This is a genomic window from Aliiruegeria sabulilitoris (assembly GCF_001558155.1).
In the GTDB taxonomy this organism is placed as follows: Bacteria; Pseudomonadota; Alphaproteobacteria; order Rhodobacterales; family Rhodobacteraceae; genus Tropicimonas; species Tropicimonas sabulilitoris.
In genome coordinates this window covers 111724-168817 of the sequence record NZ_LOAS01000011.1, presented here as the reverse complement: position 1 = coordinate 168817, position 57094 = coordinate 111724, and the positions used below count along the sequence as shown (strand labels likewise).

Here is a 57094-nt window from a genome sequence, read left to right as displayed (position 1 = left end):
AGCGTGGAGAGAAGCTGGGCGCGATGCTCGACCCGCGCGGCCTGCGCCCGTGTGTCGGCTTTCCTGGGTGGCGTTCCCGCCGGTTCTGCGGAATTGGCGGCGTTCGCGGGCTGGACGGCCTCCTTGGAGACGACGACCGGGGTTTGCACCTTGTTCAAATCGCATCTCCATTGGCTAGAAGGCCAAGATCCCGGGCGAGCTGCAGCTCCGCCAGCAACGTGTCGTATTTTGCGTTCAGGCCTTCCATCTCGCGCTGGATGGACTGTTCGTAGATATCGACCACTTCCAGAACCGAGCGCTGTCCGGCCCGGAACTGCGCTTCGAACAGGCGATAGGTCTCCTTGCCCTCGCGGGCGAGCATCTCGGCCTCGGCCTGCTGGCGTTTCAGGCTCTCGATACGGTTTTGCAGACGGCTACGGGAGCGGGCGGAATCTTCGCGCGCCTCGTCGACCTGCAAGAGCGCGGTCTCCTTGGTGGACTCGATCGCCTTGATCCGGGCGGCGGTGCCAAAGCCGATGCCGGTCTCGCTGACCAGTTGCAGCGCGGCCGAGCCGCCGCTGGCAACGGCGCCAATCCCCGGGAGTTGTCCGGCACGTTCCACCTTGGCGCGGGCAATGTTGCGCCCGGATTCGGCCTTTGCCTTTATCACAGCGAGTGCCTCGACCTCGGGTAGGGCGGAAATGCCGAGCTGGCCGACATCTGCTGTCTGGAAACTGGTTCCGGTCATCGCGGACAGTTCGGACAGCGCGGTTTGTGCCGCCTCGCGGGCGGTGTCCCTCTGCGTGCGCAGCGAGCTGGACCGGGTGTCGACCATCCGCAGGTCGCCCTTGTCGGAAACGCCGCCATCGACGCGCCCGGAGACGATCTTTCGGAACCGTTCCATCTGCGCCAGCGCGCGGTCGGCCAAGGCGGCCTTGTGCTGGCTCTTCACCGCTTCGACAAAGAGCGTCTGCGCGGTGAAGACGCGCTCGTTCATGTCCTGCGAGAGGGTGACGGCGGCGACTTCCACATCGGAGGCGGCATATTCGCGCTCGGCCTTCTTGCGGCCGTGATCGTAGAGCACAGCTTCGACGATCAAACCGGTCACAACATCGCCCAGGCTGGTCAGCGAAACGGTGGGTTCCAGCGTCGGCAGCCAGTTCTTGTCCTCGGCCTCGGCGCGCAGCTTGGCGGTGCGCAGCTCGGCCTCGGAGGCGCGTGCCCCGGAGGCCAGCGCGATATCCGCGACATGCGAAAGCGTGCTGTCCTCGGGAATGACCGTGCGGCGGGCGAGAAGCGTGTCGAAGATCTCCGACCCGTCCGAGCGGTCCTCCTGCACGAAGCTGCTCGCACCCTGGCTCACCTGTTCCTGCTCCTGCCCGAAGGGCAGCTTGAGCCGGGATTGGATCGCTTCGCTGTCCATCTCCATGCAACCGCCCAGCACGACGAGCGCGGCGGCCGGAAGCAACCTGCAAAACACGGCAGTCCCGGCGACGCGTCCGCGTTCCCGGGGTAGTGTCGGGGCGGACGAGCCGCCCCGCTGCCTGTCACCTTCAGATGACGACGTTGATGTCTTGATCGATGACAACCGTCACTCCATCATCGCCAACCGTGTAGATATCGTAGGTTTCGCCTTCGATATCGACGGTTTGCGTTGTCTTGGCTGCATTCTCGATCGTGACGGTATCGTCCGAACCGCCGTGGACCGTGACCGTATCGGAGGTGCTCGACAGATCCCGGATCATGTCTTCCGTGAGGGTCAGATTGGCGTCCGATGCGTAGTCCAGTTCGATACCTTCAATATTGAAGCCGTCGATCTGATCGTGCTCCAGCGTGCCAGTATTGGTCACGTTGTCATCCAGAACGAGCAGCGTATCGGAGGTATTTCCAGCATCGTCCGTCGCGGCGACAACAAGATGCGTTCCGTCTGAGGCGCTCGGGTTGAGAACGACCAGCGACTCCTCGGGACTCAGCGCGAATTCGGTCGTGGCCAGCTCGGTGGCGGTCCCATCCGGGTTGAGCGCGTAGAAGTCGAACGCCTGGTCATCGGTCGAGATCGACAGCGACGTGACGTCGTCATCGGCAAAGGTCACCGACTTGATCAACGGGTTGGTCACTTCCGTGTCCACCAGGAAGGTGGCGCTGGTCGTGGCGGTGTTGCCGGCAATATCGGTCACTTCCACGTTGGCCGAGGCGCTATACGTCCCTTCCGGCAGGCTGCCATCCTCGTAGGTCACCATCCAGCGGCCGTTGTCGTCGGCAACCGTCTCGCGCACGACCCCGTCCACCGTGACAAGCACCGCAGCGCCGGCCTCGGCGGTCCCGTCCAGTTCGACACCGTTCTGGAGCTGCTCGGCATTGACGGGCATGACGAACATACCCGTATCCAGCGAGACATTCGTGCTGGTGTCGATGCGCAGGGTCGAAGACGTGCTGGACGAGTTGCCGGCGTCATCGGTCGCAATGACCGAGACGGTGGCATCGTATTCGCCTTGCGCGATCTGCGAGGAGGCGAAAGTGCTGCTCCAGTTGCCGTCGGCATCTGCGGTCACATAGTTGGTGGCGCCGGCCAGCGACACCTGAACCTGCGAGCCGGCCTCGGCCGTCCCGGTCAGGGTGACGCCGTTGGTGACTTCCTCGGCATTGGCGATGTCGTCGCCCCCGGCCTGGCCGCTGTCGATGCCCACATTGATCTCGGTGTCGACATGCAGCGTGCCCGTTGTGGTGCTGGAGTTGCCCGCCGCATCGGTCGCGGTGACGGTCACGGTCGCATCGTAGGTGCCTTGTGGGATCTCGTTCGAAGCGAAGCTGGCGGACCAGTTTCCATCCGCATCCGCAACCACGCTGTGCGAGGTGCCCGCAAGCTCGACGAGCACCGTTGCCCCGGCTTCGGCGGTGCCGGTCAGGTCCACGCCAGAGGCGACCTCCGCTGCGTTTGCCGTGTCGTCACCACCGGCCTGGCCGGCATCGTAGGTGACGGAGGTTTCGGTATCCACGCCAATGACATGGCTGGCCGTTGCGCTGTTGCCCGCGGCGTCGGTCGCGACCACCGAGACGGTCGTCTCGTAGGTGCCTTGCGGGATCTCCGAGGAGGTGTAGGAGGTCGACCATGTGCCGTCCTGGCCCGCGGTGACCGTCTTGGTGACGCCGACAAGGGTCACTTCCACCGTCGCGCCGGAATCGGCGGTTCCTGTCAGCGTGATGCCGGCGGATTGCTCGGCCGCGTTGGCAACGTCATCGCCGCCCAATTGGCCGGAATCGATCCCGGCGCCGGTTTCGGTATCCACCTGAAGGGTGAAGGTCTCGGTCGAGGAATTGCCCGCACCATCGGTCGCGGTGATCGTCACCTCGGACTCGTAAGTGCCCGAAGTGATTTCGGAGGCCGCGTAATCGAGGGACCATGTGCCGTCTTCGCCGACCGTGGTCGTCCGGGTCTGGCCCTGGAACTCCACGGAAAGCGTGCTGCCCGCCTCGCCGGTGCCGCTGAGCGTGACGCCGTCGGAGGCTTCCGCGGCATTTATCACGTCGTCGCCTTCGACCGTGCCGAGGTCGACCTCGGGCGGGATCGTGTCGACGTCGAGCACCTCGTTGACGACGGTTGTATTGCCGCGCGCATCGCTCGATGTGATCGTGACGGCCGTTTCGTATTCGCCGGTCGCGATCTGGCCGGACTCGAAAGTCACGCTCCAGGAGCCATCCTCGCCGACGGTCGTGCTCTGTGTGTTGCCGTCGATCTCGACGGTCAGAGACGCGCCGGGCTCGCCGCTGCCCGAGATCACATGGCCTTGGGCCTGACCGTCTGCATTGACGATATCGGAGGTCGACTGCACGCCGTCCTCGACAAGGACAATCGGCGGGGTCGTGTCGATATCGACGGTCGGGCCGTCGAGATCATGAACCGTTCCATCCGGGCTCACGACGTCGACATCCACCTCGTAGACGCCGTCTTCGGGCAGATCGTCGGGGCCGAACACGACACCCCAGGTGCCGTCATCGCCGACGACCGTGTCTTGCGGGGCGTCTCCGATCGTGACGGTCACATCGGAGCCGGGCTCGCCCGTGCCGGTGATCGTGACGCTGCCGTCGCCATTGCCGCCGACGTCGTATTCGCCATCGGGATTGTCCACGGTCGGAATGATGGGAGTGCTGCCGGAGCCTCCGTCACCGCCTCCGTCACCACCGCCGCCAGAGCCATCTCCACCGTCACCAGAACCATCATCACCGCCGCCGGGGCCGCCATCGTCTCCGCCGCCAGTGCCCCCACCAGTTCCGCTGTCGCCGGGGGTGTCGGTGCTTCCATCGTCTTGGGGCGCGGCCTCGCCGTCGTCGCCGTCACCGGCTTCGGCAGGATCTTCGCCATCCGAGTCGTCATCGCTATCGTTACCGTCATCGCCAGCTGTTGCGGCAACCGCTGCTGCTGCCGCGCCACCGGCGCCGAGAACGCCAAGGCCACCCAGGCCGAGGGCGGGGGCGACAAGCGGAGCAATGACCGGCTCGACATCGTCGAGATCGAGGAAGGTCATCTGGTCATACGGGCTCCATTTGCCCGTCATGTCGACGGCCGTATATTGTGCGAAATACTCGTCGCCGACGGAGTCGGTGAAGGCCACAAGGTGCAACTCGCCGTCCCGGCTGAGCAACAGCTCACGGTCCTCGGCCTGCGCCCCGGCAAAATACCCCTGCAGGGTGATGGTCTCTCCACTCGACAGATGCAGGATCAGGTCGGATCCCTGCCGTGTGTAGGAAGACACGTTGCTCGGAGAAATGTTGAGCGAAACTTCGGAGGCCTCGCCTACCGCGATCGTCGCGTTCGCAACGTCCGTCGTTTCGCCACGAAAAACCCCTCCGGAATCCCGGACGGCATACTTATAAATACTCATTTGAACCCACCGCTCGATGAATTTGCGGGCTTTTGCCCTTGATTGATTGCGAGAAACTATACGCGAATTTCAGAGTCAATCCAGAAGTATTAACCTCTGGGGAGGAATTGTGGCAATGGTGCAAGAAATGTGGAAAAGGTTAACGAAACGTATAGATTAGCGGGTGACGCAAACGTAGCTCTGGACGTCGCTGGTGCTGGGGATAGGCTGAATTGAGCGGGCAAGCCCGTGCGCCGATGCGACGCCCGTGGATGAAAACCGAGTTTGGGCATGGACATTTTCAACATGAGACCCGCAAAGGTGAATGATCGAACTTTCGGTGCCCGCCGCCCTGATCGGGCCGGGTTCCGGTTGGTCCAGTTGGGAGGCCTGGGATGATACTTGTTCTGGCCCTGGCCGCTGTGCTCTGGGGCGTCGGGGGAGCAATGGGCGCATCCGGCAGGGTGCGTTGGACGATGATCGCACTTCTTTACGTTGTGGTCGTGATTGAGCAGTTTGTGCTGCCAGACGGGCATCCGCTGCGGGAGGCGACCGGTCAATCGCCGGCGTTCTGGCTGTTGCTGGGGGGCTTTGGCCTGCTTGTGGCGCTCTATTTCACAGGGGTCGGCTGGCTTAAGGCGCGGGCACAGCCCGTCGAGGCGGAGCCGGTTGCGAAACCGGGCAGCTTTGCCGAGGGAGAGCTGGAGCGATACGCGCGCCATATTGTGCTGCGGGAGTTGGGCGGTCCAGGACAGAAGAAGCTGAAACAGTCCCGTGTTCTGGTGATCGGCGCAGGTGGGCTCGGCTCGCCCGCGCTGCTCTATCTTGCAACGGCGGGCGTTGGGACGATCGGCGTGATCGACGGTGACACGGTCGACAGCAGCAACCTGCAACGCCAGATCCTGCATCGCGAGGAAGATATCGGAACGCCCAAGGTTTTCTCGGCGGTGCGGGCCATGAAGGCGCGCAACCCGTTCGTCGAGGTGAAGCCCTATCACCGCGAACTGACCGAGGAGATCGCGCGGGAGCTGATCGCCGAATATGATCTCGTGCTCGACGGAACGGACAATTTCGACACCCGCTACCTCGTGAACCGCGCCGCGGTGGCTTGCGGCGTGCCGCTGGTCTCCGGTGCGCTCAGCCAGTGGGAGGGCCAGATCTCGGTCTTCGACCCCGCCAATGGCGCGCCCTGTTACCAATGCGTCTTTCCGCAGGCACCCGCGCCGGAACTGGCGCCGTCCTGCGCGGCGGCGGGCGTGCTCGGGCCGCTGCCGGGTGTTCTGGGCACGATGATGGCCGTGGAAGCGGTGAAGGTCCTCTCTGGCGCGGGGGAGCCCTTGCGCGGACGCATGCTCATCTATGACGCGCTCTATGCCGAAACCCGGCAATTCACGCTTTCGCCGCGTCCCGATTGCCCGATCTGCGCGGGCTGACTGGACAGCCCGCGCGCGCGGGCCATACTGCGCCCAGACCCAAAGGAGACTCTCTCATGAAGCTGATTCATACCATCGCAGCGGCCGCGCTTGTCGCTCTCGCCGCCGGCCCGCTTCTGGCCGAAACGCCCGATCTTGGCGGCAAGGAAGTCACGGTCGTGACCGAGAACGCCTATCCGCCGCTGCAGTTCGTCGATCCTGCATCGGGCGAGGCCGTCGGCTGGGAATATGACGCGATGGAAGAGATCGCCAAGCGGCTCAACATTACCGTGGTCTACGAGAATATCTCCTGGGATGCGATGATCCCCGCCGTGTCCGAAGGCCAGTACGATCTGGGCATGACCGGCATCACCATCCGCGAAGACCGTATGGAGAAGGTCGATTTCTCGGAAGCCTACATGCGTTCCGAGATGCGGATGATCGTGGCCGGTGATGAGGACCGCTTCACCAACCACACCGAGTTCGCCGCCAATGACGACCTGCTGATCGGCGCGCAGCCGGGTACGACGCCTTTCTATGTCGGCATCTATGACATTCTGGACGGAAACGAGCAGAACCCGCGCATGAAGCTCTTCGAGACCTTCGGCGCCGCCATTCAGGCGCTGCGCACCGGTGATGTCGACCTTGCCCTTTCGGACGGGACCGCCGCCAATGGTTATGTCGCGGCCTCCGAGGGTACGCTGAAGATCATCGGCGAGCCGCTCGGCACCGAGGATTTCGGATTCATCTTCCCCAAGGGGTCCGATCTCGTGGCGCCCATCAACGCCGCCATCGCCGAGATGAAGGAAGACGGCACCATGGAGGCGCTGAACAAGAAATGGTTCCTCGATTTCAAGATGGGCGGTTGAGCGCCATTTGAAACAGCCTCCACGCTGCCCGCGCGGCGTGGGGCGTCAACCTTGGGCCGGGTGCGACCGGAGCCGACGTTGCGGCCCGCCGCGAATTGCTGCTAAAGGGGCGTGAACGCCGTCCCGAAAGGCCTTCATGACACCGCAAAACGACGAATACGCCGGAGAATTCCCCTGGTGGCTGGTGGCCGCTTGTGGGCTTGGAGCGTTCTTTCTCTACCGGATCATCTCGGACGATCTCTACACGCAGGTTCTGAGCACGCTCAGCCGGGGCGTGGGCATCACGCTCTTCGTGACGGGGGTCGGGTTCTCCACGGCCTGCGTGATCGGCTTGTTGCTGGCCGTGGCCGGGCTCTCCCGCTATCGCTTTCTACGACAGACCGCGCGTTTCTATATCGAGATCGTGCGCGGGCTACCGATCATCGTGCTGCTGCTCTACGTCGCCTTCGTCATCGCTCCGGCGTTCGTGGCCGGGGTCAACTGGCTTCTGGAGGCAGTGGGGCGCGAGACGATCCGGACCCGCGATTTCCCCCTGCTCTGGCGGGCGATCATGGCGCTGACCATCGGTTATTCCGCCTTTATTGCGGAAGTGTTCCGCGCCGGGCTTCTTTCGGTCGACGAAGGACAGGTCGAGGCCGCCAAGGCGCTCGGGCTGAATGGCTGGCAACGTTTCCGCTTCATCGTCTTTCCGCAGGCGATCCGCACCATCCTGCCGCCGCTTGGCAATGATTTTATCGCGATGATCAAGGATTCCTCGCTCGTCTCGGTGCTCGGCGTGCTCGACATCACCCAGTTGGGCAAGGTCACGGCGGCCGGAAACTTCCGATATTTCGAGACCTACAACGTGGTGGCATTCCTTTACCTGACCATGACGATCACGCTCTCGCTCCTACTGCGACGGCTCGAACGGCACATGCGCCAGAAACCGGGCTGAACCAGCGCCGGAAAGACCGCACAGAAACGTTGGTGGGAATTGAAAGGCGCAAGTCGCGCGCCTACGTGACCCATCGGACCAAAAAAGGAGAGCAGTGTGAAACCGCCCGTCTATTCGCTTGTCGATTTCAAGGTGCGCAACGAGAAGCTGGGCTATGCCCGCCGGCGCATGCGCAAGGCCGAGCAGTTCGCGCGCTCCAAGCCCGGCGTGCTGCAATTCCACTTTCTACAGGATCACGAGGACCCAACGGTCTTTACCGGCTACGGGATCTTCGCCTCCAACAACGATCTCGACAGTTATCGTGCCTCCATGCAGGAAATGTCCGAGAACGACTCCGAGTTCAACGACATGCTCGATCCGAAACTGCCGATGTCGGTGCGTGTCCTCGATCGGATCTAACCTAACGTCATTGATCGGTTGGCAATGCTCCTTATGCTCGTGACTGCGTGAACAGAGGAGCAAACGCATTATGAGATCCATTCTATTCGCCGCCCTTGTGGCGGCCGCACCTGTATTTGCCGACACCACGCCCGCACCGGAAGGGGCGCGGGTGTTCTTTGCCAATATCGAGAACGGCGCGACGGTTTCCTCCCCGGTCGAGATCCAGTTCGGGCTCGACGGGATGAAAGTTGCGCCCGCAGGCACCGAGATGGAGAACACCGGGCATCATCATGTCCTCATCGACCGCCCGCCGCTGGGCGAGGGCGAGGACGGCGCGGACGAGCTGCTCTACAGCCTGCCGGCCGACGAGAACCACGTGCATTTCGGCAAGGGGCAGACCGAGGTCTCTCTTGAACTGGCGCCGGGGGCGCATACGCTGCAGCTCGTCCTGGGCGATCACAACCACATCCCGCATGACCCGCCCGTTGTCTCGGATGTGATCACGATCACGGTGGAGTAGGGCTGGCAAGTCCGGGCGGGGCACCCTAGTTTCTGGCCAAGCCATATTTCCGGAGCCCCGCCCATGACAAACCCGCTTCTTTCCGAGCGCACGCTGCCCTTCGAGCTTCCGCCCTTTGCCGCGATTTCCGACGAGGATTTCGAGCCTGCTTTCGAGGAAGCATTGGCCGCGGCACGGGCCGAGATCGACGCCATCGCCAAGTGTCCCGAGGCACCGAGCTTCGAAAATACCATCGAGGCGCTGGAGCTGGCGGGCAAGGAACTGTCCGACGTGCTGTCGGTGTTCTTCTTGTTGGCCTCGGTCGAGTCCAACCCCAAGCGCGAGGAATTGCAGCGCAGCTTCTCGCCGCGTCTGGCGGAGTATTCCAGCGACGTGATGATGAATGTGCCGCTGTTCGAGCGGGTGGACAGGCTCTGGCAACAGCGCGACACGCTGGATCTGAGCGCCGAGCAGGCCCGCCTGCTCGAACTGAGCCATCGCGGCTTCCGCCGTTCGGGCGCGGCGCTGGACGAGGCTGGGCGTGCGCGGCTGCGCGAAATCAATACGCGGCTTGCGAAGCTCGGCACCTCCTTCGCGCAGAACCTTCTGGCCGACGAGCGCGATTGGTTCATGCCGCTGGCCGAGGCGGATCTCGAAGGCCTTCCCGGCTTCGTCGTCGACGCTGCCCGCGCTGCGGGGGCCGAGAAGGGCGCCGATGGGCCGGTTGTCACGCTGTCGCGCTCGGTGATCGTGCCGTTCCTGCAATTCTCGCCCCGCCGCGACCTGCGCAAACGCGCCTATGAGGCGTGGACCTCGCGCGGGGCGAACGGAGGGCAGACAGACAACCGCGAACTGGTGGCCGAGATGCTGGCGCTGCGTCACGAGCGGGCGCAGCTTCTGGGCTACGAGAACTTCGCCGCCTACCGTCTGGAGCCGGAAATGGCCAAGACGCCGCAAGCGGTGCGCGATCTGCTGATGCAGGTCTGGGAGCCGGCGCTTGAGCGGGCGAAGGCCGATGCTTTCTACCTTGAGCGTGAGCTGGTGATCGAGGGCGCGGACATGCCGATCGAGGCGTGGGACTGGCGCTATTATTCGGGGATCTGGCGCCGCAAGAAGCACGATCTCGACGAGGCCGAACTGAAGCCCTACCTGCAGCTCGACCGGATGATCGAGGCCGCATTCGACTGCGCGACCCGTCTGTTCAAACTCGAATTCACCCCGCTGGAGATCGACCTGCACCACCCTGACGCCCGTGCCTGGGAAGTGACGCGGGACGGGCAGCACATGGCCGTCTTCATCGCCGATTACTTCGCTCGTTCAGGCAAGCGTTCCGGTGCCTGGTGCTCGGCGATGCGAAGCCAGGAGAAGCTCGCGGGAGACATCCGCCCGCATGTGCTCAATATCTGCAATTTCGCCAAGCCCGCCGAGGGCGCGCCCGCGCTGCTCTCCTATGACGACGCGCGCACGCTGTTTCACGAATTCGGCCATGCGCTGCACCAGATGCTGAGCGACGTGACCTATCAGACGCTCTCCGGCACTTCTGTGCCGCGCGACTTCGTGGAGCTTCCCAGCCAGCTCTACGAGCATTGGCTGGAAGTGCCCGAAGTGCTCCGGCGCTTCGCCACCCATGCCGAAACCGGCGAGCCGATGCCGCAGGAGATGCTCGAGCGCGTTCTGGCAGCCGCGACCTTCGACATGGGGTTCCAGACGGTCGAGTTCATCGCCTCCGCGTTGGTCGATCTGGAATTCCACGACGGCCCACCCCCCGCCGACCCGATGCAGAAGCAGGCCGAGATCCTGGAAGGGATCGGCATGCCGTCGGCCATCCGCATGCGCCACGCGACGCCGCATTTCGCCCATGTCTTCTCGGGGGGCGGTTATGCCTCCGCCTATTACAGCTACATGTGGTCTGAAGTGATGGATGCCGATGCCTTCGAGGCGTTCGAGGAGGCGGGCGACCCGTTCGACCCGAAAACCGCCGAGGCCCTGGAGAAGAACATCCTCTCCGTCGGCGGTCTGCGGGAGCCGGACGAGCTTTACACGGCGTTCCGTGGCCGCTTGCCCGGTGTCGAAGCGCTGCTCAAGGGGCGTGGGTTGATCGCGGCGGAATGATCCCAATCGGAAGCCGGCGGATCTCCCGCCGGCTTCCCCCTATTCGTAACTGACCACCTCGATCTCGATCCCGTCGCGCGTGTCGAAATAGAAGCGCCGACCGGGCTCGTAATCGGCGTGATTGTGCGGCGTGTACCCCGCCGCCGCGACGCGCGCCTCTGTCGCCTCGAAATCCGGCACGACGATGCCGACATGGTTCAGCCCGCCAAGGGTGCTGTAGCTGGACCCGGTTTGCGCATGGGTCTGCTTGGGCGGGGCATAGACGGCGAGGTAACTTGTCTCGTTGCCGACATGCACCGTGTAGCCGCCGCTGATGGCGCTCCCTTCCCAGCGGATCTTCCAGCCAAACAACGCGCAAAGCTCTTCCGCCGTGGCTTTCGGATCCTTCACGGTGACGTTGGCATGTTCCAGAACGGCCTGTGTCATTTCCTGTCTCCTGTCAGTCGATTGCATGGACAGGAGGGGGTATAATTTCTAAACCTCACTTTAGATCAAGATATTTTTGTGAGGTGATCCATGCCCCTTTCGCGCGAAATCTCCATCGGCCAGCTTGCCGCCCGCACCGGGCTGGCCGTCTCGGCCATCCGCTATTACGAGGCGCAGGGGCTGATCTCTTCGGAACGCAATGCGGGCGGGCACCGGCGCTTTCCTCGCAGTGTCATCCGCAGGTTGTCCTTCATCCGGATCGCCCAGCAATTCGGCTATTCGCTCGACCGTATCCGCGCGGAACTGGCCTCCTTGCCGGAGAACCGGACGCCCAACCAGGCGGACTGGTCCCGCATCGCCGGGGGGCTGCGGGGTGAGCTTGACGCCCAGATCGCGGCGCTCACGGCGATGCGGGACCGTCTCGACGGCTGTATCGGGTGTGGCTGTCTCTCGTTGGAAAAATGCGCGCTCTACAATCCGGAGGACAAGGCGGCCAAGCGTGGCAGCGGGCCGCGTTACCTTATGGGGGACAGCTCCGACGAGATCTGACGGGTTACTCCCGCGTTTCGTCTGCCTTCACGCCCCAGAGGGCCGATTTCTGTACCCATCCGCGCTCTCCGCCGGCGGTAATCCGGCACCAGGTCACGGTGCATTCCCCCAGCCGGGCCACGACGCCGATTTCGGCCTGGGCCAGGGTCTCCGCGTCTTCGGAGGGCTGTGCGTGCAGCTCGACCATGTCCTGCTCGACGAGCACGGTGCGCACGCCGGACAGCAGCGAGTAATGCACCCAGCCGCCGGCGCCGTCCCGGTCCCGCACCCGCCGCCAATGGCCGAATTCGGCCGTTACCTCCAGCGGCAGGCCCCGGCGCGTATAGACCCAGTCGATCCGTTGGCTGAGCGAGGGACCGCGGCGCGCATTGCCCTCGGATGTCTTCAGAGACACGAAGCGCGGCAGCGGCAGGTTGGTCACCGGCCCGCGAGTCACCGGCTGATCCGCCGCCTGGGCGGGCACCATGATCGCGCTGCCAACCGCCAGCGCTGCGATTGCAACGATTCCGATGACAAGACGAAACGTTATTGCCTGTACCGTCATGCTATTTTGTCGCTTATTGCTCGATGCTGCTTGTGCAGCATTCCTTTGAAGGGCAGTGTGCCAGCGAGGGAGACATCTAGGAAGATATCAGGAGGGGTTTGATGCCAAGAGAGCGGCTGAGTGTTGTCGTTACGCGACGGTTGCCGGAAGTGGTCGAAAAGCGCTTGTGCGAATTGTTCGATACCGAGCTGCGCGAGGACGACCGGCCGATGAGCCATGACGAGCTGGTCGAGGCCATGTGCCGGGCGGATGTGCTTGTTTCGACAATTACCGAGCACATCGATGCGGCGATGCTGGCCCATGCCGGGGAACGGGTGAAGCTGATCGCCAATTACGGCGCGGGCGTGGACAATATCGACGTGGCAACGGCGCGGCAGCGCGGCATCCTCGTGACCAATACGCCGGGTGTCACGACCGACGATACCGCCGACATGGCCATGGCGCTGATTCTCGCGGTGACGCGGCGCATCCCCGAGGGGCTCGCCGTGATGCAGACCGGCAAATGGAGCGGCTGGGCGCCGACCGCCTATCTCGGTGGGCGCGTGGGCGGGCGTCGGCTGGGCATTCTGGGCATGGGTCGGATCGGCCAGGCCGTGGCGCGTCGGGCGCGGGCATTCGGCATGGGGGTGCATTACCACAACCGCCGCCGGTTGCGTCCGGAAGTCGAGCAGGAGCTTGGCGCGACCTGGTGGGAGAGCCTCGACCAGATGGTCAGCCGGATGGACGTGATGTCGATCAACTGTCCGCACACGCCCTCCACCTATCACTTGATGAACGCGCGGCGGCTGAAGCTGATGAAACCCTCGGCGGTGCTGGTGAACACATCGCGCGGCGAAGTGGTGGACGAGAACGCGCTCACCCGGATGCTGCGCGCCGGCGAGATCGCGGGCGCGGGTCTCGACGTCTATGAGCACGGGGCGGAGATCAACCCGCGCCTGCGCAACCAGGACAACGTGGTGCTGCTGCCGCAGATGGGATCGGCGACGGTCGAGGGGCGGATCGAGATGGGGGAGAAGGTGATTGTCAACATCAAGACCTTCGACGATGGCCACCGCCCGCCGGACCTGATCGTTCCGTCGATGCTGTGAGGCGGAAATGGGCTCGGTGTTGCGCAAACTGATCCTGCCTGTCCTGGCGGTGCTATGCGTGGTTCTCGCACTGAACCCTGCAGGGCCCGTTAACGGGCCCGCCGAACGGGCGGCAAGGGACGCTGCAACCGCGAGCCTTGGTGTCTATGTCGCGTTGCGGTCGATCAATGCGGCCCTGTCTTTCGCGCAAGAAATCGAAGTGGGCGGCAGTGTCGGGCTTTCTGCCAATGCGCAACCGCTCAAGTTTCTTGAGCCGATCGACGATACCGTTGAAAGGGTGGCGGCGCTCGTCTTTGGGGTCACCTTATTTGCCGGTACGCTTTCGATCGGCATCGGACCCGTGGCCAGCATCGGTTTTCTGGTGCTTGCCGTTGGGCTGGGCGTGCAGTGGCTCAGAGGGCCGCTGGAACGGCGCGCGGGCAGCATGGCGGCGCCCGTCTGCCGGGCCGGTTCCGCGTGCAGTTTTACTGGCGTCATGCTGGCGCTTGCCCTGCCTTTGTCGTTGGCGCTCGGCAACCTGTTAGGGGAGGTCGTGACGGACGCGAAATGGCAGGAAGCGAACGCCGAATTGGAGCAGGTCGCGTCCTTCGCGCAATCCTTGCTGGGCGCACATGACGTTGTGGCAGCGTCGGAAGAGGCAGCGGGTGGTAACGCTGCCGGCGGCTGGATCGGGTGGTTGCAGGACTCGCTCGGCGCCGCGGGCGCGGGGCTGTCAGGCGCGGTCGCCCAAACCGACGGCTATCTCGAAGCGGCTGGCTATTTCATGTCGAACGCCGACACCCTGCTCGAATCATCCCTGACGCTTGTTGCCATCTTCCTGCTACGCACGCTGATCCTGCCGCTGGCCTTTCTCGCGGTTGCTGTCGCCCTGCTCAGGCAATCGTGGCGTAGCACCTAGTTATAGGTCTGATCCTCGGTCGGAAAGGCGCGGCTGCGGACGTCTTCGGCGTAGTCCGAGACCGCCTTCTCGATCCGGCCACCGAGATCGCCATAGACCTTAACGAATTTCGGCGGCTTGGGGTTCAGGCCCAGCATGTCTTCGAGCACGAGGATCTGTCCGTCGCATTCCTTGCTGGCGCCGATGCCGATGGTTGGGATCGCCACCTGTTTGGTGATCCGCGCGGCCAGTGGCTCCACCATGCCCTCAAGCACCAGCGCGAAAGCCCCGGCTTCGGCCACCGCATGCGCATCCGCCTCGTGCAAGGGCCAGCTTTCCTCGTCCCGCCCCTGGGTCTTGAAGCCACCCATGACATTGATCGATTGCGGCGTCAGCCCGATATGCGCCATCACCGGGATGCCGCGCTCGGTCAGGAAGTGGATGGTTTCCGCCATCCGTGCCCCACCTTCAAGCTTCACCGCCCCGCAGCCGGTGTCCTGCATGATCCGCGCCGCGTTGCGGAAGGCCACCGAGGGGCTCTCCTCGTAGCTGCCGAAGGGCATGTCCACGACCACAAGCGCCCGCTGTGTTCCGCGAACGACCGCCTTTCCATGCGTGATCATCATCTCGACCGTTACGCCGACCGTGTTCTCCATCCCGTGCATCACCATGCCGAGACTGTCGCCCACAAGGATGAAATCGGCATATCTGTCCACGATGGCGGCGGTATGCGCGTGGTACGAGGTCAGCGAAACGATCGGCTCGCCCCCCTTGCGCGCGGCAATCCGGGGCGCGGTCATGCGGCGAACGGGTTTCTGGACGCTCATGGGGTCACCTCTATCTGGTCGATCAACAACACGCCGCCGAACTCGGCCGAGATCATCAGCGCCAGCGGGCCGGACGGTTTACCCGAGACGGGCCGCAAGCTCACCGCCTCGGTCACGTCCACGGCGCGCAGATGGGAACGCGGTTCGGACTGGATCATGGTGGCTACCTCGGCGGTGATCTCCTCGACCGTCGCGCCCGCCGCGCAAAGCGCCTCCGCCCTGTCCAGCGAGCGGTTCAACACCAGCGCTGCTGCGCGATCCTCGGGCGAGAGCCGCACGTTGCGCGAGGACATGGCCAGCCCGTCGGCCTCACGCACCGTGGGGCAACCGATGATTTCCAGCGGGAAATGCAAGTCGCGGACCATCTGCCTGATGACTTGAAGCTGCTGGTAATCCTTCTCTCCGAAACAGGCGAGATCGGGCTGCACGAGGTTGAAAAGCTTTGCCACAACGGTCGCTACCCCGCGAAAATGCCCCTCTCGCACCTCGCCATGCAGCACATTGGCCAGCCGCATCGTCTCGACGATGGTCTCGGATCCTTCGGGGTAGACGACCTCGACCGATGGCAGGAACACCGCTTCCACACCGGCTTCGCGGAGCATCGCCAGGTCGCGTTCCGTGTCGCGCGGATATTTCTCCAGGTCGGCCGGATCGCCGAATTGTGTCGGGTTGACGAAAATGGACACCACCACGCGGTCCGCGTCGCGCGCGGCGCGCTCCACCAGCGCCATGTGGCCGGCGTGAAGATAGCCCATCGTGGGCACGAGGCCGATGCTGAGACCCTGTCGCCTCAGCCATGCGATATGGCTGCGAAGCTCAGCCGAAGTCCTGCAGATTTCCATGGACGCGCTCCGTAACGATATTGCGTGCATCGTGCAAACATTCTTTTGGGTGTTGCGCGAGCTTGGGTGTGAGGCGCGAAAATGTAGAAGCGCTTTGGAAAATGACGCCCAAAAGGCAAGGGTGGTGGCCCTTCGCTTCCGTCCCTGTGCGTCGCTTTCTGCCCTTCAAGGGTCGGCTCGGAATTGCGTTGATCGGACCGGTTCGGCTTAACTGCGCACAAAAGCGACCAGCATCGAGGATTCCCGCCATGAAAACCCATGTGAAAGCACTCGTCGTCGGCGGCGGCGCCGTTGGAACCGGCATCGCCTATCACCTGGGCAAGGCGGGCTGGGACACGATGCTGCTGGAGCGCGACGAGTTGACCTGTGGCTCGACATGGCATGCCGCGGGCCTGCTGCCGCTCTTCAACATGTCCTTCGCCACCTCGCACATCCACGATTACTCGGTGAAATGGTACAAGACGCTGGAAGCCGAGACGGGCCTCAACCCCGGCTTCTCGGTTGTCGGCAATCTGCGCATGGCTCAAACGCAGGCGCGGATGGACGAGTACATGCTCTACGCCTCCACCGCCGAAACGGTGGGTGTGCCCTACGAGTGGCTCTCGCCCGCTCAGATCAGGGAGCGCTGGCCACTGGTGCGCACCGAGGACCTGGTAGGCGCGCTTTTCCACCCGACCGATGGCTACATAAACCCCGCTGACGTGACCATGGCCATGGCCAAGGGGGCGCGCCAGTTTGGCGTGACCATCGAACGCAAATGGCAGGTCGATGGCTATGAGTGGACGGGCTCGGAGTGGAAGGTCACCTGCACCAAGATGGCGGAGAAGGGCGGCAACCTGATCGCCACCGAGGAGCAGGTCGTCATCACCGCCGAACATGTCGTCACCGCTACGGGCAACCATTCTCAGCGCACCGCGCAGCTTCTGGGCATCAAGATGCCGGCCATCCCGGTCGAGCATCAGTTCATCGTCACCGAGCCGGACCCGGCGTTGCTGGCCTATCGCGCGGCGGGCGGGGCCGAGCACCCGGTGCTGCGCGATGCCGACGCCAAATGGTATGTTCGCGAGGAACGTGGTGGTTGGATCCTTGGGCCTTACGAGCAAGGTGCGCCGGCACGGTTCAAATACGCCGTGCCCGACAGTTTCCGTGCCGACCTGTTCCAGCTCGATCTTGAGCGGATCGAGGAAGAATACATGTCGATGATTCACCGGATTCCGACCTCGGAAACGGTCGGTCTCAAGGACGATTTCAACGGCCCGATCTGCTACACGCCAGATGGCAACCCACTGGTTGGCCCGGCGCCGGGGCTGCGCAACATGTGGCTGGCGGAGGGCTTCTCCTTCGGTATCACGGCCGCCGGCGGCACCGGGTATTACCTCGCGCAGATGATGGTCGAGGGCGAGGCCGAGATCGACATGGCGAGCCTCGACCCCAAGCGCTACGGCAACTGGATGACCACCGAATACGCGGTGCAGAAGAACGAGGAATGCTATTCCCACGTCTTCATCCTGCACCACCCGGACGAAGAGCGCCCTGCGGCCCGCCCGCTGCGCACCTCGCCCGCCTATGACCGGCAGAAGGCCGCCGGCGCGCAGTTCGGGCATGTGAACGGCTGGGAGCGGCCGAACTACTACGCCCCCGAAGGCTTTGACGACCACGCCTCCCGCAGTTTCCGCCGGGGCGGCTGGTGGCAATATTCCGTCGAGGAGGCCAAGGCGATCCGCGAAGGCGTCGGCCTGATCGATGCGACCGCCTTCACCAAACATATCGTCAAGGGGCCGGGCGCGACCGCCTTCCTCAACTGGTTCACCTGCAACAAGCTGCCAAAGGTCGGGCGGATCAACCTGACCTATGCGCTGACCGCCGCCGGCACGACCCGGACGGAATACACCATCGTCCGGCTGGCCGAGGACGAATACTACCTCGTCTCTGCCGGCGCATGGACGGCCTATGACCAGGACTTCTTGAAGGAGGCCATCGAGGACAAGGAAGCCGAGTTCGGCCGGATCGAGCTGCAGGACGTGACCACCCAATGGGGTGTCTTCGCCATCGCGGGGCCGAAGTCGCGCGACCTGCTGAACGAGTTGGTGCGCGATGCGGAACCGGAGACAGTGCTGTCGAACAAGCGTTTCCCGTGGCTCTCGATGCGCAATATAGAGCTCGGAATGGTGCCGACCATGGCGATCCGCGTCGCCTATACGGGCGAGCTTGGTTGGGAACTGCACCACCCGATCGAGATGCAGAACCATCTCTGGGACAAGCTGACGGAAGCGGGTGAGAAACACGGTCTCAAGCTGGTCGGCGCCCGCGCCCAGAATTGGCTCCGTCAGGAGAAATCCTACCGCGCCTTCGGCACGGAGCTAGGCCGCGACGCCACCCCGCTCGAAGCCGCGCTCGACCGTTTCGTCGATCTCGAAAAGGAGTATCACGGAAAGCAGGCGATGCTCGATATCGGGATCCGTAGCAAATGCGTCACCCTTCTGATCGACGGGCCGGAAGATGCCGATCCCTGGGGCCGCGAGGCGCTCTATGACGGTGACACCAAGGTCGGACGCCTGACATCGGGCGGCTACTCGGTGGCCTTCGGAAAGAGCATTGGCTTGGGCTATGTCCGCCCGGACCTCGCCGTTCCCGGCACGAAGCTCAAGGTGAAGATGTTCAACCAACTCTGGGATGCCGAGATCACCGAAGACAGCCCCTACGACCCGAAGAACGAAGCCATCAGGAAGAACGGGTGACGGAACTTGCCGGGGCTATCGGCGGGGCGGCCCTGGCATGGCTCGCCCTGTTCCAGCTTCTGCTCGCGGGCGGCGCGCCGCTGGGTCACCTGGCCTGGGGGGGCGCGCAGCGAGTCCTGCCCACCAGCCTCCGGATCGCGAGCTTCGCCGTGGCGCTGCTGGCGGTACTGGGCGCGATTGCGCTTGCCCAGGCGGGCGGTTTGCTTTCTCCGTTGCTGCCGCCCGCTTGGCTGCCCTGGCTGCTTTGGGGCTTTGTCGGGCTGTTCGGACTGAGTTTCGTGGGCAACATGGCGACAAGCAGCCGCCTCGAGCGGCTCCATGGCGCGCCACTCACTGTTGTCATCGCCTCGTGCAGCCTGTGGCTGGCGCTCTCTGGCGGCTGACATCCCTTTGCCGGTCCGACCTGCGACATGTCATCGTTGCCGTAATTTTCGGCTTGTCCCTCCACCTCGGCTCACGGGATGGTGCGCCGAAAATCTACGAGGGAGAGAAAAATGGGGTATCTGACGTCCAACCCGACGCGTGATGGATGGTTCGGCGACTATGGCGGGGCGATGTTGCCGCCGCCGCTGGAGCCGCATTTCAAGGAGATCCGTGAGGCCTATGACCAGCTTTCGAAATCCTCCGAATTCCTGACAGAGCTGCGCCTGATCCGGAAGCATTTCCAGGGCCGACCGACGCCGGTCTCCTACCTCAAGAACCTTTCCGAGCTTTGCGGCGGTGCGCAGATCTATGCCAAGCGCGAAGATCTCAATCATACCGGCGCGCATAAGCTCAACCACTGCATGGCCGAGGCGCTGTTGGCCAAGCATATGGGCAAGACCAAGATCATGGCCGAGACCGGGGCTGGCCAGCATGGTGTGGCGCTGGCCACCGCGGCGGCCTATTTCGGGCTCGATTGCGAGATCCATATGGGCGAGATCGACATCGAGAAAGAAGCGCCCAACGTCACCCGCATGAAATTGCTGGGGGCCACGGTCGTGCCGGTCGGTTTCGGCGGCCGCTCGCTCAAGGAGGCCGTGGACAGCGCCTTCCAGAGCTATGTTGCCCAGGCAGACACGGCGCTCTTTGCCATCGGCTCGGTCGTGGGCCCGCACCCGTTCCCCAAGATGGTGCGTGATTTCCAGTCCATCGTTGGCATCGAGGCGCGCGAGCAATTCGCAGAGATGACCGGTGGCCAGTTGCCGGACATGGTCGCGGCCTGTGTCGGCGGCGGCTCCAACGCCATGGGGCTCTTTGCCGGGTTCATCGACGAAGACGGGGTAGACCTTTACGGCGTCGAGCCACTGGGCACGTCTTCCAAGCTGGGCGAACACGCGGCGACAATCACCTTTGGGCATGACGGCGATATTCATGGCTTCCGTACACTCGTATTGACCGATGAGGAGGGCGAGCCGGCGCCGGTCCACACGATCGCGTCCGGGCTGGACTACCCGGGTGTGGGGCCGGAACACGCGCATCTGCACAAGACGGGCCGCGTGAACTATGTCGCCGCCAATGACAAGGAGGCGCTTGATGCCTTCTACAAGCTTTCGCGCCTCGAGGGCATCATCCCGGCGCTCGAAAGTGCCCACGCGGTTGCCTTCGCCCTGCGCGAGGCCGGCAAGAATCCCGGCAAGTCGATTCTGCTGAACCTCTCGGGGCGCGGCGACAAGGATATCGATTACGTCACTGAGACGTTCGGTTTCGGCGACGAGTAACCGGTTGCAGCGATGACCGTGCGGAGCGGGGGGCTGTCTGCCCCCCGAGCCCCCCGAGGACATTTTCCGTCAGAAGAAGCGTAGGGACGGTCAGGCCCGGGCAAGCAGGTCTTCGACTGCCTCGCGTGTGGGAGCGGATGCGGATGCGCCCCGCTTCGTGGTCGACAGGGCGCCGCAGGCCGCGGCGAAACGGACAGCCTCTGCGAGCGGTCTTCCCTCTGAAAGGGCCGTCGCCAGCCCACCGTTGAAGCAATCTCCGGCGGCAACGGAATCGATGCTGTCGACCTTGAACGGCTCGACGAAGCCTTCGCTCTCGGCGTCCTGGAAATAGACGCCGGACGCGCCGAGCTTGACCACGGCGGCGGCGACGCCCTGTTCGCGCAGTTTGCCTGCGGCTTCGGCGGCTTCCTTGGGATTGGTGGGTTTCAGCCCGGTCAGAAGCTCTGTCTCCGTCTCGTTCGGCGTGATCACGTCGATGCGGGCAAGGACGCCCGGGGCGTAACCGTTGGCGGGGGCAGGGGCGGGATCGAGGATCACGCGGCCACCCGATTGCCGCACGAGATCCGCGGCCATGAGCGCGGGCTGCAGCGGGATCTCCATCTGCAGCAGCAGGATGTCGGCGGCGCCAAGGCGTTCGGCGGCGCGGCCAACGTCGCTGCCATCGATGGCCATGTTGGCCCCGCCGATGACGGTGATGCAGTTCTGGGCCGAGGAATCGACGCCGATCACGGCAATGCCGGTGTCGCTGTCGGGATCCTGGAAAATGTCTTGTGTCGGGACGCCCATCGCGGCAAGCTCTGCCCGGGCGCGGGCGCCGAACTCGTCCTCGCCGATCCGGCCGATGAGCGTCGTCACGGATCCGAGCCGACGCGCGGCGACGGCCTGGTTGCAGCCCTTTCCGCCGAGCCCGAGCGCGTAGCGCTCGCCGTGGAGCGTTTCGCCGGGGCGGGGCAGGCGGTCGGCATAGGTGGTGAGGTCGATATTGATGCTACCGAAAACGGCGATAGGCATGGCGCTGGCTTTCTAATGCAGGGAGTCGCGGTTGATGAGTTCCGGAGGCTTGCGGATTAGGGCCGGAAGTTCGTCGCCTCGTTCGAGGTGGCCGATCAGAAGTTCGGCAGCTTCCAGCCCGAGGCCGAAACCCGGCTGGCGAATGGTCGTGAGGGCCGGGTAGAGATAGGATGCGATCTCCACGTCGTCATAGCCAATCACCGAGATGTCTTCCGGGATGCGCAGTCCACGCTCGGCAATGGCCCGGTAGGCGCCCATTGCCATCAGGTCGTTGAAGGCAAAGACGGCCGTGGGCGGAGATGTGCGTTCCAGCATCTGCGTCATGGCCTCGTGGCCGCCACGGGCGGACAGGTCGCCGGTGATGACAAGCTCCGGGTCGAGCGATAGCCCGGCCGCGTCCAGCGCCTGGCTGAAACCGTCCAGGCGGTCCGCCGAACGGGCGTGGTTGATCGGTCCGGTCAGGCAGCCAATCCGGCTATGGCCATGCGCAACCAGCGCCTCGCCGGCCAGTTTGCCGCCCCGGATGGAATCGTCGCCGATGGCGCAGACATTCGGCATCGGCTCGGAGTCCAGCATCGCGCGGGGCAAGGAGGACAGACGATCAAGTTCTGCCTGGAAATCCTCGTCGCGGTTGACGGTCATTACGACCAGCGCGTCTATGCGTTTCTGCATCAAGGTCTGAAGATAGGTCAGCTGCCGCCCGGGTTGATCGCCGGAATTGCACAGGATCAGGGAGTAGCCGGCCTGAAAACACCCTTCTTCCACCCCGCTGATGATCTCGGCAAAGAAAGGGTTGGTCGAGGAGGTCACGAGCATGCCCAGCGTTCGCGTGCGCTTGCTCTTGAGCGCGCGCGCCAGGAAGCTCGGTTGATACGCATGCTCGGCGACGGCCTTTTCCACCGCGGCCCTCGTGTGGGGGGCGACGTATCGGGTTTTGTTGACGACATGGGAGACGGTGGAGACCGAAACACCGGCGGTCTTTGCCACGTCCTTGATACTGGCCATGTTTCCTCACTTTCCGTTGGCGAGGGGCGGCGCATCGCCCGCTACGGCAGCGGAGCTTGCTTCGGGGTCAATCGGGGATCAACCGGAGGGCTGGGTTCAGGGAGTCGTTCTTCAGGGTCGTGTCGAGCTGTTCGGGTTGGAGACGTGCTGTCATCGCTTGTCCTTTCCCGGCCCGATCAGAAGGGGACGCCGGAATACAGAAGGATATTCGCATAGGGCGTGAATTCGCCGGTCCGAACGACCGCTTTGGAGGAACGTGTCAGACGTTTGAACTCTTCATGCGGAACCGAAGTGACGGTGATCGTGTTTCCCTGCGCCTGCTCCAGGGCTTGGATCTGCCTGAGCAGCTTGGCGTGAAACGCTGGTTGCCCATCGGGCATTTCCTGCGCGATCACCGCCCGTTCGACGAAGAGCTCGCCAAACACGGCTGGCAGGACGTCGAGAAATCCCGGCAGACCGGCGGAAACTGCGAGGTCGATCCGTTCCACCCCGTCGGGAACGGGCAGCCCCGCATCGCCGATGCATAGGCTGTCGGTGTGCCCCATGAGCGAAACGACACGGGCGATTGGCGCATTGAGAAGGCCAGCCTTTCTCATGATCTCCTCCATCATGGGGCTGTGAGTCGTGGGGCAGTGTAATTTTCGAAAACGTTTGCGCAAAGCTTTTCTTTGAATTTGGATCGTTTTACGAGATTGTCGCAGGCTGGGGTGCTGCGCTATCGGGCGAAGATCACTGGAAATTTTCTTCATCCATGCCATGTCGTCGCAGAGTATGACTATCATGGACCTCGCAAGTTGGATTGGGCTAGCTTGTCGTGACAACGGGGAGCGGTTTGCGTTTTGCGACCGTATCTGCACTGTTCGCATGACGGCTTCGGCGCAACGACGGAGGGGCCCGTGAATAATCGGAAAGGGAATGAAATGAAGAAAACTCTTACCTATCTCGTGATGGCCATGGGTGTTGCGGCTGCATCGCCTGTTTTCGCCGAGGGCGATGCCGCCGCCGGCGAAAAGGTGTTCAAGAAGTGCAAGGCCTGCCACGCGGTCGGGGAAGATGCCAAGAACAAGGTCGGTCCGATTCTTAACGGTATCGTCGGTTCGGCGGCAGGCCAGAAGGAAGGCTTCAAATATTCCGCGAACCTGCTGGAACTGGCCGAGGGTGGCCTGACCTGGGATGATGAGACCCTCAGCGCCTACCTGACCAAGCCGAAGGACGTGATCCCGAAGGGCAAGATGTCCTTTGCCGGCCTGAAGAAGGAAGAGGATATCGCGAACGTTATCGCATATCTCTCCGGCTTCTGATCCGTCCGGGATCGAAGGTTTCAGGGCCGTCCCAAGGGGCGGCCCTTTTGCTTTTTTGCGAGGAGCTTTTGATCCGGCCGGTTGCAACCGCCTTGATTTTCCTCTCCGCATTCTGCAAGTGAGTCCGGACCATTTGCGAGGACCGACATGACCCGGATCGACGATACTTTCGCGCGGCTCAAGGCCGAGGGGAAAAAGGCCTTCGTGGCCTATGTTATGGCGGGCGACCCCGATTACGAGACTTCGCTCGAGGTCGTGAAGGGCCTTCCGGCGGCCGGTGTGGACATCATCGAGCTCGGGATTCCCTTCACGGACCCGATGGCGGATGGTCCGACAATCCAACTCGCCGGCCAGCGTGCCCTTGAAGGCGGCATGACCCTCGAGAAGGTACTGCAACTCGCCACCGAGTTCCGCAAGGGCGACAACAGCACGCCGATCGTGGCGATGGGATATTACAACCCGATCTACAATCGCGGTGTCGATCGTTTCCTCGAAGATGCCAAGGCTGCCGGAATCGACGGGTTGATCGTGGTGGACCTTCCTCCCGAGGAAGATGAAGAGCTATGCATTCCCGCGCAAAAGGCCGGCCTGAACTTCATCCGACTGGCCACACCGACGACCGATGACAAACGTTTGCCAAAGGTTCTGACCAATACATCCGGCTTCGTCTATTACGTCTCCATCACGGGTATCACCGGCGCAGCAGAAGCGCAGGCCAGCGACGTGGCGCCGGAAGTGGCGCGGATCAAATCTTCGACGGATCTGCCGGTGATCGTTGGCTTCGGTGTCAATTCACCCGAGAAGGCCGAGGCGATTGCCGGCGTGGCCGATGGCACCGTGGTTGGCTCCGCCATCGTCAAGTTGATCGGTGAGGGGCGCCCGGTGCCTGAGATTCTGGAATACGTTAAGAGCCTCGCGGACGGCGCGCATCGCGGCTGACTCTTTGGCCAAGCAGCGTCGCTCCGAAGGAAAACAGCTGGGCCGCAGTTTGCGACGAATCTCGATTGGTGGTAGGATAGGTGTATCGATTTCTACCATTCGGGATTTCGATCATGATTGTTTCTTCGGCCGACCAGACGACCTATCCGCGGTTTGCCCGCTATGTTCGCAGAGACTTGCCGACGATAGCCAATATCGCATCCATGCGACGGGCATTCCGTCGCTATGCGCAGATGGACCGCGCGACCCTGCAGCGTGCCCTGAGATGGGGCAACCAACCGACGCTCAATATTACCGCGCTGACCAGCCCACCCGGGACCTTTCGAAACGGTGAGTTTACGCCGGGAATCGACTCCGACGAGCTGCGGCTGAATGTGCTCCTGGTCCGTGCCTTCGAAAGCGGTTCGCCACCGAATTTGGCCTACACGCGCAATGCGGCCGGTACAAGAATGCCGCGCGTCGGCGTAACGATCCTGCACGAACTTGTGCACTGGGGCGACGATCAGGATGGCATCGACTATGCCGGCGAGGAAGGCGAACTGTTCGAGGTCGAAGTTTATGGGATCAATACGACTGGCTAGGATGCCGACGGTTCCACCTGCCATTGCGCGAAGCTTCCTGGCGAGGACATGGGTCGCCGAGGCAATGAGGTTGGTATTCGTCGTGGCCCTGTTCGGTGGCTGCGCTTTGACGGCTCAGGGTGCAGAATTTTCCCGAGGGGAGCTTTCGCGCGCTTTGGTTGCGCTGCTCGATTCATCGGTGCTTGAGCAGTACTATCACGCCGACGCCTTTCCCGAGAGGTTTCCGTTGCAAGTGGTTGACCGGGCAGGCGTGGGCTTCGCCGAGGGTGCGGTCGAAGGCGCGGCTGTCGCGGCCGTCGTTGTCGCGGCGGGGGGCGTGCCGGATTCCTCCCGCGCGGAGCTTGTTGTCGACCAAGTCGGTATGGTTGGGGCTGACGTGCTTATGGAATTCCGTTTTCCGGCCGAGGGCCTTTCCGGAAAGGCGACGATTTTTCTGCCCGGAGGTGCGGGCGCGCGCATCAAGACCCTGCAGCTAAACGAGTATTAGCGCTCTTTCCGGACAGGCGTTCAGTTGCGGCGTCAAGGCTGCAGCGCTTCGTGGCCTTTGGCTTTCGATTGCGGCAACCTTTCCGTTGCTCCAAATGCAACCAATTGGTACGGGAACTTAACCAATATCGCGTTGGAGGCGCAGGAATGTCCGTCATTACCAATATCGACGACCTCAAGGCCATCTATCGGCGCCGCGTCCCGAAGATGTTTTACGACTACGCCGAGTCGGGAAGCTGGACGGAACAGACCTTCCGCGAAAACTCGTCGGATTTCGACAAGATCCGCCTGCGCCAGCGCGTCGCCATCGACATGACGGGTCGGTCGACCGCCTCTGAAATGGTTGGCGAGAGGGTTGCGATGCCAGTCGCGCTTGCGCCGGTCGGATTGCTGGGGATGCAGTATGCCGATGGCGAGATCGCGGCGGCGCGTGCAGCGGAGCGTTTCGGTGTACCTTTCACGCTCTCGACCATGTCGATCTGTTCCATCGAGGATGTGGCCGAGCATACGAGCAAGCCGTTCTGGTTCCAGCTCTACACGATGACGGATGCCGACTTTGTCCGGCGCCTGCTGGAGCGTGCGCGCGATGCCGGCTGCAAGACGCTCGTGATCACGTTGGATCTGCAGATGATCGGCCAGCGCCACAAGGACCTCAAGAACGGCCTTTCCGCCCCGCCGAAACCGACTTTGAAGGGATGGTTGGATCTGTCGACGAAGTGGTCCTGGGGCATCGGTATGCTCGGCACCAAGCGGCGCGCTTTCGGAAATATCATCGGCCATGTGCAGGGCCTGGACGATCCGTCCCGCCTGTATGAATGGACCGCGAAGCAGTTCGATCATGCGCTGGACTGGAACAAGGTCGCCAAGCTGATCGAGATGTGGGACGGCAAGGTGATCCTGAAGGGTATTCTCGACCCGGAGGATGCACGGATGGCGGTCAAGGTCGGCGCAGATGCGATCGTGGTGTCCAACCACGGCGGCCGGCAGATCGATGGCGCGCTGTCTTCGATCCGGATGCTCAAGCCGATCCTCGACGAGGTGGGTGGCGAGATCGAAGTGCATCTCGATGGTGGCATCCGTTCCGGCCAGGACGTGCTCAAGGCCTTGGCCATGGGGGCGGACGGCACCTATATCGGGCGGGCCTTCGTGTACGGGCTCGGGGCGAATGGCGAGCAGGGGGTCATGTCTGCCCTCGAAGTCATCCACAAGGAGCTGGATACCAATATCGCTCTTTGCGGTCGCCGGAAAGTTTCCGAACTCGACCGGGATGTGCTGCTCGTTCCCGAGGATTTCGAGGGGCGCTGGCAATAGCCGGCCCTGTCGCCATTTCAATCCCTTGAAACAGAGCGCGGGTGGAAGCCTGCGCTGCAAGGTGTGCCTGCGTGCCGGCCTTGCCGCTTAAGCCGTGCTGCCCCATGCGCGCAAGCGCCTCTGAGCGCGTTGAAGGCCCGGCAGAATCTGCGGTGGCGGCGGACCTCACAAGCTGGGTATCTCGTGGAATCCGCAGTGACCTGCTTCGAGAGAATCCTGTGGCGTGATTCTCCCCCTCGGACAGGTGCATCGGGCAACATTATTTCGTTATCTTGCGGCTCTGACGTATTTGTCGCAGGGGTGAGGGGGGTGATCGGGAATGATTGCACCCATGGCCCGGGATTCGTGATCACGCCTTTTCACGCGTGGCCCTTTCGGTAGGGCTTTGATTTTCATGGTGTTTGCGATCTCATTTGCAAAACAATTTACACATAACGGGCCTGTGTCGTTAAGTGATTTACAAAAAAATCCATTTCAAAAAAAGACTTACCCGTTTTTTGACGGATAACGTTATGCTGTGGCCAAGCCGTGGCCTGGGGAGGGGCGCGTCTTGTTGGTAATTCCGGCCATAAGACCTGTTTCTCCCTCAATGTCGCACAAGCCATTTCAGGGAGGGAGACCATGACTTCAAAAGCCAAAGCCGACGAGATCGGCGCTATCCCCGCCGAGTTCAAGAAAAACGCCCATATCAACGAGAAGCAGTACGAAGAGATGTATGCTGCTTCGGTCAATGACCCCGAAACGTTCTGGGGTGAGCATGGCAAGCGTCTTGAATGGATCAAGCCGTACACGAAGGTGAAGAACACCTCGTTCGAGCCGGGCAATATCGACATCAAGTGGTTCGAGGATGGCACGCTCAACGTCGCCGCCAACTGTATCGATCGCCACCTGGCCAAGCGTGCCAACCAGACCGCCATTATTTTCGAGCCGGACGACATTCACGAGCCCGCTCAGTACATTACCTACCGCCAGCTGCATAACCAGGTTTGCAAGCTCGCCAACGTTCTGGAAGATCTCGGCATCCGCAAGGGCGACCGCGTCGTCATCTACCTGCCGATGATCCCGGAAGCTGCCTACGCGATGCTGGCCTGTGCCCGTATCGGCGCCATTCATTCCATCGTCTTCGCCGGTTTCTCGCCCGAGGCGCTTGCCGCACGCGTCAATGGCTGCGATGCCAAGCTGGTCATCACCGCCGACTACGCCCCGCGCGGCGGCCGCAAGACCCCGCTCAAGTCCAACACCGATGCCGCCCTTCTGCACTGCATCCACGATCCGCAGGTCCTCATGGTGCGCCGCACCCGCGAGCAGACCACCTGGGTCGATGGCCGCGATCACGATTACGGCGAGTTGATGCTGGAAGCCGACGAGCACATGACCCCGGCCGAGATGAACGCCGAGGATCCTCTCTTCGTTCTTTACACCTCCGGTTCCACCGGTCACCCGAAAGGTGTCGTACATACCACCGGCGGCTATCTCGTCTTTGCCGCGATGACGCATGAATACACCTTCGATTATCACCCCGGTGATGTCTTCTGGTGCACCGCGGATGTCGGCTGGGTCACCGGGCACAGCTATATCGTCTACGGTCCGCTGGCCAATGGCGCCACCACCGTGATGTTCGAAGGTGTGCCGACCTACCCCGATCCCGGCCGTTTCTGGGAAGTGGTCGAGAAGCACAAGGTGAACCAGTTCTACACCGCGCCGACTGCTATTCGCGCACTTATGGGCAAGGGCACCGAGTGGGTCGAGAAGCATGACCTTTCCTCGCTCAGGCTGCTGGGCTCGGTCGGTGAGCCGATCAACCCCGAAGCCTGGAACTGGTACAACGAGAATGTCGGCAAGGGGAAATGCCCCATCGTCGATACCTTCTGGCAGACTGAAACCGGCGGTCACATGATCACCCCGCTGCCCGGCGCCCACAAGGCGAAGCCTGGCTCGGCCACCAAGCCCTTCTTTGGCGTGCAGCCGGTCATTCTGGACCCGCATTCCGGCACCGAAGTGACTCAGACGGAAGCCGAGGGTGTGCTCTGTATCAAGGATAGCTGGCCCGGCCAGATGCGCGGCGTCTGGGACGATCACGGCCGTTTCGAGAAGACCTATTTCTCGGACTACAAAGGCTACTACTTCTCCGGCGACGGCTGCCGCCGCGACGAAGACGGGTATTACTGGATCACCGGTCGCGTCGATGACGTCATCAACGTCTCCGGTCACCGGATGGGCACCGCGGAAGTCGAATCCGCGCTGGTCGCGCACGCCAAGGTCGCCGAGGCCGCTGTTGTCGGTTACCCGCATGACGTGAAGGGCCAGGGCATCTATTGCTACGTGACGCTCATGAACGACGTCGAGCCTTCGGACGAGCTGGTGAAGGAGCTGCGCATGTGGGTCCGTCACGAGATCGGCCCGATCGCCAGCCCCGATGTCATCCAGTGGGCCCCCGGTCTGCCTAAGACACGCTCGGGCAAGATCATGCGCCGCATCTTGCGCAAGATTGCCGAGAACGATTACGGATCCCTTGGAGATACCTCCACGCTCGCCGACCCCTCCGTGGTCGACGATCTGATCGAAAACCGTAAGAACAAGGGATGACGTCATGAGCGACGCAACTACCCCGCCAGTCCTGATCCTGCTTGGCCCCCCTGGGGCCGGCAAAGGGACGCAGGCCCGCATGCTCGAAGAAAAGTTCGGGCTGGTCCAGCTCTCCACCGGGGACCTTCTCCGGGGTGCCGTGGCAGCGGGAACCGAAGCCGGAAAGGCCGCAAAGGCCGTGATGGAGGCGGGGCAGCTCGTCAGCGACGAGATCGTGATCGCGGTTCTCAAGGACCGGCTCGGCGATGATGACACTGCCAATGGCGTCATCCTCGACGGCTTTCCGCGCACCACGGCCCAGGCCGAGGCGCTGGACGGGCTGCTGGCCTCTTCGGGCCAGAAGATCAACGCCGCGATCTCGCTCGAGGTCGAGGACGAGGCGATGGTCGAGCGGATCTCGGGTCGCTACACCTGCGCCGAATGTGGCGAGGGCTACCACGACAGCTTCAAGAAGCCGGACGTGGACGGCATCTGTGACAAGTGTGGCGGCACGGAGTTCAAGCGCCGCGCTGACGACAATGCCGAAACCGTGCGTTCGCGCCTTGCTGCCTATCACGAGCAGACCGCGCCGCTGATCGATTTCTACAAGGGCCGGGGCGTTCTCCAGGAGGTCGCCGCCATGGGCGCGATCGAGGAGATCGCCGCCAAGCTCAGCGAGATCGTCGAACAGGCCAAGGCCTGATCGCCGAAAAAGGGCTTTTCCGGACGGGGTAACACCCGTCCGGCGAAAAGAGATTGCCGATCAGGCTCGCGCTTGATCGGTGGGATGTGTGCGTCCTCTTGCATCCATCCCGAAACCGGTTCGCTTCAAAATGAGCCGGACTAATAAGGTCGCGGCGCGCGTTAGGCACGTCGCGGGGAAAAGGGAAACCAACTCGGGAGGACCGCAATGTCGGACAAACCTGAAGCCAATGCGTATTGGGCGGCGAATATCAAGATCGTCACCTGGTGCCTCGTAATCTGGGCCGTCGTGCCCTTCCTCTTCGGCATACTGCTGCAGCCAGTCATGCCGGGCTTTGCATTCTGGGTCGCCCAGCAAGGCTCCATTCTCGTCTTCCTGGCAATTATTTTCTTCTACGCCTGGCGGATGAACAAGCTCGACGCCGAACACGGCGTGGACGAGCAGTAAGAATAGGGACAGGGAAACATGGATCAGTTTGTACTTAACTGGATCTTTATCGGTGCGAGCTTCGCGCTCTACATCGGTATCGCGATCTGGGCCCGCGCGGGCTCTACTTCCGAATTCTATGCCGCCGGCAGGGGTGTTCACCCCGTCGTCAACGGCATGGCCACCGGCGCTGACTGGATGTCGGCCGCCTCCTTCATCTCGATGGCGGGTCTGATTGCCTTCACCGGCTACGACAACTCGACCTTCCTCATGGGCTGGACCGGCGGATACGTTCTGCTCGCGCTGATGCTCGCGCCCTACCTGCGCAAGTTCGGCAAGTTCACCGTGTCGGAATTCATCGGCGACCGTTTCTACAGCCCGACCGCGCGCCTCGTGGCCGTGATCTGCCTGATCGTCGCCTCGATCACCTACGTGATCGGCCAGATGACCGGTGTCGGCGTTGCCTTCGGCCGCTTCCTCGAGGTCGACAACACCACCGGCCTGCTGATCGGTGCCGCGGTCGTCTTCGCCTACGCGGTGTTCGGCGGCATGAAGGGCGTGACCTACACGCAGGTTGCCCAGTACGTGGTGCTCATCACCGCCTACACCATCCCGGCGATCTTCATCTCGCTGCAGCTGACCGGCAACCCGGTTCCGGCCCTCGGCCTCTTTGGCGACCACGCCGCTTCCGGCGAGCCGCTGCTGGCCAAGCTGGACCAGATCGTCTCCGAGTTGGGCTTCAACGAGTATACCGCGCACCACGCTGACACGCTGAACATGGTTCTGTTCACCTTGTCGCTGATGATCGGTACCGCTGGCCTGCCGCACGTCATCATGCGCTTCTTTACCGTGCCGACCGTTGCCTCCGCGCGCTGGTCTGCCGGCTGGGCGCTGGTGTTCATCGCGCTGCTCTACCTCACGGCTCCGGCTGTTGGCGCCATGGCGCGTCTGAACATCTCCGAGCTGATGTGGCCGAACGGCACCGATGGTGAGCCGGTCTCCACCGAGATGATGGAAGCCGACGAGAAGTACGCCTGGATGGCGACCTGGGAGAAGACCGGTCTTCTCGGCTGGGAAGACAAGAACGGCGATGGCAAGATTGCCTACTTCAACCAGGGCAATGCCGACAAGGTTGCCGCCATGGAAGCCGCTGGTTGGGGCTCCGAGAACGAGCTGACCAACTTCAACCGCGACATCCTGGTTCTGGCCAACCCGGAAATCGCCAACCTGCCTGGCTGGGTTATCGCGCTCGTCGCTGCCGGTGGTCTCGCCGCCGCACTGTCGACCGCTGCCGGCTTGCTTCTGGCGATCTCCTCGGCTGTCTCGCACGACCTGCTCAAGGGTCAGCTGACCCCGGACATGTCGGAAGCCAACGAGCTGATGTCCGCTCGGATCGCCATGGCTGCTGCCATCGTTGTTGCCACCTACCTGGGCCTCAACCCGCCGGGCTTCGCCGCCCAGACGGTTGCGCTCGCCTTCGGTCTGGCGGCTGCCTCGATCTTCCCGGCGCTGATGATGGGGATCTTCTCCAAGCGTGTGAACAACGTGGGTGCCGTCTCCGGTATGCTCGTCGGTCTCACCGTGACGCTGGTCTACATCTTCCTGCACAAGGGCTGGTTCTTCATCCCGGGCACCAACAGCTTCGACGACAGCGACCCGTTGCTGCTGACGATCAAGTCGACCTCGTTCGGCGCGGTCGGTGCTGCCCTGAACTTCGCCACGGCGATCCTCGTCTCCAACGCGACCAAGGCACCGCCGCAGGAGATCGTCGATCTGGTCGAGAGCGTCCGGGTGCCGCGTGGCGCCGGTGCTGCCGCCGCGGATCACTGATCCCGCAGGTCCGCAGGCAGGGTTACCCAATGGCCCTGCCTGCAACCTGAGACAAAACCGGCGCGTCCCTTTGCCCGAAGGGGCGCGCCGTCTTCCTTTCAGGACCTCTTTTAACGGTGAGACGATGACCGAAGCCGCCCTCGACCGAGACACACGGATCCTCCGGTTTCTCGAAAACGTCCACCCCTATGACAGCCTCAAGCGTGAGACGTTGACCCGGATCGCCGGCGTGTTTCTCGAGCGCAGGGTTCCTGCCGGTGAGACGATCTATTCCGCCGGCGAACTGCTCGAGGGGCTCTACCTGATCGAGCATGGCACGGTAGAAATCACCGATCAGAGCGGCGTACAGGTTTCCATCCTGCATGGCCGCAACTCGTTCGGCGAGCGTGGCCTCGCCCGCGACGGCATGGCGGTGACCAATGCCAGGGCCGTCGAGGAAACCCGCCTGCTGCTGCTGCCGGCGGACGAATTCCACGACCTCATCCAGAATTCCAAGAGCTTCTCCCGTTTCTTCGACCGTGGCCGCAGCCCGGCAAAGGAACGCCGCAGGGATCTGAGCACGCAACGCGTTGCCGACCTGATGGCGCGCAACCCGATCACCGTTGCGCCGGATACCGGCATCCAGACCGCGGCGGGCATGATGCGCGACACGCGCGTTTCCTGCCTCGCCGTGACCGAGGGCGACAACCAGCTGGTCGGCATCGTGACGCTGCGCGACATGACGACCAAGGCGGTGGCCTTGGGCCTGGCCGGTGACACGCCGGTCAGCCAGATCATGACCGCCGATCCGGCGAGTCTGGCCCCTTCCGCGCTTGGTTCGGACCTGTTGCACATCATGCTGGAGCGCAAGGTCGGCCATGTGACCGTGACCGAAGGCAACCGCATCGTCGGCATCCTGACCCAGACCGACCTGACCCGTTTCCAGGCGATCAGCTCCGCCTCGATGGTGCAGGAGATCGCCGAGGCTTACACCGCCGAGGAAATGGCCAAGGTCACCGGGCGCCTGCCGAAGCTACTGATGCAGCTCGTGGGGGCCGGCAACCGGCACGAGGTCGTCACCCGGCTGATCACCGATATTGCCGATGCCGTCACCCGCCGCCTGCTGGCGCTGGCCGAGGCCGAATTCGGAGCGCCGCCTGTGCCCTATCTCTGGCTTGCCTGCGGCAGTCAGGGGCGGCAGGAACAGACCGGTGTTTCGGATCAGGACAATTGCATGATCCTCGACGACGCCGTGACCGAAGCGGACATGCCCTATTTCCGCAAGCTGGCCAAGTTCGTCTCCGACGGGCTCGATACCTGCGGCTACTTCTACTGCCCCGGCGACATGATGGCGACGGCCGAGCGCTGGTGCCAGCCGCTCGCGGTCTGGAAGCGCTATTTCCAGGGCTGGATCGACAAGCCCGACCCGGAGGCGCAGATGCTCGCCTCGGTCATGTTCGACCTGCGCCCGATCGGCGGCACGCATGGCCTCTTCGAGAACCTGCAGGAGGAGACGCTGGCGGCGGCCCGCAGGAACACGATCTTCGTTGGCCACATGATCGTGAATTCGCTCAAGCACACGCCGCCGCTGGGCCTGTTCCGCGGCTTTGCCACGGTACGTTCTGGCGAGCACAAGAACGAGTTGGACATGAAGATGAACGGCGTCGTTCCGGTTGTCGATCTCGGCCGCATCTACGCGCTTCAGGGCGGGATTACCGAGGTGAACACGCGCGCGCGGCTGGAAGCGGCCGAGGCGCTTGGCACGATCTCGCATTCGGGCGCACATGACCTGCTAGACGCCTACGACCTGATCGCCGAGACCCGCCTGAAGCGGCAGGCCGACGAGATCAAGGCCGACCGCAAGCCCGACAATTTCATGCCGCCCTCGGATCTGAGCGATCTGGAACGCAGCCATCTGCGCGACGCTTTCGTGGTGGTGCGAACGATGCAATCGGCCATTGGCCAAGGCAAAGGCATGTTGAGTTGAAACAGGAATTCGCCAGCGCAGCACCGCTGCATGGAACAGGGGAGGGGCCATGTTCCTCGAATTGATCGCTGCCATATTCGCCGCTGTCGCAGCCGCCGGGGTCGTCTTTCTGTTGAACCGCCTTCTAGGCGGGCGCCTTCCGCGCTGGCTGATGCCCGTCGCTGCCGGTGCGATGATGATCCTGTTCACGATCCGCATGGAATACACCTGGTTCGAACGGACGTCGGCAGAGTTCCCGGACGATGTCGTTGTCACGCGGGTACATGAATCCAAGGCTTTCTTCCGCCCCTGGACCTATGTCGCGCCGCTGGTGAACCGATTTGCCGCCGTCGAGACGGGCGCCATCCGCACCAACGAGGCGGTGCCGCATCTGCGCATGTTCGACATGCTGCTCTTTGGCCGCTGGCAGCCGACGCAGGTCGTGCCGATGGTCGTCGATTGCGATGCAAGGCGTGGCGCGCCGCTGCTCGACACGGTCACCTTCGATGATTCCGGCGCGATCGAGAACGCCCAATGGGCGCCGATCCCGGAGGATGACCTGACACTCACCGTTGTCTGCAAGGAGATCCGACCATGACCGGCACAGATCACCCGGCCAGAATCCTGATCGTCGAGGATGAGGACAATATCGCCCTTGCCCTGAGCCATGTGCTCGGGCGAGAGGGCTGGAAGGTCGAGCGTGTCGCCGATGGCGATGCCGGGCTGGCGGCCGTGCGGGACCTTCACCCGGATCTTGTCTTGCTTGACGTGATGCTACCGGGCATGACGGGCTACGAGGTCTGTCAGGCCGTGAGGCTTGAGCCGGAGCTGGCGGAGGTGAAGATCCTGATGATGACGGCGCGTGGAAACGCGATGGAGCGGCGCAAGGGACTTGCGCTCGGCGCGGACGGTTTCATTGCCAAGCCCTTCGACCTGTCGGACCTGCTGGAGCAGGCGCGTGCGCTTCTGTCCGGCTCGGCGGAGCCAAGCAATGCATGAGTGGCTGGCGCGCAAGCTGAGCCTGCGCCTGCGGGTCTTCCTTTTCTTCGCGCTGGTTGCCTTCGGCGGGATCGCCGCGGTCGTGGCGGGCCTTTGGCTGGGCTACCAGCGGGTGCCCGAATCCGGAATCGAGGGCGGTTTCGTCTTTGCCGGCCTCGTGGCCGGTTTCGGTGTTCTGGCGATGGCGGTCTGGGTCTGGTTCCTGTTCGACGAGAATGTCGCCAAGGCGATCCAGAAACTGGCCGGCGGGATGCGCGCCCGCGCCCATGCCGACATCGCCGAGGAACTCGATCACCAACCGGCGCGTTACCTTGGCGATCTCGCCCCGGCAGCACAGGCGATCACCGGATCGCTCTCGGAGACCAAGAACGCGCTGGCCGAAGCCGTCGAGCGGGAAACGACCCGGTTGGCGGTCGAGAATGCCCGGCTGCAGGCCCTGCTGGCCGACGTGCCCGCCGGTGTGCTGCTATGTACCTGCGAGCACCAGATCGTGTTCTATAACGGGCAGGCGCAGGAAATCCTGGCGGGGGAAATCTCGGCCGGGCTCCACAGGTCCCTGCTCGATTACCTGCGCGAGGGCCCGCTTCAGAACGCGTACCGGCGCCTGCTGGCCTCCGAAGATGCCGATGCGTCCAGCGATATCCTCTGTGCTGCCGTCCAGTCCGGCGAGGTGCTGGCCGGGCGAATGCGGCTCGTGAACCTGCCGCAGCGCAGTGCGGACGAGCCGGGCTATGTGCTGACGCTGCGCGATGTCACCACCGATCTGGCGCTGCACGCCGGGCGCGAGGAGCTGCTTGAAGAGGTCTTCGAGCGGGTCCGCCGTCCAGCGGCGAACCTGCAGACGGTGCTGGATTCCGGGGCGTTGGACAATGGGAACGGCCGCGCGGCCTTACTGGGAGAGGTCGGGGCGCTGACCCATGCCATCACCGATCTGGGCGCGCGCTATGACGCCGCGCGTGGCGGCTGGTGGCCGATGGAAGACATTCGTGCCAGCGAGTTGGTGGATTCCGTCGTGGCACTGCTGGAGCGCGAGGGGATCCACCTGACCGCCGAGGCGGAACGCCTGATGCTGCGTTGCGATGCGTTTCAACTCGTCGCGCTGCTGACGCATCTTTGCGAGCGGCTGTCGACCGTGATCGGTGCCACGGCCATTTCACTGCGCATTGCCGAGGAGGAAGAGGGCGGAGCGCTCGTCACCATCGGCTGGTTCGGCGACGTGTTGCAGGTCGGCCTGCTGGACGGGTGGCTGGACCTTCCGCTCGAGGTTGGCATGGCCAACGTGACCGGGCGCACGGTGCTGTCGACCCATGCGACCGACGCCTGGCCCGAGTCCGGTGCGGTGGGCAGGGCGCTGTTGCGCCTGCCGTTGCGCAAGGCCTGTCCCATCGGGGCGCCACTTGTCGGCGCGCGCCGTTCGGCCGTCTATGATTTCGACCTCATGGATCGGGAGCCCAGCGGAGAGCTGGCCGAGACCCCGCTGCGCGAGCTGACCTGCGTGGTGTTCGACACCGAGACGACCGGCCTGCTGCCCTCTTCCGGTGACGAGATCGTCCAGATCGCCGCGCTGCGCCTGGTCGGTGGCAAGCGGATTCCGGGCGAGAAATTCGAGAGCCTCGTGAACCCGGAGCGCCCGATCCCGGCCTCGGCGACCGAGGTGCATCATGTGACAAACGAGATGGTCGCGAATGCGCCGGTCATCGCCGATGTGGGCCGCCGTTTCCACGCCTTCGCCCATGACGCGGTGCTGGTGGCGCATAACGCACCTTTCGACCTGGAGTTCCTGCGTCGGCACGAGGCCGGTATCGGCAAGCGTTTCGATCACCCGGTGCTCGATACCGTACTTCTCTCGGCGGTGGTATTCGGTCAGTCCGAAACCCACACGCTCGACGCGTTGACCGAGCGGCTCGGTGTCGTCATACCGCCCGAGGCGCGCCACACCGCCATGGGCGACACGATTGCCACCGCCGCGGCGCTGGAGATGATGATCCCGATGTTGGAGGGGCAGGGCTATCGCACCTTCGGCGAGGTCATAACGGCTGTGCGCCGCCACAGCCGTTTGCTCAAGGATGCCAACAGCCCAGACAAGGTTCCCGGCTGATACGCGTCAGATGCGCATCAGCGTGCCGAAAATCCTGTCGCGATGCTCTTCGAGATAGATGCGCAGCCAGGGCGTAAAACGTTCGGGCCGGCGCGCCACTTCGGCGGTCAGGTCATAGAAGCCGACCCATTCGACCTGCGCCACTTCGGCCGGGTTCGGCGTGACCTTCATCTTGGTCTGAGCGGTGGCTATGAAGATATCGACCACCTCGTGCTCGATCATCCCGTTGCCGACATCCGCCCGGTATTCCACCCGGTCACGATGCGCGGGCCAGAGCCCGGTAATCCCCAACTCCTCGCGTAGCCGGCGTACCGCGCAATCCGCCGCCGGCTCGTTCCAGCGCGGATGGGTGCAGCAGGTATTCGCCCAAAGCCCGCCCGAATGGTATTTCCCGTGCGCCCGACGCTGCAGCAGCACGTTCTGGCCGTCCATCACGAACACCGATACCGCCTTGTGGCGCAGCCCCTTTCGGTGCACCTCAAGTTTGTCGACCGGTTGCAGGGTCCCATCGACCCATGCGGGAATCATCTCGTCGGTCATCGGCTTTTCGTCCGGGAGTGGCCCTGGCGACCCCGTGGCGGCTGGAATGTTTTCGGCGGAATGCCCGCGCTGAGACGTGGGCAGGTTCGCTCCCGATGTAAGCGCCGATCCAAAAGCACTTCACCTCGACAAGGTGCCACAGGGGAAGATTGCCTATGAAAAAGGCCCTGAAATTCCCGATTGATGTGGTCAGACAGGAGAAACAACACCAGGAAAACGATTTCGCGGCCTGTTCTGTCGTTTGTCTGCGTCGATTTGACCGGACTGCAGGCGAATGCGAAATCGTCATCGGGCAAGGCGGAAGGCACCGAGATCGCTTAACAAACCGGTCCTGCTGCCTGTAGGCTGTCAAAAATACAAAATCAGGGAGCCGACAATGTTTATCCGCCACTTCCTCGGCACGGCCGTTCTGGCGCTTGCAGCCAGCGGAGCCCTTGCCGCGCAGGATCATATCACCATCGGTATGGCGCTGGAGCCGCCAAATCTCGACCCGACCGGAGGCGCCGCGGCCGCCATCGACGAGGTGGTCTATGCCAATGTCTTCGAAGGGCTGACGCGCTTTGCACCTGACGGTGCCATCGTGCCGGGGCTGGCGGAAAGCTGGGAAGTGTCCGAGGGCGGGGCGGTCTACACCTTTCATCTCCGCGATGGCGTGAGCTTCCATGACGGCTCGAAAATGGATGGCGAGGATGTCGTCTTCTCGCTGGAGCGTGCCCGCGCCGAGGACAGCACCAACGCGCAGAAGGCGCTTTTCGCGGGGATCGAGACGGTCGAACTTGTTGATCCACTGACCGTGAAGGTCACGCTCGCCAACCCCGATGGCGCCTTCCCGTTCAAGATGGCCTGGGGCGATGCGGTCATCCTCGCACCGGAAACCGCCGAACAGGCGGCGACGGCCCCCGTGGGAACCGGTCCGTTCAGCTTCGACAAATGGACCCACGGCGATTCCGTCGATATCGCCCGCTATGACGGCTACTGGGGGGCGGCGCCGGCGCTTGCCAGCGCGACGTTCAAGTTCATCTCCGATCCCAACGCGGCCTTTGCCGCGATGATGGCCGGCGATGTCGATGCCTTCCCGAATTTCCCGGCGCCGGAAACGCTGATGCAGTTCGATGCCAACCCGATGTTCAAGGTCATCGTGGGCTCGACCGAGGGCGAGACCATCCTGTCGATCAACAACAAGTCCGGGCCGCTGGCGGATGTGAAGGTGCGCAAGGCGATTGCCCATGCCATCGACCGTCAGGAGATCATCGACGGCGCCATGCATGGCTACGGCACTCCGATCGGCACCCATTTCGCGCCGCATAACCCCGACTACCTCGATCTGACCGGGCAGTCCGCTTATGATCCCGAGATGGCCAAGGGATTGCTGGAAGAGGCCGGCCAGGCGGATCTGAAACTGCGGCTGGCCCTGCCGCCCCCCGCCTATGCCCGCCGCGGTGGCGAGATCGTCGCCGCACAGTTGCGCAAAGTCGGAGTCCAGACCGAGATCTCGAACCTGGAATGGGCGCAGTGGTTGGAGCAGGTCTTCAAGGGCAAGGATTTCGACCTGACCATCGTCAGCCATACCGAGCCTGCCGATATCAACATCTATGCCCGGCCGGATTATTACTTCCAATATGACAACCCGGATTTCCAGGCGCTGATGACGGAGTTGGAAAAGACCGCGGAACCGGCCATGCGCACCGACATCCTCCACGCGGCACAAAAGATGATCGCGGATGACTACGTGAATGGCTACCTGTTCCAACTGGCCAAGACCGGCGTGGCCAATAGCAAGATCGAGGGGCTATGGGAGAACGCGCCGACCCAGGCAAATGACCTCACCGGTATCCGCTGGGTCGATTGAGCGTTTTCGTCCTCAGGCGGCGGATTGGCCGCTTGAGGCCGGACAGGTTTCGCGTTTTTTCCTGATGCAGAGGGGGGCTTTGCCCCCCGCGCTCTTGCGAGCACTCCCCCTGGGTATTTACGTTCAGAAGAAGACGAATTGGCGTCCACCACTTCGTCTGACGTCAAATATCCCCGCCGGAGGCACGATCCGCAGGATCGTTGGAGCGCGCAAGAAAAGCTGTTTGCCTTTCCAAGGATCCGTGGTCCTGAGCCGTCTTACCCTGTGACATGCGCATGACAACCGATGACGAAGCCCTGGCCCGCGCCGCCGCAAGCGGCGATAGAGACGCCTTCGCGGCACTTCTCAACCGGCATTACGACCGGCTTTTTGCCTTTTCCTTTCGTCTGACGGGTGCCCATGCAGAGGCGCAGGACCTGACGCAGGACATTTGCGTGGCGCTGCCGGGCAAGCTGAAGTCCTTTCGTGCTGAAGCGCGTTTCACCACCTGGCTCTACCGGGTCGCGGTGAATGCCGCCCATGACCGCCGCCGCCGCGCCGCCACCCATGCCAGGGCCGCCGATGGATGGGGTGACTGGGAGACTGCCCGCCGCGCCGCCGATGCGGAAACGCAGGAGGCTGTCGGCTGGCTGGAACAGGCGATGACCCGACTCAAGCCGGAGTTGCGCGACACCGCTGTATTGATCCTGGCGGAAGAGCTGACACAGGCAGAGGCAGCCAGCGTTCTGGGCCTGTCCGAGGGCACTATCGCCTGGCGCATGTCGGAAGTGAAGAAAGCCCTGCGCGCAATCGCGGGGGAAGAACAATGACAGATGATCTCGCACGGCTCCGCGCCGCTCTGAAAGCTGCCCCGCCAGTCACTGACGGTGGCCGCAAGGCTGCGGATATCTCCGCCGCTATGGCCGCTTTCGACCAGGAAACAGAAAATTCCAGCCAAGGATCGCCCGCCGAGCCGCGTCCATCCAACAGCCGCCCCCTGATGGGACGCCTGATTGATGGAGGAGTTTCGATGATCCATGCCCTGACCAGCCGCGCCGGGCTTGCCGCTACAACCGGCCTTGTCACCGCCGGCCTCGTTGTCCTGATCGTTCTGCCGCAGGATATCGCTATTGGGCCGACGGTCGAAGACCCCATCGGAGTTTCGAAGCCGTCGAACCTGAAGCGCGATGAGCCGGTAGAGCTAGAACTGGCCGAAGCCGCCGAGCCGCTGGTGGAGCCGGTCGCCCCGGCGACCGCCACCCGGCAAGCCGCGCGCCTCAAGATGGCCCCCGCCGCTGGAGCCGGGATGGAAAGCATGGCGCTGTCCGACGCACCGATGATTCTGGCCCCAACGCCTCTGGCTGAAGCCAGCAGCGAGGAGTTTGCCAACGAGGAAGCCGCCGGGGTCACCGCCGTTGCAGACCAGCCCGTCTCGACCTTCTCGGTCGATGTCGATACGGCGTCCTGGTCGGTCCTACGCTCGTCGCTCATGTATGGCCAGTTGCCACCGGCCGATGCGCTGCGCATCGAGGAGATGGTGAACTACTTCCCCTATGCCTACCCGGCTCCCGAGCCCGGTGGCGCCCCCTTCGCGCCGACCGTGAGCCTGAGCCCGACGCCCTGGAACCCGCAGACGCAGATCCTGCAGATCGCGCTGCAAGGCGAGATGCCGGCCGTTCAGGACCGTCCGCCGCTCAATCTCGTCTTTCTCATCGACACATCCGGTTCGATGCAGGACGCGAACAAGCTGCCGCTTCTGAAACAGTCCCTGCGGCTGATGCTGGGCGAGCTGCGTCCCGAGGACGAGGTTGCCATGGTCGCCTATGCCGGCAGCGCCGGGTTGGTGCTGGAGCCGACACCTGCGGGTGAAACACGCAAGATCCTCGCCGCGCTGGACCGGCTGGAGGCCGGCGGATCCACTGCCGGGCAGGAAGGGCTGGAGCAAGCCTATGCCATTGCCGCCGACATGGCGGGCGAGGGGGAGCTTTCGCGCATCCTTCTGGCCACTGATGGCGATTTCAATGTCGGCATCTACGACCCGGACGCGCTCGAAGATTTCATCGCTGCGAAACGCGACACCGGCGCATTCCTGTCGGTCCTGGGCTTTGGCCGGGGGAACCTGGACGACGCGACCATGCAGGCGCTGGCGCAGGCCGGTAACGGGCAGGCCGCCTTTATCGACACGATTGCCGAGGCGCAGAAGGTGCTGGTGGACCAACTGACCGGTCAGCTCTTCTCGATTGCGCAGGACGTGAAGGTGCAGGTGGAGTTCAACCCGGCCGTGGTGGCCGAATACCGCCTGATTGGCTACGAGACCCGCGCGCTGCGCCGCGAGGACTTCGCCAATGACAAGGTGGATGCCGGCGAGATCGGTGCTGGCCACCAGGTGACCGCGCTCTATGAGGTCACGCCGGTTGGCTCGCCCGCCGTGCTGAACGAGCCGCTGCGTTACCAGCCCGGCACCGCGCCGGAGGCGAGCGATGAGCTTGGCTTCCTGCGGTTGCGTTACAAGGTGCCGGGCGACAGCGAGGGCCATTTGATCGAGACGGCGATTCCCGCAGCTGTCTCGCAGGCCTCGGTCGAGACCCGTTTCGCCACCGCCATTGCCGGGTTCGGGCAACTCTTGCGCGGTTCTGTCTATACCGGCGAGTGGAGTTACGCCGATGCCATCGCGTTGGCCGACAGCGCCCGAGGAGACGACACATATGGTTACCGCGCCGAAGCCGTTCGCCTGATGCGCCTTGCCGAGAGCCTCGCACAATGAGCGGTCGATACGTACTGCGTCAGAACAGGTGCAAGCCCTTGTGTCGACAAATCCGGCTCAGGATCTGACGACTTTCAAACTTGCTGCGGAAGGAACATCCCAGCATTCGCCCCTTGCGCCACTTGAGCTCCACGGCGACACAGCCCATATCGGCGATCTCCACGGCAAAGGTTCCATGCAGGTCGCTTTGTGGAACATCCTCAGACAGTTCCAGCCTCAGCCCGCCGCCACTGTAGTCGCGCAACCGCGCGGGGCAGCCCGCCTCCGCGTAGCGCAGGCGACAGGGAATATCGACAGCCTGGCGCGGTTCGGTCGGTAGTGGTCTGCGAAAAATCGAGTGCTTTTCAAACATGGGCTCGTTGATGCTGAATCAGGTTGGCCGCTAGTTTGACCTCGCCGGGTTAACCCGTGATTACCCGCGCCAAGCGCGGCAGGAGATGGATGGCTTTCGGGATCACACGGATGGCAGGACCGGTGCGGCCGCCAGAAGGGCGCGGGTATAGGCCCCTGTCGGTGCGGAAAATACCGCCTCCGTTTCCCCTTCTTCCACGATCTGCCCCGCCCGCATGACCAGCACCCGATCCGTGATCGCCCGCACGACCGTCAGGTCATGCGCGATGAACAGGTAACTCAGCCCGAACTGCCCCTGCAGGTCCGCCAGAAGGTCCATGATCTGCGCCCGGATCGAGACATCGAGCGCCGAGACTGCCTCGTCGAGGACGATGAGTTCCGGGCGCGTGATCAACGCGCGGGCAATCGCAATGCGCTGGCGTTGACCACCGGAAAACTCATGCGGGAACTTGTCCCGGTCCGACGGCGCCAGTCCGACATTTTCCAGTGCCTCGCCAATCCGCTCCTCCAGATCCGGCGGCCGCCCGGTCAGGTGGAACGGTTCGGTAAGCAGGCGCGCAACCCGGTGACGGGGGTTGAAGGAACCGTAGGGGTCCTGAAAGACGACTTGCATGCGGCGGCGCAACTCGGCCGGCATGCGGGGCGAGACCGGTTGCCCGTCGAGCAGGATCTCGCCGCCCTGCAATGGCTCCAGCCCGAGGATGGCGCGGGTCAGGGTCGATTTTCCGCAGCCGCTTTCGCCGACCAGCCCGAGGCTTTCCCCACGCTTGAGCGCGAAACTCACGCCGTCGACGGCGCGAAAGGTGGGGCGCGGCCCGAACAGGTGTTGCCGCCGGAGCGTGTAATCCCGCACCGCCCCGCGCACCTCCAGCAATGGCGCCTCGCTCCTTGCCGCTGTGCGCTCGGGCTGATGGCGCGAGGCATCGAACAGCGCGCGCGTGTACGGGTGACGCATTTCGCGCAGGAGCGCTGCGGTCGGCGCGCGCTCCACCACCGCGCCCGCCTTCATCACGGCAATTTCGTCGGCCATCTCGGAGACAACCGCAAGATCATGGGTGATGAAAAGGCAGGCCATCTCCTCCTCGCGCACCAGCTCGCGGATGAGGTCCAGGATCTGGGCCTGCGTTGTCACATCGAGCGCCGTCGTCGGTTCGTCCGCGATCAGCAGCTTCGGCCGCAGAGCGATGGCCAGCGCAATGCACACCCGCTGCCGCTGCCCGCCCGACAGCTCATGCGGGTAGCGGTCCAGCGGAAACCGCTCCGGCACCAGACCGACCCGCGCCAGCCGTTCCCGCGCAATGGCCCGCGCCTCGGGCCGGCTCGCCGCCCCATGAACCAGCAGCGTCTCCGCCACCTGGTCGCCGATGGTCTGCACGGGGTTCAGTGCCGTCATCGGCTCCTGAAAGATCATCCCGATCTCAGCCCCACGCACCGCGCACATCTGCCGCTCGGACAGCTCGCTCAACACGCGGTTTTCCAAATGAACCGCCCCGCGCATCTGCGCTCCATGCGGCAACAGGCGCATGATCGAGAGCGCCGTCATGGACTTGCCCGAGCCGCTCTCGCCCACAAGCCCGAGCGTCCGCCCCGCTGCGATTTCCAGCGAGACATCCCGCAGCACGGGGATGCCCGACAGGGTCAGTGAGAGCTTTTCGATGCCGATCAACGTACTGCCCTCCGCAACCGCGGATCGAGCAAGTCGCGCAGCCCGTCTCCCATCAGGTTGAGGCCGAGTACCGTCAGCACGATCGCCAGCCCCGGTAGCAGCGCAAGCCGCGGATAGCCGTAGAAAAACGTCTGTGCATCGGCGAGCATCCGTCCCCAGGAGGGGGTCGGCGGCTGCGCCCCGAGGCCGACATAGGAGAGCCCGGCCTCGGCGAGAATGCCCATGGAGAACTGGATTGTTCCCTGCACGACCAGCAGGTTGGCGATATTGGGCAGGATATGTTCGGCCGAGATCAGTACCTTGCCCTTGCCGGCCACGCGCGCGGCAAGGATGAACTCCCGTGGCCAGATAGTCAGCGCCGCACCCCGCGCGACACGGGCGAAGACCGGGATGTTGAAAATCCCGATGGCGAGGATGGCGTTGAGCGCCGAGGGTCCAAAAACGGCGGTGATCAGGATCGCGATCACGAGCGAAGGGAAGGCAAAGATCAGGTCGTTGCCGCGCATGATGATCTCGTCGAGGAGCGATCCGCGATTGGCTGCCGCCGAAAGCCCGAGCGGAACCCCGAGCGCGATGCCGATACCCACGGCCACCAGCGCCACGGCGATGGAGGTCCGCGCGCCGGCCATGAGCATGGAAAGCATGTCGCGCCCGAGATGGTCGGTGCCCAGCCAGTGGGCCGCCGAGGGCGCGGAAAGCTTGGCCGCAATTTCCAGCTCGGTCACGTCATAGGGCGTCCAGAACAGCGAGAGCAGCGCGGCCAGCAGGAGCAGCCCGAACAGCGTCGCGCCCAGCCGGAGTTGTACCGGCCATGTCATCGGGAATGCCTCAGCCGCGGATCGACCAACGCATAGGCAAGATCGATCAGAAAGGTCACAAGGATGACTGCGAAGACGAGCAGCATCACAACCGACTCCACGACGATGAGGTCGCGTTGCGTGATGCCTTGGAAGATCAGCAGGCCGAGCCCGGGCAAGAAGAATACCTTTTCAATGATGATCGCACCGGCCAGCAGGAAGGAGAATTGCAGCCCGACAATGGTCAGCACCGGGATCATCGCGTTGCGCATCCCGTGGCGCCGGATCGCCTGTCCCTCCGACAGGCCCTTGGCGCGGGCGGTGCGGATGTAATCCTGTCCAAGCGTTTCGATCAGGGCCGAGCGCATCACCCGCGCAAGGATCGAGGCCTGAGGCAGCGCCAGCGCGACGGCAGGCAGCGTCAACGCCTTCAGCGCGGCGAACGCGCCGGCGTCCCAGCCGGGAAAGCCGCCTGCGGGGAAGATCGGCAGCGTGATTGCCAGCAACACGACGAGCAGCATGGCGAACCAGAAATTCGGCACCGCGATCCCAAGCTGTGTGAGCCCCATGATGCCATAGTCCAGCATCTTGCCCCGTCGCGCCGCCGCGACCATTCCAATCGGCAATGCCAGCAGGATCGAGAGCAACAGGGCATAAAGCGCCAACGGCACAGAGACCCAGAGCCGCGCTGCGACGAGGTCCGAGACTGGAACGCGGTAGGTGTAGGACGTGCCGAAATCCCCCGAAAGCATGCCGCCAACCCAGACGAAGTACCGCTCGCCCAGCGTTCCGGTCAGCCCCAGATCCTCGCGCAAGGCAGCGACGGTGTCTTCCGATGCATTCAGGCCGAGCATGAAAGCGGCCGGATCGCCCGGGATCACCTCCACCACGGCAAAGATCACAAGGCTCGCCGCAAGCAGCGACAAGCCTAACGAGATCAGGCGGTTGATCACGTAACGAAACATGCGCCGACGTTAGCCCCCGCTGCGAGTTGGCGCCAGTGAGAAGGGAAGGCCCGTTGCCGCGCAACTCCGGGGCGTGCAGGGGGCTTTGCCCCCGCGCTCTTGCGAGCGATCCCCTAGGATGTTTGGTGAAAGACGATCGAAACAGCCGTCTGGTATCTCCTCAATGTTTCTGTAACGCTGCCGACAGCCGGGACGATGGCGTCGTCCCTCCAATGGCTTTTCCGTCCTGAACGCCGGGACCTTTCTTTCGAGGGGTCCGGCAAGTTTCGGCCCCGAAACGGAGGTCGACATGACGACACGCCCGCAATCCTACCGTTTTCACAACGGCGAAAAGGCCAGCCTTCCCTTCTCCGCTTCCGAATATGAGGCACGCCTCGCCGGCTTGCGCGCCATCATGACGCAAGCAGGCGTGGAGGCCGCGGTTTTCACCTCGATGCACTCCATCGCCTATTATTCGGGCTTTCTTTATTGCAGCTTTGGCCGACCCTACGGGCTGGTCGTGACCGCAACGGATTGCGTAACCATCTCTGCCGGTATCGATGCCGGCCAGCCCTGGCGGCGTTGCGTGGGAGACAACCTCACCTATACCGACTGGAGCCGCGACAATTTCTGGCGTGTGGTAGCGCAGGTGGCCGGGGCCGGGCGCGTGATCGGCGTAGAAGACGACCACCTGACGATCGCGGCTTCTGGCAAGCTCGCGGCGTTCCTCTCCCCCCCGAGACCATCGACATCGCGCCGGCCTGCATGGCGCAGCGGATGCGCAAGAGCCCGGCCGAGATCGAGTTGATTCGCGCGGGGGCTGCTGTCGCAGACGTTGGCGGCTACGCCATTCGGGATACGATCCACGAGGGCACCCGCGAGATCGATGTCGCCATGGCCGGGCGCGACGCGATGGAGCTGGAAATCGCCAAGCGTTTCCCGGAAGCCGAGTATCGGGACACCTGGGTCTGGTTCCAGTCCGGCATCAACACCGATGGCGCTCATAACCCGGTGACCGGGCGCCGGTTGCAGCGTGGCGATATCCTGTCGCTCAACACGTTTCCGATGATTTCCGGCTATTATACCGCGCTGGAGCGCACCCTATTCGTCGGCGAGGTGGATGACGCCTCGCGCGCGATCTGGGAGGCGAATGTCGGGGCGCATGAGTTGGGCATGTCGCTGCTCAAACCGGGGGCTTCCTGTGCTGAGGTTACCCGGGGTGTGAATGGCTTCTTTGAAGAGCGCGACCTGCTGCAATACCGGACCTTCGGTTACGGCCATTCCTTCGGCGTGCTCTCGCATTATTACGGTCGCGAGGCCGGGTTGGAGTTGCGAGAGGATATCGACACGGTGCTGGAGTCGGGCATGGTGATCTCGATGGAGCCAATGCTGACCCTGCCCGAGGGGATGCCGGGCGCTGGCGGCTACCGCGAGCACGATATTCTCGTGATTACCGAGGATGGCTGCGAGGACATTACCGGCTATCCCTACGGCCCGGATTTCAACGTGGTCGGATAGTCGCACTTGCCTGATTGGCCGTTGCGGCATAGGTTTGGGGTGGAGACAGGATTGTCTCCGCTTCCCGACAATTGAAAACGGAGAATGCCATGACCGATCTGGTTCTGGCCGCCCGCAGCTTTGCCGAGACCCGCCACGCGGGTCAGGTGCGCAAGGATGCCGAGGGCAGCCCTTATTTTATCCATCTCGAGGAGGTCTCGGCCCTGACCGAAAGGTTTGGCGGCGACGAAATCGCGATCTGCGCCGCATGGCTGCATGATACCGTCGAGGATTGTCCGCCGACTTCAGCAGAGGAAATCGCCGAGACATTCGGTGCCGAGGTTGCCTCGGTGGTGGCCGAATTGACCGATGACAAGTCCCTGCTCAAGGCGGAGCGCAAGCGGTTGCAGGTGGTGAACGCCGCGAAGAAATCGGCGCGCGCCTGCCTTGTGAAACTTGCCGACAAGAGCAGCAATTGCCGCTCCGTGATCGAAACGCCGCCAGCCGACTGGAACGATGCGCGCAGGCTGGACTATGTCGAATGGTCCGCTCGGGTGGTTTCCGATCTTGCCCATTGCCCGCCCGAGGCGCTCGCGCATTTCGAAGCATTGGTGATCCGCGCGCGGCGCGAGATACGGCCCTAACCGCGCCCCAGCACGCGGGCGAAACCCGTGATGCTGAGGGCGAGAATCGCCAGCAGGGCAAAGGCAAGGCGCAGGGAACTGGCCTCGGCCACGAAGCCGATCACCGGCGGTCCCAGCAGCAGCCCACCATAGCCAAGCGTTGCGACCGAGGCGATGGCCTGCCCTGGTGGCACGTTCGCGTCGATGGCGGCACGGCTGAAAGCGAGCGGGAAGACCGCAGCATAGCCAAGCCCCATCAGGACGAAACCTGCCAGTGTCATCGGCAGGGTGGCGAATACAACCACGAGCAGTAACCCAGATGCTGCCAGCAATCCGCTGGCCTGCGCCATGCGGACCGGTCCGAACCGGAGGACCAGTCGGTCCACGACAAGCCGCATCGCCACCATCGTCACCGAGAAAACCGTGAAGCCGAGCGCGGCCTGCGACTGGTCCGTTCCGACGACATCGGAGAGGTAGACGGCGCTCCAATCCGCGACGGCACCTTCGCCCACGGCCGAGGAAAGGGCGATAATTCCGACCAGCACCAACGCGCCGCGCGGAATGGCAAAGACAGGGGCGTTCGGATCGTGCGGTCGCGTTGCGGAGGTCCAGGGCAGTGTCAGGAAAGGGAGCAATAGCCCGGCCGAGAGGAGCGAGCCGAGGATGAAATGCACCTCGATCGACCAGCCGAGGCGTGTTGCGGCATAGCCGGTGGCTGCCCCGATCCCGGCGCCGAAGCTCCACATGGCGTGGAAGGACGACATGACCGAGCGCTTCATATGCTTCTCGACCTCGGTTGCCCAGGTGTTCATCACCACGTCCATCGAACCATGCGCCATGCCGAAGACGAAGAGCGCCGCGCCGAGCAAGGCGGGCGATGGCGCCAGCGTGATCAGCAGGAGTGTGAAGACATAGGCCGCCGAAACCGCGCGCGTGACACGGACCGCCCCGAGGCTGTCGGCGAGCCGGCCCGCCAGGGGAAACGAGACCAGCGCTCCCAAGCCCATGAACAACAGGAGCAGGCCAAGCTGTGCCTCGCTCAGACCGTGGCGCTCCACAACGGCCGGAATGCGGGAGGCCCAGATGCCGAGCAAGATCCCGTTGAAGGCAAAGGCCGCGGCAACGGCCCGCCAGGGGCTGCGCAAGGCGGAGACGCGAGGGAAGAGACTATCAGACATGGCGGATTTCCAGGCCGGTTTCAGCAATTGGGGCGGCTAGCTCGGGCGAGGCGTCGGTCACCAGCAGGTCCAGCGCATCGCAGCGGCAAACGCGGTGGCGCGCGCGGCGGCCCAGCTTTGCCGCGCCTGTCAGCACCACGGCCCGGCTGCTCGCGGCCCGCATGGCGCGGCTCAGCGCCGCCTCGTCGGCATCGTCTGCCCCGAGGCCGAACTCTGGGTCGAACCCGCAGGCCCCGAGCAGGCAGAGATCGGCGGCAATATCCGACACGGCCGCGACCGCCTCATGCCCGACGGCCACGCCGCCGAAGGCAGAGAGCCGCCCGCCGATCAGGATGGTTTCGGTGCCTCGGGCGAGCAATTCGGTTGCCACGACAGGCGAAGGCGTCACGGCAAGTGCCCGTGGCAAGGGCGGCAAGGCGCGCGCCAACCGCGCCAGCGTCGTGCCACCATCGAACATCACAACCATGCCGTCCTGCACCAGATCGAGCGCCGCCGCGGCGATGCGGTCCGCCACTTCCTGGCTGGCTTGCTGACGTTCGCGCAGCGGCGGGGCAGGTCGCGAGACGGGCAGTGCGCCACCGCGCACCCGTTGCACCGCGCCTTCGGCCTCCAGCGCCAGAAGATCACGGCGGATGGTATCGGCAGAGACGCCGAACTCCTCTGCCAGCCGAACCAGCACGAGCGGTGCGCCAGACGCCGCGCGGGTTTTCAGAATGCCCTGCCGGGCTTCGGGGCTGTTCAGGATAGGGTCCATGGGGCGAGTCGCGCCTTGCTGCAATTTGCGGTAATTTGCATATAAGCGCAGATTTTTGCAACCCTCTGCAAGGCGGCTAGAGCTGACGTGTTTTTTCCTCGGAGCATACCCTCGATCCGCTCGTGCTGGATCCGCTCCTGTCAGCGCAGCATTCGGAACAGACTAACCCCGGCGTCGGTCAGATCCGCCAACCGCGCCAGCGCATGTTCCCGCGCAAGGACCGGCCCGATCGCGTCATTTGCCTCCAGGTTGAGGAGCAGGCCCAGCAGGCGGCGGCGGTGAATGCCGAGATGCACCTGCAGCGGGTCGGCGATGATGCCGGCGAAGGTCGTCACCAGCGAGGCGATTGCTGCGAGGCTCACGCCAACTGTGATCACGTAGGTTATCGAGCGTTCCGGCGGAAAGACCCCGTACCAAAGGTTGCCGAGACCTTGTCCGAGCGGGAAATGTGCGATCGCCGAGCTTTGGGTCATGTAGTCGGACACGAACGGGGTCAGCGAGACGACGCCCGGCGTCGGGTTCCGGAACATGAAATAGCCAAGCGCCAGCACGACGAGCGTGGTGAAGATCTCGGAGACCGAGGTCCGGACGCTGGTATAGTCCCGCAGCAACCGCCTTTGCCGCTCGTTCATCGGTGTATTGGGGGGCCAAAGCTCCGTTTCGACCCGCTGCTCGACGGCGCGCGCGACGGCCGAGTGGAGGAAGATCGGTTGCCGCAGGATCCACTGACTGCCGCGGCGAAGGCCGAGCATGGACAGCAGCAGCGCGGCAAGGCGGGAAAGCAGGAATATCGGCGCGAGCAACACGTTGAGAGGCGCGCAAAGCAAATCCCATCCGAGCGCGTTGCGATGCAGCCGAAACGTTCCGACAACACCGAAATGTTTCCGGACAAAGCGGTTCACTCCCTCATGGTCGCCGGCGTCGTGCATCTGGTCCCAACCTGTTCGGAAAACGCGCTCGCTCATCGCCCGGGGGGCGTGTAGTGAGGCGGTTCCGCTGCAAAGACCGGCAATCCTTTTTGCCGACCGGCGTGCCGTAAAAAGCGCGGCCTCCGCTGAGGAGTCAACTTAATGGCAATGCCCGTGCCATCCAAGTGGGCTATCGCGGCCTTTATTTTCGTATTTTTCGTATGTCGCTGAATTTATGGCGTGCTGCCGTGTCCGCAGAGTGCATGGTCGCGTCCCGTAATGCCCCGAAAGATCGTATGAAGCCGCGTTTCGCTCCAGTCGGAAATGCTCCTACCTGTCGGGAATGCCCTTCCGGTGGTCCTCCGGCGCATTTCTCTGTGTGACCCCGTCGATCAGGATGAAGGCGATCACGCAGGGCTCCGAGAAGCGGTTGGACCAGGCGTGGTTCGTGCCGCGCTGCACCACGACATCGCCGGCCTTGAGGTGAACGTCGTCAACCTCGTCATCCATCAGCATCATGATCTCGCCCGAGAGAACCACCGCGTAGTCGAGCGAATCCGTGCGGTGCATGAACGGGTGTCGCGCGCCTTCGACGATATTGGCACCCGCGCCCATCTCGGCGAAGGCCGCCTTGCCATCGAGCTTGGCCAGCACGTCCGGGTCTTCGGGAAGGAACTCGACACAGCGGAAAACGCTGCCATTGCTGGGCGGGTGCAGGATGAACGGGCCTTCGCATGTCTCGGTCGGACCGTCATATTCGGCCGGCGTCCCGTTGGAGAGCCAGAAATTGGTCAGCCGGACGCCCGGCCGGTTGGGGCGTTCAAGGAAGTGAAAGGCGGTCATGTCGGATTCGATGATGGCCTTGCCGGTTTCGTCATGGCCGGTGACAACCCGGCGGAATTCGCGGTGCATGAAGGTTCTCCCTGTAATGTTCGTCAGATTTCAGAAGTCCGGGGACGGTCGCGCAGGAATACCGCACCCAGCAGCGCTACGCCCACGAGTGCTGTGACCCAGCCCTGAAAGAGCAATCCGAAGCCTGCGGCCAATGCGAGCAGGCGCGAGATCCGGTCCAGCGGAGCACGCAGGCACCCCACGACGCCAATGGCAATGGCAATGATGCCTGCCGCGCCGGTGATGGCCGCGATGAGGTTTTCGACGGCGCTGCCTTGCAGCAGAAGCCCCGGCGAGAGGACGAAAGCAAAGGGCAACACGAAGCTGGTGCTGGCATAGGCAGCGGCCGTCCAGCCAACCTTGTTGATATTCGCCCCGGCGATGCCGCCCGCCACATAGGCCGCCAACGCCACGGGGGGCGTGATGGTCGAGATGCAGCCATAGTAGAAGACGAAGAAATGCGCGGTGAGCGCGGGCACGCCCATCTTCACGAGTGCGGGCGCGACGACGGTGGCCAGGATCAGGTAGGCGGCCGTGGTCGGCAGGCCCATGCCAAGGATGATCGAGGTGATCATGGTAAAGAGCAGCGCCAGCAGGAGACTGCCGTGCGAGGCGGCGTCGATCAGGATGGCGATCTTGGAGCCGAGCCCGGTAATGCCAAGCGTGCCGGCGATGATGCCGGCAGCGGCACAGGCGGCCGAGATGGTGATGACGCCAAGTCCGCCATCGGTGATGCCGCCGGCGATCTTGCCCAGCCATTCCCGGTCGATCCGGCGCTTGACGGCCAGGTCGAGCGAGAGCAGCGCGACCATGCCCCAGAGCGAGGCCTTGAAGGGCGAGTAGCCGACCAGCATGAGCGTGATGAGCGCTGCGAAAGCGCCGATGAAGGGGATACCGTCCAACAGGACCCGGCGCATCGAGCGGGCATCGCCGCCGGCCTCGGTCGAGGCTTCGATCCCGTTCCGCACGCCCTGAAGGTGGACGACGATGAAGGCAGAACCGAAAAACAGGAGCGCCGGAAGGAGCGCGGTCAGCATTACCTGCGTGTAAGGCACGCCCACGATCTCGGCCATGATGAAGGCGGCCGCCCCCATGACCGGCGGCATCAACTGCCCGCCGGTGGAGGCAACGGCCTCGATGGCGCCGGCCTGGTGCGGGGCATAGCCGTCGCGCTTCATCACTGGGATGGTGACGGTGCCTGTGACGGCGACATTGCCCGCTGCAGAACCGGAGACCATGCCGATCAGGGTCGAGAAGAGCACCGCGGACTTGGCGCTCGCGGCCCGCAGCCCGCGGGTCAGTCGAACCGAGACCTCGAAGAAGAAATCCCCCGCCCCGAAGCGCGACAGCAGCGCGCCGAAGATGGTGAAGGTGATGATATAGGTCGCCGCCACGCCGACCGGGATGCCGTAAACGCCCTGCGTGTCGGTGGTCAGGAACAACACCATCCGCTCCAGGCTGTAGCCACGCCCGCTCAGCACGCCGGGCAGGTAGGGGCTCAGGAACGGGTAGCAGAAGAACAGAAGCGCGATGCCGGCGAGGATGGTGCCAACGGCGCGCCGCGCCGCCTCGAAGACCAGCGCCATGAGGATCAGCCCGGCGTAGAAATCGCCCGGCTCGGTCAGACCGCCACTGAAGGCGATGGGCTTCCAGCGCATCAGCATCCAGCCGCTCGCGCCGATCGTGGCCAGGATCAGCAACGTCGAGACAAGCTTGTTCAGCCGCGTTCCGGCGAGTTTCTCGGCCAGCGGGCGCGAGGCAAAGAGAAGGCAGAAGGCCAGCAGAACATGGGTCACCCGCATCGGCATGGTCGAAACTGACAGCAGACCGGACACGACCGACAGATGATAGGCGCCCAACAGGAACGCCACCATACGGACGATACCGCCCTTCGGCCCCAGCCAGGTTTCCGCAAGCTTTGCGTTCATCATGTCCTCGGAAAATCGGTGCGCGGGCCGGTGAACACCCCGCCCGCGCGGTGCGACTTACTTGTTGAAGTAACGTGCGGCGCCTTCATGCAGCGGGATGGCGAGCTTGGTCGACATCGCCGGGTCGATTTGCCTTGCATTCGCATTCTCGGACTTCAACTCGTCGAGATGATCGAAGATCGCCGCGGTGATTTTCTCCACGACGTCGGCATCCATGGAATTGGGCGCGATCAGCATGTTGTTCACGCCAATAACGGTGCCGGGCGCGTCGGTACCATAGATATCGGCCGGAATCTCGACCGACAGGTAGGCGGAGTTCGACTCGAGCGCCTTCTCCAGCATCCCGTCCGAGAAAGATATGAACCGCAGCTTGCTTCCCGCGGCGGCCTGCATCGCCGCACCCGCCGGGTAGCCGGAAAGCGCGAAGGCGGCGTCCACATTGCCATCGGCCAACTGGCTGAACCCGTCGGAATAGGACAGGAAGGAGGGCGTCATGTCCTCCAGCGACATGTCATGCAGCGGCAGCAGGAAATTCAGGAAGCCGAGCGTGCCCCCGCCCGCCGGCCCTACGGCAACGCGCATGCCTTTCAGGTCTTCGATGGTCTGGATCTCGGAGCCGTCGAGGACGATCATGTGCAGCACCGAGGGGTGCAGGGCCGCAACCGCGCCAATGTCGATGGCGCCGGTCTTGTAGGGGCCCGCGCCCTTGGTCGCCAGCACGGCGAGGTTGTTGTTGGTGATGGCGATCTCGACCTCGCCGCTGTCGATCAGCCGCGGGTTCTGCACCGAGCCGCCGGTGACGACCGGCACCATGGAGATCCCGTCGCCGGCATACTTGTTCACGAGATTCGAGATCGACTGGCCCATCGGGTAGAACGCCCCGCCGAGGCTTGCCGTTCCGATCCGCAGTTCCTCGGCCGTGGCCGTGGCGCCGCTCAGCACGATCGCTGCAATGGCGGCCAGATGTCTGGTTGCTTTGAACATCGCTTCCTCCCTGTGTTCTTCAGAGAAGGCTAAGCGATAAAACTGTACAAATCAATTTTATATCGATTTTTTAAACATACGGCTGAATTGCCGATCCTTTCGGTCACACAAGTACCGTCAGCATCACCAGGAAAGCGGCATAGCACAGAAGGGCATAGCGGCTGTTCCACCGCCAGGTCAGCGTCGTTGGCGGGATCTTGCAGATCGCCGAGACGAGCAGCGTAGCGGTGGCATTGGGCGAGGCCGACATGCCAAGTGCCCAGCCAATCGAGAGCGAGAAGACGATCAGGGTGGGATCGGCCGGCAGTTCGGGAAGTTGGTGCACCAGTTCCCCGAAGAAGACGACCAACAGGATCGGGCTGAGCGCGATCTGGCCGCCGAGCGTCACCAGGATCGGCAGGGCGGCGAGGAAAACCCAGGGCGAGACCGAATGCAACTCAAGCCACTGCGCTATTTCCGCCGTGGGCAGAACATAGGCCGCCGTACGTCCAATATAGCCCGAAAGGCCGAGCACGACCGCCGTGCGCAGCAGGGACGGGGCGGCCTCGTCCAGCACCGCGCCAAAGGCTGCGAACCGCTGCAAGGGGCTGTCGGTTTCGAAGGGGGCTCCCTGAAGGACGAACCAGATCACCGTCACGCCCGGCGCCACCAGCATCAGCGATTGTGCGATTGTATAGCCGGCCAGCGCCTCGATCACGACGGTGGTTCCGATCAGGGATACGCAGACAAAGGCCAGAACCGCGAAGGCGCGGCGCGGGACGGGCGGGCTCTCGGAACGCCCGGTCTGGACCGCGTGCCGCCACTCGTAACGGTCGAGTGCGCGCCCGAGCAGCGTCATCAAGATGGCCGTGCCCAGCCCGAGAGCGACCAGATAGGGCCAGTCCACGCCTGGAAACAGCGTCAACAGGACGGCCTGCGCGAGAGATGTCGGCGCCCAGATCACGAACCATGAGAATCCGCGCAACAAGGCGGAGATCTGGCGCCGCTCAAGGTCCGGGTCGATCCGGCCGGAATTGTCCTGAGCGCCCTTCTGGATCAGCGGCGCCATGAGGCTGACTGCGGCGAAGTTGAGGAAAACCGCGAGCGCGTGCCCACCGAATGCAGTGGCGTAGTAGCGCCGTCCGCTGGGTTGGGTTGTCAGGAAACGACCGACCTGCAACACCGAGTCGGAGCATTCGGCCGCTTCCTTGAGCAGGGTCAACAGGGCAATGAAACAGCCGAAAAAGACCGCGAGGTCGAGCGCATAGAGCAGTTTCGTCGCGTCGCCCCCCTGCAGCAGCAATGCGACGGAGCAGCCGATTGCCAGCAGGCTCAGAGCCCATTCGCGCAGCGTGTAGCGCGGTATCGCGGCCAGACACATGCCCACGAAACCGATCCGCCCGGCCAGCAGCGCGGGCTCCCAGCCGAAAACGAGATGCACCAGTACTGCAGCGCAAGTGACCACGAGGGTGACCAAAGGCAGCCGCCCGGCGAATGTCATGGCTTCGGGCTCGGAAGAAACATCGATAAAAATACCCTACTGTCGGTTTTGTCGTGCTAGCCTCGGCGGATTGCCAGAGAAAGGCCAGTGAAAGGAATGCCGCAGTGTCGAAATTCTACCTGTCC

The 57094-nt window shown here is 63.5% G+C and carries 52 protein-coding genes and 1 pseudogene (2 of these 53 running past the window's edge); 31 read left to right on the top strand and 22 right to left on the bottom strand.

Going from position 1 to position 57094, the window contains the following annotated elements:
* The 3 genes from AX756_RS11980 to AX756_RS11970 all read right to left on the bottom strand — a co-directional run.
* Window positions 1–149: the beginning of a type I secretion system permease/ATPase gene (locus AX756_RS11980; protein WP_068311634.1), read on the bottom strand. Its footprint begins 2059 nt before the window's first position; 149 of the gene's 2208 nt are visible here — the first part of the coding sequence; its start codon is at window positions 147–149; the stop codon falls past the left edge of the window.
* Window positions 150–154: 5 nt separating this feature from the next.
* A complete protein-coding gene (locus tag AX756_RS11975; RefSeq protein WP_231701043.1) occupies window positions 155–1459 on the bottom strand; it encodes a TolC family protein in 1305 nt (434 codons plus the stop codon).
* Between the two features lie 73 nt (window positions 1460–1532).
* Window positions 1533–4859 carry an Ig-like domain-containing protein gene (locus tag AX756_RS11970; protein WP_068311464.1) on the bottom strand — a complete coding sequence of 1109 codons (3327 nt, stop codon included), beginning with the start codon at window positions 4857–4859 and terminating at the stop codon, window positions 1533–1535.
* A gap of 374 nt (window positions 4860–5233) precedes the next feature.
* Here AX756_RS11970 and AX756_RS11965 point away from each other — a divergent pair, with 374 nt between their 5' ends.
* The 6 genes from AX756_RS11965 (at window position 5234) to AX756_RS11940 (ending at window position 11045) form a co-directional block, all read left to right on the top strand.
* A complete protein-coding gene (locus AX756_RS11965; protein WP_068311462.1) occupies window positions 5234–6271 on the top strand; it encodes a HesA/MoeB/ThiF family protein in 1038 nt (345 codons plus the stop codon).
* 56 nt (window positions 6272–6327) lie between these two features.
* Window positions 6328–7119 (top strand): transporter substrate-binding domain-containing protein, encoded by a 792-nt coding sequence (locus tag AX756_RS11960; RefSeq protein ID WP_068311460.1) that lies wholly within the window; start codon window positions 6328–6330, stop codon window positions 7117–7119.
* A 136-nt stretch (window positions 7120–7255) separates the two neighbouring features.
* Window positions 7256–8053, top strand: coding sequence for an amino acid ABC transporter permease (locus AX756_RS11955; protein ID WP_068311458.1), 798 nt, complete (start codon window positions 7256–7258; stop codon window positions 8051–8053).
* A gap of 96 nt (window positions 8054–8149) precedes the next feature.
* Window positions 8150–8452 carry a putative quinol monooxygenase gene (locus tag AX756_RS11950; RefSeq protein WP_068311456.1) on the top strand — a complete coding sequence of 101 codons (303 nt, stop codon included), beginning with the start codon at window positions 8150–8152 and terminating at the stop codon, window positions 8450–8452.
* Window positions 8453–8522: 70 nt separating this feature from the next.
* Window positions 8523–8954 carry a DUF4399 domain-containing protein gene (locus AX756_RS11945; protein ID WP_068311454.1) on the top strand — a complete coding sequence of 144 codons (432 nt, stop codon included), beginning with the start codon at window positions 8523–8525 and terminating at the stop codon, window positions 8952–8954.
* A gap of 63 nt (window positions 8955–9017) precedes the next feature.
* The gene (locus tag AX756_RS11940; RefSeq protein WP_068311452.1) at window positions 9018–11045 is read left to right on the top strand and encodes a M3 family metallopeptidase; all 2028 of its coding nucleotides are present in this window, start codon (window positions 9018–9020) and stop codon (window positions 11043–11045) included.
* A 39-nt stretch (window positions 11046–11084) separates the two neighbouring features.
* Here the strand turns inward: AX756_RS11940 and AX756_RS11935 are convergent, their stop codons facing one another.
* Window positions 11085–11471 (bottom strand): VOC family protein, encoded by a 387-nt coding sequence (locus AX756_RS11935; protein ID WP_068311450.1) that lies wholly within the window; start codon window positions 11469–11471, stop codon window positions 11085–11087.
* Between the two features lie 90 nt (window positions 11472–11561).
* Here AX756_RS11935 and soxR point away from each other — a divergent pair, with 90 nt between their 5' ends.
* The gene (gene soxR, locus AX756_RS11930; RefSeq protein ID WP_068311448.1) at window positions 11562–12020 is read left to right on the top strand and encodes a redox-sensitive transcriptional activator SoxR; all 459 of its coding nucleotides are present in this window, start codon (window positions 11562–11564) and stop codon (window positions 12018–12020) included.
* Between the two features lie 4 nt (window positions 12021–12024).
* Here soxR and AX756_RS11925 read toward each other — a convergent pair whose 3' ends face one another.
* Complete coding sequence (locus AX756_RS11925; protein WP_231701049.1) at window positions 12025–12486, bottom strand: SH3 domain-containing protein; 462 nt, start codon at window positions 12484–12486, stop codon at window positions 12025–12027.
* A 179-nt stretch (window positions 12487–12665) separates the two neighbouring features.
* Here AX756_RS11925 and AX756_RS11920 point away from each other — a divergent pair, with 179 nt between their 5' ends.
* Entirely contained in the window at window positions 12666–13652 is a 987-nt protein-coding gene (locus tag AX756_RS11920; RefSeq protein ID WP_068311445.1) for a 2-hydroxyacid dehydrogenase, read from the top strand.
* A 7-nt stretch (window positions 13653–13659) separates the two neighbouring features.
* Window positions 13660–14550, top strand: a complete 891-nt coding sequence (locus tag AX756_RS11915; protein ID WP_068311444.1) for a hypothetical protein — start codon at window positions 13660–13662, stop codon at window positions 14548–14550.
* Here AX756_RS11915 and panB read toward each other — a convergent pair.
* Both panB and panC read right to left on the bottom strand, forming a co-directional pair.
* On the bottom strand, window positions 14547–15356 hold the full coding sequence (gene panB, locus AX756_RS11910) for a 3-methyl-2-oxobutanoate hydroxymethyltransferase (RefSeq protein ID WP_068311443.1): 810 nt from the start codon (window positions 15354–15356) through the stop codon (window positions 14547–14549). The two genes, AX756_RS11915 and panB, sit on opposite strands and share 4 nt — an antisense overlap.
* Window positions 15353–16198 carry a pantoate--beta-alanine ligase gene (gene panC / locus AX756_RS11905; protein ID WP_068311440.1) on the bottom strand — a complete coding sequence of 282 codons (846 nt, stop codon included), beginning with the start codon at window positions 16196–16198 and terminating at the stop codon, window positions 15353–15355. Before panC ends, panB begins: the two co-directional genes overlap by 4 nt.
* Window positions 16199–16446: 248 nt before the next feature.
* On the opposite strand from panC, the gene AX756_RS11900 reads away from it, so the two are divergent.
* The 3 genes from AX756_RS11900 (at window position 16447) to trpB (ending at window position 20636) form a co-directional block, all read left to right on the top strand.
* Entirely contained in the window at window positions 16447–18936 is a 2490-nt protein-coding gene (locus AX756_RS11900) for a GcvT family protein (protein WP_068311438.1), read from the top strand.
* A complete protein-coding gene (locus AX756_RS11895; protein ID WP_068311436.1) occupies window positions 18933–19319 on the top strand; it encodes a hypothetical protein in 387 nt (128 codons plus the stop codon). Before AX756_RS11900 ends, AX756_RS11895 begins: the two co-directional genes overlap by 4 nt.
* A gap of 111 nt (window positions 19320–19430) precedes the next feature.
* Window positions 19431–20636 carry a tryptophan synthase subunit beta gene (gene trpB, locus AX756_RS11890; RefSeq protein WP_068311435.1) on the top strand — a complete coding sequence of 402 codons (1206 nt, stop codon included), beginning with the start codon at window positions 19431–19433 and terminating at the stop codon, window positions 20634–20636.
* A gap of 90 nt (window positions 20637–20726) precedes the next feature.
* On the opposite strand, the gene rbsK is transcribed toward trpB, so the two are convergent.
* From rbsK to rbsD, 3 genes are all read right to left on the bottom strand, one after another.
* Entirely contained in the window at window positions 20727–21647 is a 921-nt protein-coding gene (gene rbsK, locus AX756_RS11885; protein ID WP_068311429.1) for a ribokinase, read from the bottom strand.
* 12 nt (window positions 21648–21659) lie between these two features.
* Window positions 21660–22652, bottom strand: a complete 993-nt coding sequence (locus AX756_RS11880) for a substrate-binding domain-containing protein (RefSeq protein ID WP_068311427.1) — start codon at window positions 22650–22652, stop codon at window positions 21660–21662.
* Window positions 22653–22828: 176 nt separating this feature from the next.
* Window positions 22829–23248, bottom strand: a complete 420-nt coding sequence (rbsD, locus tag AX756_RS11875; protein WP_068311630.1) for a D-ribose pyranase — start codon at window positions 23246–23248, stop codon at window positions 22829–22831.
* A gap of 324 nt (window positions 23249–23572) precedes the next feature.
* Here rbsD and AX756_RS11870 point away from each other — a divergent pair, with 324 nt between their 5' ends.
* The 13 genes from AX756_RS11870 (at window position 23573) to AX756_RS11810 (ending at window position 37836) form a co-directional block, all read left to right on the top strand.
* Window positions 23573–23953, top strand: coding sequence for a c-type cytochrome (locus tag AX756_RS11870; RefSeq protein ID WP_068311425.1), 381 nt, complete (start codon window positions 23573–23575; stop codon window positions 23951–23953).
* Between the two features lie 147 nt (window positions 23954–24100).
* A complete protein-coding gene (trpA, locus tag AX756_RS11865; RefSeq protein WP_068311424.1) occupies window positions 24101–24892 on the top strand; it encodes a tryptophan synthase subunit alpha in 792 nt (263 codons plus the stop codon).
* Window positions 24893–25005: 113 nt separating this feature from the next.
* Window positions 25006–25473, top strand: coding sequence for a hypothetical protein (locus tag AX756_RS11860; RefSeq protein WP_068311423.1), 468 nt, complete (start codon window positions 25006–25008; stop codon window positions 25471–25473).
* A gap of 70 nt (window positions 25474–25543) precedes the next feature.
* The gene (locus AX756_RS11855) at window positions 25544–25960 is read left to right on the top strand and encodes a hypothetical protein (RefSeq protein WP_156461474.1); all 417 of its coding nucleotides are present in this window, start codon (window positions 25544–25546) and stop codon (window positions 25958–25960) included.
* A 146-nt stretch (window positions 25961–26106) separates the two neighbouring features.
* Window positions 26107–27270, top strand: coding sequence for an alpha-hydroxy acid oxidase (locus AX756_RS11850; RefSeq protein ID WP_068311420.1), 1164 nt, complete (start codon window positions 26107–26109; stop codon window positions 27268–27270).
* Window positions 27271–27891: 621 nt separating this feature from the next.
* Window positions 27892–29856, top strand: coding sequence for an acetate--CoA ligase (gene acs, locus AX756_RS11845; protein WP_068311418.1), 1965 nt, complete (start codon window positions 27892–27894; stop codon window positions 29854–29856).
* 4 nt (window positions 29857–29860) lie between these two features.
* Window positions 29861–30538, top strand: a complete 678-nt coding sequence (locus AX756_RS11840; RefSeq protein WP_068311416.1) for an adenylate kinase — start codon at window positions 29861–29863, stop codon at window positions 30536–30538.
* 207 nt (window positions 30539–30745) lie between these two features.
* The gene (locus AX756_RS11835) at window positions 30746–30985 is read left to right on the top strand and encodes a DUF4212 domain-containing protein (RefSeq protein WP_068311414.1); all 240 of its coding nucleotides are present in this window, start codon (window positions 30746–30748) and stop codon (window positions 30983–30985) included.
* A gap of 18 nt (window positions 30986–31003) precedes the next feature.
* Entirely contained in the window at window positions 31004–32794 is a 1791-nt protein-coding gene (locus AX756_RS11830; protein ID WP_068311412.1) for a sodium:solute symporter family protein, read from the top strand.
* 124 nt (window positions 32795–32918) lie between these two features.
* Window positions 32919–34760, top strand: coding sequence for a DUF294 nucleotidyltransferase-like domain-containing protein (locus AX756_RS11825; RefSeq protein WP_068311410.1), 1842 nt, complete (start codon window positions 32919–32921; stop codon window positions 34758–34760).
* Between the two features lie 49 nt (window positions 34761–34809).
* Window positions 34810–35337, top strand: coding sequence for a hypothetical protein (locus AX756_RS11820; RefSeq protein WP_068311408.1), 528 nt, complete (start codon window positions 34810–34812; stop codon window positions 35335–35337).
* Entirely contained in the window at window positions 35334–35738 is a 405-nt protein-coding gene (locus tag AX756_RS11815) for a response regulator transcription factor (RefSeq protein ID WP_068311407.1), read from the top strand. The genes AX756_RS11820 and AX756_RS11815 overlap by 4 nt, the downstream gene beginning before the upstream one ends.
* Complete coding sequence (locus AX756_RS11810; protein ID WP_068311405.1) at window positions 35731–37836, top strand: 3'-5' exonuclease; 2106 nt, start codon at window positions 35731–35733, stop codon at window positions 37834–37836. Before AX756_RS11815 ends, AX756_RS11810 begins: the two co-directional genes overlap by 8 nt.
* Window positions 37837–37842: 6 nt before the next feature.
* On the opposite strand, the gene idi is transcribed toward AX756_RS11810, so the two are convergent.
* Complete coding sequence (idi, locus tag AX756_RS11805) at window positions 37843–38376, bottom strand: isopentenyl-diphosphate Delta-isomerase (RefSeq protein ID WP_156461473.1); 534 nt, start codon at window positions 38374–38376, stop codon at window positions 37843–37845.
* Between the two features lie 376 nt (window positions 38377–38752).
* Here idi and AX756_RS11800 point away from each other — a divergent pair, with 376 nt between their 5' ends.
* From AX756_RS11800 to AX756_RS11790, 3 genes are all read left to right on the top strand, one after another.
* Window positions 38753–40225, top strand: a complete 1473-nt coding sequence (locus AX756_RS11800; RefSeq protein ID WP_068311404.1) for an ABC transporter substrate-binding protein — start codon at window positions 38753–38755, stop codon at window positions 40223–40225.
* Window positions 40226–40500: 275 nt separating this feature from the next.
* Complete coding sequence (locus AX756_RS11795; protein WP_068311626.1) at window positions 40501–41034, top strand: RNA polymerase sigma factor; 534 nt, start codon at window positions 40501–40503, stop codon at window positions 41032–41034.
* A complete protein-coding gene (locus AX756_RS11790; protein WP_068311402.1) occupies window positions 41031–42968 on the top strand; it encodes a vWA domain-containing protein in 1938 nt (645 codons plus the stop codon). The genes AX756_RS11795 and AX756_RS11790 overlap by 4 nt, the downstream gene beginning before the upstream one ends.
* Window positions 42969–42987: 19 nt before the next feature.
* On the opposite strand, the gene AX756_RS11785 is transcribed toward AX756_RS11790, so the two are convergent.
* The 4 genes from AX756_RS11785 to AX756_RS11770 all read right to left on the bottom strand — a co-directional run bounded on the left by AX756_RS11785 (window position 42988) and on the right by AX756_RS11770 (window position 46747).
* A complete protein-coding gene (locus AX756_RS11785) occupies window positions 42988–43320 on the bottom strand; it encodes a PilZ domain-containing protein (protein WP_068311400.1) in 333 nt (110 codons plus the stop codon).
* 102 nt (window positions 43321–43422) lie between these two features.
* Window positions 43423–44985, bottom strand: a complete 1563-nt coding sequence (locus AX756_RS11780; protein ID WP_068311398.1) for an ABC transporter ATP-binding protein — start codon at window positions 44983–44985, stop codon at window positions 43423–43425.
* A complete protein-coding gene (locus AX756_RS11775; protein ID WP_068311396.1) occupies window positions 44982–45803 on the bottom strand; it encodes an ABC transporter permease in 822 nt (273 codons plus the stop codon). Before AX756_RS11775 ends, AX756_RS11780 begins: the two co-directional genes overlap by 4 nt.
* Complete coding sequence (locus tag AX756_RS11770; RefSeq protein WP_068311394.1) at window positions 45800–46747, bottom strand: ABC transporter permease; 948 nt, start codon at window positions 46745–46747, stop codon at window positions 45800–45802. Before AX756_RS11770 ends, AX756_RS11775 begins: the two co-directional genes overlap by 4 nt.
* A gap of 289 nt (window positions 46748–47036) precedes the next feature.
* Between AX756_RS11770 and AX756_RS11765 the strand changes: the two are divergent.
* Window positions 47037–48244 (top strand): annotated as a pseudogene (locus AX756_RS11765) (aminopeptidase P family protein).
* A gap of 89 nt (window positions 48245–48333) precedes the next feature.
* The gene (locus AX756_RS11760) at window positions 48334–48867 is read left to right on the top strand and encodes an HD domain-containing protein (RefSeq protein ID WP_068311389.1); all 534 of its coding nucleotides are present in this window, start codon (window positions 48334–48336) and stop codon (window positions 48865–48867) included.
* Here the strand turns inward: AX756_RS11760 and AX756_RS11755 are convergent.
* From AX756_RS11755 to AX756_RS11725, 7 genes are all read right to left on the bottom strand, one after another.
* Window positions 48864–50024, bottom strand: coding sequence for an MFS transporter (locus AX756_RS11755; protein WP_068311387.1), 1161 nt, complete (start codon window positions 50022–50024; stop codon window positions 48864–48866). The genes AX756_RS11760 and AX756_RS11755 overlap by 4 nt on opposite strands.
* Window positions 50017–50778 (bottom strand): DeoR/GlpR family DNA-binding transcription regulator, encoded by a 762-nt coding sequence (locus AX756_RS11750; RefSeq protein WP_068311385.1) that lies wholly within the window; start codon window positions 50776–50778, stop codon window positions 50017–50019. Before AX756_RS11750 ends, AX756_RS11755 begins: the two co-directional genes overlap by 8 nt.
* 140 nt (window positions 50779–50918) lie before the next feature.
* On the bottom strand, window positions 50919–51707 hold the full coding sequence (locus tag AX756_RS11745; RefSeq protein WP_156461472.1) for a DUF6635 family protein: 789 nt from the start codon (window positions 51705–51707) through the stop codon (window positions 50919–50921).
* Between the two features lie 309 nt (window positions 51708–52016).
* Window positions 52017–52598 (bottom strand): cupin domain-containing protein, encoded by a 582-nt coding sequence (locus AX756_RS11740; protein ID WP_170307838.1) that lies wholly within the window; start codon window positions 52596–52598, stop codon window positions 52017–52019.
* Window positions 52599–52621: 23 nt separating this feature from the next.
* Window positions 52622–54505: a TRAP transporter permease gene (locus AX756_RS11735; protein ID WP_068311380.1), complete on the bottom strand. Its 1884-nt coding sequence runs from the start codon at window positions 54503–54505 to the stop codon at window positions 52622–52624.
* Between the two features lie 57 nt (window positions 54506–54562).
* On the bottom strand, window positions 54563–55489 hold the full coding sequence (locus tag AX756_RS11730; protein ID WP_068311379.1) for a TAXI family TRAP transporter solute-binding subunit: 927 nt from the start codon (window positions 55487–55489) through the stop codon (window positions 54563–54565).
* 103 nt (window positions 55490–55592) lie between these two features.
* Window positions 55593–56969, bottom strand: coding sequence for a hypothetical protein (locus AX756_RS11725; RefSeq protein WP_068311375.1), 1377 nt, complete (start codon window positions 56967–56969; stop codon window positions 55593–55595).
* 104 nt (window positions 56970–57073) lie between these two features.
* On the opposite strand from AX756_RS11725, the gene AX756_RS11720 reads away from it, so the two are divergent.
* Window positions 57074–57094: the 5' end (the start) of a cupin domain-containing protein gene (locus tag AX756_RS11720; RefSeq protein WP_068311374.1), read on the top strand. The gene runs 612 nt beyond the window's last position; only the first 21 of its 633 coding nucleotides appear in the window; it begins with the start codon at window positions 57074–57076; its stop codon lies off the right edge, out of view.

Excerpts from the sequence above, each read along its gene's own strand:
- AX756_RS11915 (WP_068311444.1), top strand. The coding sequence starts at position 13,660 with ATGGGCTCGGTGTTGCGCAAACTGATCCTGCCTGTCCTGGCGGTGCTA.
- panC (WP_068311440.1), bottom strand. The coding sequence starts at position 16,198 with ATGGAAATCTGCAGGACTTCGGCTGAGCTTCGCAGCCATATCGCATGG.
- AX756_RS11860 (WP_068311423.1), top strand. The coding sequence starts at position 25,006 with ATGATTGTTTCTTCGGCCGACCAGACGACCTATCCGCGGTTTGCCCGC.
- idi (WP_156461473.1), bottom strand. The coding sequence starts at position 38,376 with ATGACCGACGAGATGATTCCCGCATGGGTCGATGGGACCCTGCAACCG.
- AX756_RS11730 (WP_068311379.1), bottom strand. The coding sequence starts at position 55,489 with ATGTTCAAAGCAACCAGACATCTGGCCGCCATTGCAGCGATCGTGCTG.
- AX756_RS11955 (WP_068311458.1), top strand. The coding sequence starts at position 7,256 with ATGACACCGCAAAACGACGAATACGCCGGAGAATTCCCCTGGTGGCTG.
- AX756_RS11900 (WP_068311438.1), top strand. The coding sequence starts at position 16,447 with ATGAAAACCCATGTGAAAGCACTCGTCGTCGGCGGCGGCGCCGTTGGA.
- AX756_RS11840 (WP_068311416.1), top strand. The coding sequence starts at position 29,861 with ATGAGCGACGCAACTACCCCGCCAGTCCTGATCCTGCTTGGCCCCCCT.
- rbsK (WP_068311429.1), bottom strand. The coding sequence starts at position 21,647 with ATGCCTATCGCCGTTTTCGGTAGCATCAATATCGACCTCACCACCTAT.
- AX756_RS11815 (WP_068311407.1), top strand. The coding sequence starts at position 35,334 with ATGACCGGCACAGATCACCCGGCCAGAATCCTGATCGTCGAGGATGAG.
- AX756_RS11830 (WP_068311412.1), top strand. The coding sequence starts at position 31,004 with ATGGATCAGTTTGTACTTAACTGGATCTTTATCGGTGCGAGCTTCGCG.
- AX756_RS11750 (WP_068311385.1), bottom strand. The coding sequence starts at position 50,778 with ATGGACCCTATCCTGAACAGCCCCGAAGCCCGGCAGGGCATTCTGAAA.
- AX756_RS11935 (WP_068311450.1), bottom strand. The coding sequence starts at position 11,471 with ATGACACAGGCCGTTCTGGAACATGCCAACGTCACCGTGAAGGATCCG.
- AX756_RS11775 (WP_068311396.1), bottom strand. The coding sequence starts at position 45,803 with ATGACATGGCCGGTACAACTCCGGCTGGGCGCGACGCTGTTCGGGCTG.
- AX756_RS11870 (WP_068311425.1), top strand. The coding sequence starts at position 23,573 with ATGAAGAAAACTCTTACCTATCTCGTGATGGCCATGGGTGTTGCGGCT.
- AX756_RS11800 (WP_068311404.1), top strand. The coding sequence starts at position 38,753 with ATGTTTATCCGCCACTTCCTCGGCACGGCCGTTCTGGCGCTTGCAGCC.
- AX756_RS11945 (WP_068311454.1), top strand. The coding sequence starts at position 8,523 with ATGAGATCCATTCTATTCGCCGCCCTTGTGGCGGCCGCACCTGTATTT.
- AX756_RS11725 (WP_068311375.1), bottom strand. The coding sequence starts at position 56,969 with ATGACATTCGCCGGGCGGCTGCCTTTGGTCACCCTCGTGGTCACTTGC.
- AX756_RS11880 (WP_068311427.1), bottom strand. The coding sequence starts at position 22,652 with ATGGCCAGTATCAAGGACGTGGCAAAGACCGCCGGTGTTTCGGTCTCC.
- AX756_RS11740 (WP_170307838.1), bottom strand. The coding sequence starts at position 52,598 with ATGCACCGCGAATTCCGCCGGGTTGTCACCGGCCATGACGAAACCGGC.
- AX756_RS11795 (WP_068311626.1), top strand. The coding sequence starts at position 40,501 with ATGACAACCGATGACGAAGCCCTGGCCCGCGCCGCCGCAAGCGGCGAT.
- AX756_RS11760 (WP_068311389.1), top strand. The coding sequence starts at position 48,334 with ATGACCGATCTGGTTCTGGCCGCCCGCAGCTTTGCCGAGACCCGCCAC.
- AX756_RS11820 (WP_068311408.1), top strand. The coding sequence starts at position 34,810 with ATGTTCCTCGAATTGATCGCTGCCATATTCGCCGCTGTCGCAGCCGCC.
- panB (WP_068311443.1), bottom strand. The coding sequence starts at position 15,356 with ATGAGCGTCCAGAAACCCGTTCGCCGCATGACCGCGCCCCGGATTGCC.
- trpB (WP_068311435.1), top strand. The coding sequence starts at position 19,431 with ATGGGGTATCTGACGTCCAACCCGACGCGTGATGGATGGTTCGGCGAC.
- acs (WP_068311418.1), top strand. The coding sequence starts at position 27,892 with ATGACTTCAAAAGCCAAAGCCGACGAGATCGGCGCTATCCCCGCCGAG.
- AX756_RS11960 (WP_068311460.1), top strand. The coding sequence starts at position 6,328 with ATGAAGCTGATTCATACCATCGCAGCGGCCGCGCTTGTCGCTCTCGCC.
- AX756_RS11825 (WP_068311410.1), top strand. The coding sequence starts at position 32,919 with ATGACCGAAGCCGCCCTCGACCGAGACACACGGATCCTCCGGTTTCTC.
- AX756_RS11755 (WP_068311387.1), bottom strand. The coding sequence starts at position 50,024 with ATGTCTGATAGTCTCTTCCCTCGCGTCTCCGCCTTGCGCAGCCCCTGG.
- AX756_RS11850 (WP_068311420.1), top strand. The coding sequence starts at position 26,107 with ATGTCCGTCATTACCAATATCGACGACCTCAAGGCCATCTATCGGCGC.
- AX756_RS11735 (WP_068311380.1), bottom strand. The coding sequence starts at position 54,505 with ATGAACGCAAAGCTTGCGGAAACCTGGCTGGGGCCGAAGGGCGGTATC.
- AX756_RS11790 (WP_068311402.1), top strand. The coding sequence starts at position 41,031 with ATGACAGATGATCTCGCACGGCTCCGCGCCGCTCTGAAAGCTGCCCCG.
- AX756_RS11970 (WP_068311464.1), bottom strand. The coding sequence starts at position 4,859 with ATGAGTATTTATAAGTATGCCGTCCGGGATTCCGGAGGGGTTTTTCGT.
- soxR (WP_068311448.1), top strand. The coding sequence starts at position 11,562 with ATGCCCCTTTCGCGCGAAATCTCCATCGGCCAGCTTGCCGCCCGCACC.
- AX756_RS11925 (WP_231701049.1), bottom strand. The coding sequence starts at position 12,486 with ATGGTGCCCGCCCAGGCGGCGGATCAGCCGGTGACTCGCGGGCCGGTG.
- AX756_RS11810 (WP_068311405.1), top strand. The coding sequence starts at position 35,731 with ATGCATGAGTGGCTGGCGCGCAAGCTGAGCCTGCGCCTGCGGGTCTTC.
- AX756_RS11770 (WP_068311394.1), bottom strand. The coding sequence starts at position 46,747 with ATGTTTCGTTACGTGATCAACCGCCTGATCTCGTTAGGCTTGTCGCTG.
- AX756_RS11920 (WP_068311445.1), top strand. The coding sequence starts at position 12,666 with ATGCCAAGAGAGCGGCTGAGTGTTGTCGTTACGCGACGGTTGCCGGAA.
- rbsD (WP_068311630.1), bottom strand. The coding sequence starts at position 23,248 with ATGAGAAAGGCTGGCCTTCTCAATGCGCCAATCGCCCGTGTCGTTTCG.
- AX756_RS11785 (WP_068311400.1), bottom strand. The coding sequence starts at position 43,320 with ATGTTTGAAAAGCACTCGATTTTTCGCAGACCACTACCGACCGAACCG.
- trpA (WP_068311424.1), top strand. The coding sequence starts at position 24,101 with ATGACCCGGATCGACGATACTTTCGCGCGGCTCAAGGCCGAGGGGAAA.
- AX756_RS11835 (WP_068311414.1), top strand. The coding sequence starts at position 30,746 with ATGTCGGACAAACCTGAAGCCAATGCGTATTGGGCGGCGAATATCAAG.
- AX756_RS11940 (WP_068311452.1), top strand. The coding sequence starts at position 9,018 with ATGACAAACCCGCTTCTTTCCGAGCGCACGCTGCCCTTCGAGCTTCCG.
- AX756_RS11965 (WP_068311462.1), top strand. The coding sequence starts at position 5,234 with ATGATACTTGTTCTGGCCCTGGCCGCTGTGCTCTGGGGCGTCGGGGGA.
- AX756_RS11745 (WP_156461472.1), bottom strand. The coding sequence starts at position 51,707 with ATGCACGACGCCGGCGACCATGAGGGAGTGAACCGCTTTGTCCGGAAA.